The organism is Arthrobacter sp. Hb9-2, assembly GCF_059091165.1.
In genome coordinates, this window is sequence record NZ_JBNHGJ010000003.1 from 172,223 (window position 1) to 227,298 (window position 55,076).

Sequence of the window (55,076 nt, forward strand, 5' to 3'; positions counted from 1 at the left end):
AGGCGATGCTCGACCTCGCCGCCCAGGCGGAGAAACTGCGCACCATGGCATTCCAGGATCCGTTGACCGGACTCGCCAACAGGGCCGTCTTTAATGACGGACTGGTGGACGCACTGACAGAGCCGCGGTTGAAGGCAGTGGATGTCCTCCTTCTGGACCTGGACGATTTCAAGGAAGTCAACGACATTCTGGGGCACCAGGCCGGCGACGACATGCTGATCGAGGTGGCCCGCCGGCTGCGTGGTTGCGTGCCCACCGCCGATGTGGTGGCCCGGCTCGGGGGCGATGAGTTTGTGGTGCTGCTGACTGCCTGCCCGGACGCGGATGCGATTGCTGCCTGCATTGTCCGGTGCCTGCACGTGCCCGTGACCATCAACGGCACTGTGCTTCGGCCCAGCCTTAGCCTGGGGCTGGCGTCACTGGGCCGGGAAAGCGTAGGAGCGTCCGAGCTGCTGCGGCACGCGGATATCGCCATGTACGCTGCCAAGGCTGCCGGCAAAAACCGCTTCCTGAGGTTCCACCCGGACATGATGGCGGCCCTGGTGCAAAGGACGGACATGGAAAGCGGGTTGCAGTTGGCCGTGGCACGGGGGGAAATCTCGGTGGACTTCCAGCCGATTGTCTCGCACCGCATGGGCCAGGTTGTTAAGTTCGAGGCGCTGGCCAGGTGGAACCGGGGCGGCGAGCGCGTCCCGCCGTCGGTATTCATCCCCTTGGCTGAACGCACCGGGCTGATCAGCGAGATCGGCGCGGAGGTGATGGCCCTCGGCATGGTGCAGTTGGCGTCCTGGCTCAGCGAGGACCCGTCCCGCTCCCTGTCCGTGAACGTTTCAGGCGTCCAACTGCAGGAACCGGATTTCGCCGAGCAGGTGCTCCGCCTCGCCGACGCCAGCGGAGTGGCCCCATACCAGCTGGTGCTGGAGGTAACTGAGAGTGTGTTTTTCGACGCCGACTGCAGCCTGATTAGACAGCTCAGCACACTGCGGGATGCCGGAGCCCGGGTTGCTTTGGACGACTTCGGGACCGGTTATTCCTCGCTGGGCAGGCTGCAGGACCTGCCGGTGGACACGGTGAAAATCGACAAGACGTTTATCTCGATGGTCCGCACGGGCGCCGAACGGCTGCCCATCCTCAGTTCGATGATCAATATGGCGCACAGCCTGGGGCTGACAGTGACGGCCGAAGGCGTGGAGACGCCTGCCCAGGCTGACTACCTGGCCGCGCTGGAGTGCGATTCGATGCAGGGGTACCTGTTCTCATTGCCGGAACCCGGCGAGCGGCTGGAGTATGCCCTGCACCACGCGGAAGAGGCACTCAACGCTCTCAAGGCCCGGTAGGGCGCATCAACCGAAGTACGGCGTTACGCGGCCTGCTTGCGTCCGGCCTGCTTGACGCTCTTCTTCGGTCCAGCGGGTGCCGTATTCTGGCCGGGCCGCGGCGCGGCGGCGGGTGCCGCTTGCTGGGATGCGGCCTGCTGGGATGCTGCCCGCTGGTCCGGCATCGGCTCACTGTGCGCTGCTTCCGCGGTGTGGGCTTCTTCAACTGCATAAGTTTCTTCAACGGCGTACGCTTCTTCAGCCGCGTAGGCTGCTTCGGCGGCCCGGTTGCGCTTCCACCGCCGGACCAAATCGGTCGCGGCCAGGACGCCGGCCAGCGGGGTGAGCACTGCCGCACCGTAGACGAACAAGATCCAGGTCAGGGTGGTCAGCGGGGGCTGGTTGTTGTGCAGGAGCGACAGGCCGCCCAAGAGCCCAACGGCCCAGAAAAGGACCACTGCGGCGAGTACCGCGGCGGCCGGGAAATACTGGTTGGACACGATTTTTTTCAGGGTTTCCATGCACTTCCTCCTGCCTGGCCGGGGCACGGCAACAGCCGCTCAACACCAGTATGAGGCTGCCGGGCCGTGAATTCCGGCAACACGCAGGCGGTGGTGATGAACCTAACGCCAGGGCCGCCTTAGAGTTCCGCCGGCGGTTCAGCGGGCAGCCCCCTTCCCTGCCGCGGATGCAGCTAATACGGTGGACCTGTCCGGCCACCTGGAGCCGGCTTGCCCATACCAATGGTGCCAACCTGGAGGTTCCCATGCGTAAAGTCACAGCCGGTCTGTTCCATTCCGTGGACGGCGTGGTGTCGGATCCTTACAAGTTCCAGTTCGACAGCTTTGATGATGAACTCGGCGTGGGCCTGACCCGGATGATGGAAACTGTGGACTCCGTGGTGCTGGGCCGTGTGAGCTACCAGGAATGGGCGGGCTACTGGCCCAACGCCTCCGTGGACGAGGACTTTGCAGGCTTCATCAATCCCGTGGAGAAGTTTGTGGCTTCCCGGACGCTGAAGGAACCGCTGGAGTGGCAGAATTCGCAGCTGATGGACGCCCCGCTGGAAGAGTTCGTGGCCAAGTTAAAGGCGCGCGACGGCGGTGAGATCGCCGTGTGCGGCAGCATCTCGGTCACGCGGCAGCTGTTATTCGCCGGGCTGCTGGATTCCCTCACACTGATGACGCACCCCGTGGTGGCCGGCAGCGGCCGCCGCCTCTTCGAGGACGGCGACCCGATGACCCGGTTGGTGCTGCAGGACCAGTACCGGACCAGCAAGGGCAACGTGATCAGCGTTTACGGGCGGCTTGAGGGCTAAGCGCCCCGGATGGCAGCTGCGACGGCGGCAATATCGCCGGGCGTCGTCCGGCAGCAACCACCGATGATGCGGGCACCGGCTCCACGCCATGCTGCGGTCCCCGCGGCGATGCTGCGTGGCTGGGCAACGTTGCCTGCGGCGGGACCGGACCCGGTGCTTCCCGTTGTTGCGGCAGGTGCCCAGGTTTTCGTGACGGCATCGTAGGTCTCGCCGGAGTTGGGATACGCCAGCAACGGCTTGTCAGTGGCCTGGCGCAGCGCTGCGAGCGCAGGCGTCACAAGCTGCAGCGGCACGCAGTTCACGCCGATCGCGGCAACCAAGGGCTGCGCGCCCAGGAGTCCGGCCACGGCTGTCAGCGAGGTGCCGTCACTGATGTGCCTGCCATCCCGTAGCGAGAAGGAGAACCAGGACTCGACGTCGTACTCCCGGGTGAGTGCAAGCAGCGCCTCAGCCTCGGGAAATGACGGCTGGGTTTCGCATGCGAGGAAGTCCACGCCGGCTTCCACCAATGCGGCAATGCGGGGACGATGGAAGTCCCGGAATTCACCCGGCGTCAGGGCGTAGTCCCCGCGGTATTCGGAGCCGTCGGCAAGGTACGCACCGTACGGGCCGACGGAGCCGGCAATGAGCAATGGTCCGGCGTCGGGGTTAGCGGCAAGGTGCTCCTGGCGGGCTTCGTCCGCCAGCCGCACCGACAACGCCACGAGCTCCAGCGCCTCCTGCTCCCCCATCCCCCGCGCGGCAAACCCCTGGGGCGTGGCCTGGTAGCTGGCGGTCGTTGCAATCCTGGCACCGGCAGCAAAATAGTCGCGGTGGACATCCTTGATCAGGTGCGGCTGCTCGAGCAGGACCTTGGCCGACCACAAGGGATCATCCAGGTTGCAGCCGCGGGCCTCGAGCTCGGTGGCCAGGGCGCCGTCCGCGGGCAGGTACCCGTCGGTTTCCAGCAGGGATGACAGGACCGCATTTGAAGGCATTCAATCATAATACGCATTTTCTTATGCTTGTAATGATTATTTCTTTCTGTCACGATGGCAGGCAACCGTCAGCCCGGCGGGAGGAAAGAGGACAGGCCTTGAACGTTCAACTGCACCCGGTACGCAAGCTGCGCGTGCACTGGCCCATCAGCGGCACCACCTTTGCACAGCTCGCCAAAGGCAAGGCGAGTGCCTTCCGGGACGATCCGGGCATCGCCCATCTGCTCCAGGCCCTGACGCAGTTCCGGGAGCTGGGCGACTTTGGCAACTACAAGCACGTGTTCGAATCCGGCCTGGGTTTCGAAGGGTTCACGACGGCCGAGGGCGCCAACCCCACGCTGGGACGCGTAGGCGAGCAGACCCTGTCGCCAACCTTCGTATTCACCACCTACTTTGATGCCTCGCTGGAGGACGCCGCCGTCGAACGCTTTATGCGCCAGATCGTGGAGATCCACCCTTGGGAAGTGCCTGTCATCGAACTCACCGGACCCATCAGCGTTTCCAGCAGTGCACTGGTGCCCCAAGGAGCTGCTGCATCATGACAGACGCCGCCACCGTTTCCCTCTGGGAGAGCCTGCACTCAGTCCTCGCGGGCAGGCAATTTGTCGACCTGACGCACGCCTTCCACCCCGGCCAGCCACACTTCGGGGCCTTCCCGGATGAGGAACGCGAAGCACTCTTCGACCTCGAGAAGGGTGACGGGTTCACCGCCCACCGGTACACGATCGTTGGCCAGTGGGGAACACACGTGGACCCGCCCTCCCATTTCATCCGCGGCGGCAGGACCCTGGACCAGATCCCGGTGGAAGAGATGATCCTTCCGCTGGTGGTCCTGGACATCACCTCGCGGGTGGCCGGCAACCCTGATGCCACCCCCACCCTGCAGGACGTGCAGGACTGGGAAAGCCGGAACGGTACCATCCCGGCGGGCGCTTTCGTGGCCCTGCGCACCGGCTGGAGCAACCGCTGGCCGGACCCGGACGCCATGGCCAACCGGGACAAGGACGGGTTGAGCCACACGCCAGGCTGGTCCTTCGAGGTGCTGTCCTTCCTGGTCAACGAGCGGTCAGTTGCAGCCGTAGGCCACGAGCAGACGGATACAGACCCCGGCCTCGCCACCTCCCGCCAGGACTTCAGCCTGGAAACCTACGTCCTGGAGCAGGACCGCTGGCAGATTGAACTGTTGGCCAACCTGGACGGGCTTCCGGAATCCGGGGCCGCCGTCATCGCAACCTGGGCCAAGCCGCTGGGCGGCAGCGGTTTCCCGGCGCGGGTGTTTGCCATCTGCTGAACCGGCACGGCACGAGTGCCGGCGCAGTGCCAGGAAAGCCGTCCACTAGACTCGACTCCATGCCTAAAACCTCCAGCATGGGCCGCGGCATCATGGCCGTCCTTGCTGTTGGCGCACGCCACGCAGCGGGACACCCCGGCGGAACAGTGGCTGACGTCGCCTTGGAGCTGGGCAAGGACCGCAGCCAAGTGTCACGCAACCTGCGCAGCGGCGAGCAGGAGGGATTCCTCAGCCGGACCAGCCAGCGCACCTACACCCTGGACTGGTCCATCTTCACCGACGCGCAACTGCTGACGGAACGCCGCTTACACTCCGACGGCGGGACCGCCCTGGACACGCTGGCCCGTGAAAGCGACGAGGCGTGCTTCCTCGGGGTCCTCCATGGCGACAGCACAGTGACCATCGGCGAAAGCGTTCCCCCCAGCAGCAACCTCGTTGGCTCCTGGCTGGGCCGGCCCTACCCCGCCTACTGCAGCGACGCCGGCCAGGCAGTCCTGTGGGAGGCGTCGGAGGCAGAAGTGCGCACCGTGTTCGCGGATGTGGATTTCGTCCGCCACGGCCCGAACACGCCAACCGGCGTGAACGACTTCCTGGCACGCCGCGAAGCCGCCCGCGCACGGGGTTACACAATCGTGGACGAGGAGGCCGAACCGGGCCTCTACTCGCTGGCCGTCCCCATCAGGGACTTCAAGGGCGACGTGGTGGCGGCGCTGCAGATTGTCGGCATCAAGGAGCGGCTGGAGCCTCGCCGGGACGCGTGCGCGGCCGCGCTGGTGGCCCAGGGCAAGTGGCTCGAACAAAGGCTCGGCTACCAGCTGCAGGACTAGGCCCGGAAGGCTCCGAGCCGTTCCGCAGCCTGGCCAAGCACGGCCGCGAAAGAGCGTGCATTGGACCCGATCTGGGCACGGCTTCCCAGCACGCTGAGTGAAGCAATGATTGCGCCGCCCGCGTCCCGCACAGGCACCGCGAGTTCCGCCACCTCGTGCTCAAATTCCTCGACGGCGGCGATGAACCCTGCGGCGTGGTCCCGCGTCATCAGGTCCCACACCTTGTCCGTGGAGTGGGCAGCACCCGGGCCCCCGATGCCGACGTAGTTCACACCGGCCAACAGGGCATCGAGGGCTGAGCGGTCGTGGTCCCACAGCAGGGCCCGGCCGGCACCGGTGCACCAGACGGGAGTCACCATGCCCGGTTTCACAAAGCTTCCGGGAACGGCGTCGTTGCTCGAGCTCCGGAGCATGACCACGCGGTAGCCGTCGCGGACCGAGAGCCGCGCCCGCAGTCCGAGTGAGGCCACCAGCGCCTCGAGTTCGGTTCCAGCGTCCCGGACCCAGCCGGTGTTCAAGGACGCGGCCAGGCTGAAGAAGCGGTTACCGCTCCGGAACGGGCCGCGGTCCACCCGCTCCAGCAGCCCGAGGTCGCACAGTTCCTGGGTCAGCCGGGAGACGCGGCTTTGGTCCATTTCCAGCTCGGCAGCCAGCTGCGAAACACCCAGCAGCTGCCGGCCCCGTTTTTCCCGGTCGGCCACCAGCCGCACAATCCGCAGGCCCTGCGCCATTGATGACGCCTCACCGGACGAATCCACGCTCATTGCCCCTCCCCGCCGAAAACCTCGCCCTATTCTTCCACGGCACCCACCCCGCAAAGGCGCGGCAGGAAGGGCGCCGGAAAGAACGACGGCGGCCGTTCTGGAAGGTGCGTGACGCCGCCAACCCCGGCTGGCGCCGTCGTCCGCTCCCGTTACTTGGCGGACAGTTACGTGGCGGACAGCTACTTGGCAGGCACAGCCTTGCGGCCGTGCCGGAAGTGGAACCAGATGTAGCAGGCGGCCACAAACGGGATGCCGAAGTAGAGCGCGGCGGCCTGGGCGGGGTCCAGGGCGATGCCGATCAGGGAGACCACGCAGAGCGAGAACGCCAGGATGGGCACCAGCGGGAACAGCGGTGCTCTGTAGGCGAGGGCGGACACATCGCCGCCGTTGCGGACGAAGGCGCGGCGGTGGAAGAAGTGCGAGGCGGTGATGGACATCCACACACCCACCACGGCGAAGCCGGCCACCGAGACCAGCACCAGGTAGACCGTTTCCGGGGCAACCACGCTGCTGATCAGCGACGCGACGCCGCCCACCATGCTCACCGAGAGCGCGATCAACGGGATGCCGCCGCGGGTCAGTTTTTTGAAGGCGCGGGGTGCGTGGCCTTCGTCGGCCAAGGAGTAGAGCATCCGGGCGCAGGAGAAGAGGCCGCTGTTGCCGGCGGACAGGAGCGCGGTGATGATCACGAAGTTCATGATGTCGGCGGCGAACGGGAGGCCGATGGCGGAGAAGACTGTCACGAACGGGCTCTCGTCCAGGCCCACCTCGCTGTACGGGATGGTGGCGGCGATGACGGCAATAGCGCCGACGAAGAAGATGAGCAGGCGGATCACGGTGGTGCGCATGGCCTTGGGGATGCTGGTGGCGGGGTCCTTGGTTTCGCCTGCCGCGACGCCGATCAGTTCGGAGCCGGAGAAGGCGTAGAAGACCGCGAGCACCGTGACCAGGACGCCGGTGAAGCCGTTGGGGAACAGGCCGGCCTCGGTGGCGAAGTTCTCGAACAGGAACGGGTGCTCTCCCCCGCCGCTGAGCGGGCGGAAACCGAACAGGGCAGCGCCGCCCAGGACGATAAGGCCGATAATGGCTGCCACCTTCACGATGGCGAACCAAAACTCGGACTCGCCGAAGAACTTGGAGGAGACGGCGTTGAAGCCAAAGAGCACCGCGGCGAAGACCAGGCACCAGATCCAGACGTCGACGTCCGGGAACCACCGCTGCATCAACAATCCGGAGGCGGTGAATTCCGAGCCGATGGCCACCGCCCAGCAGAGCCAGTACAGCCAGGCGGTGGCGAAACCGGTGGCGGGGCCGATGGAACGGGCGGCGTAGATGTGGAACGCGCCGGACACCGGGTAGGCGATGGCCAATTCACCCAGGCAGGCCATCACCAGGTACACCACGAAGGCGCCCACCAGGTAGGCGATCACGGCGCCGAGCGGTCCGGCCTGCGAGATGGTGTAGCCGGAGCTCAGGAACAGGCCGGAGCCGATGACGCCGCCCATGGCGATCATCACCAAGTGGCGAGGGCCCATGGAACGGCGAAGTCCGGACTCTACTTGTTGCGTTGCCGGGCTGGCCGACTGCTCATCCAGCGTGAGCGGTGCTGAGGGTTCCACGGGCGTCTCCAATGTGGGGGTCGATCGGTGTGATGGGGCGCGTGCAGTCCCCCTGGTCCCGCTCCCGGGAAACGAAGAAATGCACGTCGGCAGTGCCGAAAGTAGCACGCCCGCCGAATTTCCAGTCATCAAAGACATAAAGCCATGCTTATATTGCACGCTGTTACGGGGTGGAGCGAGGATCGCACGCGTGGTCTTCTCGATATTTACGCCCAGGGGGCAGAATTTTCGTCGCTTGCTGCGGTGGGAGGAGCTGATGGGGGTGTATTCCCGGAGGTGCTGGAGACGTTGTGCGGGCGCGCGCTTTGGAGCACCTCGTTGGCTGCCTGCGTCACGTTGAGTGCACTTCCACCAGCCCAGGCAAGGCCGAACCGGATGGGGCCGGCTTCCGCCCGGGCCCTATTGATGATGGCATCCACTCGTCGTCGTTCTTCCTGGTCCAGCGACAGACCGTGGCTTATGCGGTATGAGTCCGCCGCGGCGAGGAGCCGGATGGCAGGCTCGTAGCGATTCTGCGAAGTGTAAACGCCGGCCAATGAGTCGAGGACACCGACCATGGTGCCCTGCACCCCAAGCTGGTTGGCAGTACCAACCGCTTCGAGCAGCAGGCGCTCGGCGCTGTCATAGTCCCCGGCCTGCTCCATGCTCTCCGCAAGGTTGGTGAGCACCATGCCGAGGAGCCAACGATCCCCAAGCGGCCGGGTTAGCTCGACACACAGTTGCGAAAGTTCAAGTGCCCGCGGGTAATTGCCCGCAAAGTAGGCCGAGCGCGAAAGCACCACTAGCGCGCCAACCCTGACCCGGCGGCTGACGCCCGAATAGGACAGGGCTTCCTCCGCGAGCCGCTCGGCACTAGTGAAATCACCACTTTGTGCGTCCTGCACGGCCAGGCACGCCGTGCTCCAAGCCATGCCTTGGCCGTTACCGGATTCTTCGAACGCTTCGAGGGCCCGGCGGTGAAGGTGGGCCGCCTGGTCAAACCGGCCCAGCGTCCAGGTCAGGGTAGCCGCGCCGCTCAGCGCCGGCGCCCGAAGCTCAGGTGCTGCATTCGGCGTGGCCTCCACGAGCGTTGCTGCTGTTTGCTGCTGTTCGCTGACGTCTCCCGTGAGCTCCCAGTAGTGCCAGAGTTCTCCGATCAGGCGAAGAGCAAGTTCCGTTGAACCATCGGGTCCCGCCGCCCAACGCAGTGCCGCCCGGAGGTCGAGGGCGTCGGTGTGAAGTGTCCGGAAAGCGTCGACCTGATCCTCTCCCCACAACTGCGGGCCGACTGCCTCCGCGAGGGCAAGGTAGTGCTCGGCATGCCGGCGCCTGATTTTGGATTCCTCCGGGAGCAGTGCGAGCCGGTCCCGCGCAAATTCGCGGATCGACTGGAGCAGGGACACACGTTCCCGCCCTGCGTCGTCGGTGTAGCGCCGCAGCAGGCTGTGACCCGCGAGCGCAGACAAAAGGACTTCTGTGGATGTTTTGTCAGGTGCGGTTAGGCCACAAACTGCGTGAATCGCCGTCACCGTGGGATCCCCGGCGAAAACGCCGAGTCGGTCGAAGACCAGGCGTTCAGGGTCCGGGAGCAGTCCGTAACTCCATTCCATCGTGGCGGTGAGCGTCCGCTGCCGATCCGGAAGGTCCCGGAAGGTGTCGGGCAACGCGGCCAGGCTGACCTCCAAATCGTCCAGGAGGTCGCGCTCAGTGAGGCGGCGCAGTTGGGCTGCGGCCAGTTCGAGAGCCAGGGGAAGGCCGTCTAAACGCTGGCACAGCCGAGTTATTACGGCGGCATTGTCATCGTTGACGTCGAACTGGGGGCGAACTGCCCGTCCACGGTTTAGGAATAGCTTCACCGCCGGCACGGCGCGTAGTAGGCGCGGTGGCAGCGGCGGGTCGACTGGCGGCACTTCAAGCGGTGCCAGCTCAAATTCGTACTCGGGACGGAGCCCGAGGCGCCGCCGGCTGGTGGTCAGGATCCGCAAATCAGGAGCGGCGGTCAGCATGTCCAGCACCACCGGCCACGCGTCCTCCAGATGCTCGAAATTGTCCAGAACCAGAAGCAGCCGGCGTGTCTGCAGGAAGCGGGAAGCTATTTTCAGCGGATCCTCGCCGGCACTCGCCTCCAGTCCGAGTGTCGCCACGATAGCGCCGGGCACTTGCTGAACCCGGGTGAGTGGGGCCAGATTAACCCAGCCCACGCCGTCGGCCATGCGCTCGCCCAGCCGGGCAGCAGCCGCCAAAGCCAAGCGGGTCTTCCCCGTTCCTCCCGCACCCGTCACCGTCACCAGCCGGCAACCCTCAGATCGGTACAGCGAACACACCTCCCCCAGTTCGGCCTCCCGCCCTACCAGCGGAGTAAGGGCAGCAGGCAGGTTGTCGATGCGCTGCCGGGTCCGGTGATGTCCGTTAGCGGCCGGAGCACCGAGTGACGGGTCCTGTTGGAGCACCAGTCTTTCAAGCTCCTGCAGATGATCGCCGGGATCAATACCAAGTTCCGTTGCGAGGGTTTTCCGCGCCTCCCGGCACGCTGCCAGGGCATCTGCTTGCCGGTCTGCACGGTACAGCGCGAGCGCGAGCGATGCCCATAGCCGTTCCCGGAAGGGATGCTCCGCGACCAGCCGCTGCACCTCCCCCACCACAGCGGTATGCCTGCCCAACGCGAGTTCGATGTCGAAGAGATCCTGGTACGCGTCCAGCCGTGCTTCTTCCAGCGCGTCCAGGTCCGGTGCCAGCAGCTCGATGTCGGCAAGGTCAGGGAAGGCCGGCCCTTTGAACAGGTCCAGTGCCTGACGCAGCCGGCCCGCACCTTCAGCCAGCTTGCCGTCCTGCACCGCCTGTTCACCGATCGCAACGTACTGGCGGAACTGGAGCAGGTCGAGTTCATCGTCCGCAACTGCCAGCAGATAGCCGCCCGGCCTGCTTGCAAGTCGATGGGAGGCGGAGCCTTTAGGCCGGCCCGGTTCCAGCAAGCCCCGCAAATTGGCCGCATAAACCTGCAGCTGCGGTAGCGGATGCGCGGGCGGCTGCCCGGCCCAAACAGCCTCGGCCAGGAAGTCGGTGCTGACATTGGCGTTCGGACGCAGCGCCAGGCATTCGAGGACGATCCGCAGTTTCCTGCTGGTCACCGGAACCGTTGCGCCGTCGGCTATGACCTCCAACGGACCCAGAGCCCTGATCCACAGTGCGCCCATCCCCGAGCACCCCTCACCGACCGGCTGCCGAAGCAGGCCAAGCCCGCCCCGCAGAACCCTCGACCAGCGACCCCTAGCGCCCGCCCTTCACCCGCAATGTGCCCCTGTGGGCAACATCAACCCCATCATGCTCCTGGCTCCAAGGATGGTCCAGAGTTCCAACGCAAATTGAGGGCGGCTTAAGCCCCTGGAGTCAATCTTGAGCCACTCATCCGAGTACATCTGAAAGGAAGATCCCATGAAAACCAGCAGCATCACCCGAGCACTCGCCCCGGCTGCATTGGCTGCAGCCGCCCTCGTCGCCCCCGCGCCAGCGGCCGTTGCGGCGGCTACCCCAGGGCCGATTGAGGGCTCATTTAGCGTGCCCTGCCGGGCTTCAAGGTAGTCCTCAGCGCGGACGGTAAGGTCGGGGTCGTTGCGCTGCCCGGCGATCGGGAGAAAATCATCTGGCCCGGGTTGAGTATTACTGTCACAGACAATTCAGGTGAATCGATAACGTATACCGGCGCTTCCGGCGTGACCCATATCCAATACCTGGCCGATGGCAGCCAGTTCGTCACCGCGACCGGGCCCAACGTCATCACTGTTCCAAGGGCCAACGGACATCCCGCGGGGGTCTACTTCACTACCGGAAACGTCAGCTGGACCCTCGACCGCAGGGGAAGGGAAGTCGGTGGAATGTTCACGGGGAACGGAACGGTCACTGACGTCTGCGCAGAACTTGCCAACTGACACCTAAGCCAGGTTCCGCTCCAGCATCTGGCCGATAATCCGGGCGCCCTCGGGGAAGGCGCCCGGATTCGTCCCTGAATAGTTGAGCCGGATAAATGGACCCGCCGGTTCGGCTGGGAACCACTCGTTTCCCGCAGCGATGATTACGCCCGCGGTTTCACAATCCCGGGTGAGCCGCTCAAGGTTGGTTCCGTCGGGCAGACGTACCCACAGGTTCAGGCCGCCCTTCGGCACCTGCACGATGTGCGCTGCCGGGGCGTGCTCGCGCAGGCTGGTGACCAGCAGGTCGCGGCGGGACTCCAGCTGGTGCCGCAGGCTGCGCAGGTGCGTCTGCCAGCCGGGCTGCGTGACGACGTCGAGCGCTGCCGCCTGCAGCAGACCGCTGACGTACATCGATTCGGCTGCGCGGTCGGCAAGAATGCGCTCACGGGCCGGACCCCGGGCGATCAGTGCGGCCACCCTGATGGACGTGGACACACTCTTGGTCAGCGAGCGCAGGTACACCACGTGCCCGGAGTCGTCGCGGGAAGCGACAGGAACGGGGTTGGAGCTGATGCCGAAATCGTGCGCCCAGTCGTCCTCCACCAGGAAAGCTCCCTGCGCACGCACCACGTCGAGGACTTGGTCGCGCTTCTCAGCCGGCCACTGCGCGCCAGTTGGATTGGCGTAGTTGGGCTGGGCATAGAACACCCTTGCTCCGGTCTCCTCAAACGCACGTGTCAATTCCGCCGGGTCCGGCCCGTCCGGGCCCGTGGGCACCGGGACAACGTGCACTCCTGCCTGCGCCGCGGCAAGGATCGCTCCCCAGTAGGTGGGCGATTCCAGCAGGAGCGGCTGGCCCCTGCCCACCAGGGCACTGAAGATCGAACTCAGTCCGCTTTGGCTTCCGGGGAGTACGACGACGTCGCTTGGGTTGGGCGGTGTGGTGCCGGCGGGCGTCGACGCGCCAAGTTCGTGGGCGAACCACGACTGCAGTTCCGGCATGCCCGCGGCCGGCGGCCGCGACAGCGCTGCGTCCCCCCGGGCGGCCCGGGTAAGGGCGGCCCGCACGAGCCGCCCTGGCAGCAGTTCACGCGCCGGGTAGCCGGAATGGAACGAGATGGCATTGAGCGGCACGTCCCGCATGGTTGATGAAGCGGGCGGGAGCGCCGCCAGCGGTGAGCGCAGGGCCGCCGTTTGCCAGCCGTAATCCGACGGCTTCGCAGTCCTGGCGGCACGCACGAACGTCCCCACACCGGGCCTGCTCTCGATGAGGCCCTGCGCAGTGAGTGTCTGCAGCGCCTTCTGCACCGTCACGGGGCTGGCCTGGTATTCGGCCACCAGGGAACGGGTGGACGGCAGTTTCGCGCCGGGCGCGGCTGCAGCCATCCACAATTTCAGGTGCGCCACGATCCGGGAACTGCTATCGTTGTTCATGAAGGACAATAGTAGCGCTACTCGTTCGAAGCGCACAGTGATACCGCTTTCGCAGCCCTCCGGATGGTGGCTGGGCCTTCTTGGCGTCGCGGCATTCTCCTTCACGGTTCCGTTCACCAAGGTGGCTGTTGCCAGCCTGTCGCCGCTGTTCATCGGCTCGGGCCGGGCGGTAGTAGCGGCAGTGCTGGCGGGCGCCGCCCTGGCACTTACCCGGCAGCGGCTCCCCCGCGGGATGCATTGGGCACGTCTCGCCGTGGTGGCGGGCGGCGTCGTCGTCGGCTTTCCGCTACTGACGTCCTTTGCCCTGACCAGCACGCCGGCAAGCCACGGCGCCGTGGTCATAGCGCTGCTCCCCGCCGCAACGGCTACCGCGGCTGTTCTCCGCGGGCGCGAGCGTCCCCCGTTCGCGTTCTGGCTTATCACCGCCGTGGGCGCCGTTGCGGCGATCGTCTTCGGTTCCCTGCAGTCCGGCGGCCTCGGCCAGCTGCACTGGGCGGACCTGTTGCTGCTGGGTTCCGTACTGGCCGCGGCGATCGGCTACGCGGAGGGCGGCCTGCTGGCCCGTGAGCTCGGCGCCTGGCAGACCATTGCCTGGGCCCTGGTCCTGGCTTCGCCGTTGATGCTGGTCCTGGCCGCGCTCTCCGTCGCCGCGCAGCCACCGTCCGCCTCCCCGGCGCAGTGGGCGGCCTTCGCCTATCTCGGCGTGGTGAGCATGTTCCTTGGCTTCTTCGCCTGGTACCGCGGCCTGGCGATTGGCCCTATCGCCCAGGTCAGCCAGATCCAGCTCGTCCAGCCAGTGCTCAGCCTCTGCTGGGCAGCCCTCCTGCTGGGAGAAACGCTGACCTGGGCCACCATCGTCGGCGGCCTCGCTGTCATCCTCTGCGCAGGCGCCGCAGTTCGGGTGCGTCTCAAGCCTGCCCCGGCGCCGCCAATCCAGCTTCTTCATTGCACCACATCCCTTCAGCCCGCAAAGGACTAGCACCATGTACACCCCAGCCCATTTCGCAGCCGACCCTGAAACTGTCGGCGGCCTGCTTACCCGGCCCGGCGCCCTTAACCTGGTCACCATGACGGAGCAGGGCCTGCTGGCAACGCTCCTGCCGTTTGTCTTCGACCCCGACGCCGGCGAGCACGGCGCGCTGCAGGGGCACCTCGCCCGGAACAACATCCAGTGGTCCGAACCGGCCGTCGGGGAAGCACTGGCCATCATTCAGGGCGCAGACGCGTACGTGTCACCCTCCTGGTACGCCTCGAAAGCTGAGCACGGCCGCGTTGTGCCAACGTGGAACTACACCACCGCCCACGTCTACGGGCGGCTGGTGATCCATGACGATCCTGCATGGCTGGAGCGTCAGGTACGGCGGCTCACCGGCGTGCACGAAAGCGAATTTGAGCATCCGTGGAGCGTGGACGATGCACCTGAGCGCTTTGTCGCCGGCCAACTGCGGGCAATCGTGGGCGTTGAACTGGTGATCACCAGGATCGAAGCGAAGGCCAAGTTGAGCCAGAACCGGCCCGAAGCGGACGTTGACGGGGTGGTTGCCGGGTTATCAGCCCGGGGCCACGCGGAGGTTGCCGCCGACGTCGAGCGCGTCCGCTGACGGAGCTGCGTAACTCTTAGGCGCCGGCTCACACGCGAACGCCCGGTATGGAGCGGGTTGTGCGGGCAAGGAAGTCTAGGAGTTACGCATTCCGGTCAGCCCAGCAGCGTCAGGAAGAAGCCCGGACCAGCTCTTCGCTCTTCTCCCACAACCCGCGCGCCAGTTCGGCATCGTAGGCCTGGGGGTTGGCTTTGGACATGGCGCGCTTGGCGTAGAAGGCCCCGGAGAACCAGTCCCTGCCCGGGGTGCCGTTGATAAGCCACAGCATTGTGTCGGCGCCCTGGTCCGGGGTGAGCATGAACCTGTTGAGCAGGGTCTTGTACGCGTGGCGGAAGGGGCTGGTGGACTCCGCGGCAAAGTTGGTGCGGACCACGCCCGGGTGGAACGCCGCCGTCGTAATGCCCTGGTCCCTGTAACGGCGGTCCAGCTCGGCGGTGAACAGGATGTTGGCCAGCTTGCCGGTGCCATAGGCGCGGTTGGTGGAGTAGCTGCGTTCGGCGGCGAGGTCCGAGAGGTCCAGCCGGCCAAAGCCGTTGGCGGCGCTGGACGTGTTGATCACCTTCGCGTGGCTGGCAACGAGCGTGTCCATCAGCAGGCTGGTGAGCAGGAACGGCGCCAGGTGGTTGATCTGGAACGTGGATTCGTTGCCGTCCACAGTGAGGGCGCGCTTGCCCATGATGCCGCCGGCGTTGTTGGCCAGGACGTCGATGCGCGGGTAGTCGGACTTCAGCTGGGCGGCAAGGGTGCGAACTTGCGCGAGCTCCGAGAAGTCGCTGACGAAGTAGTCGGCGTTGAGCTCCTTGGCGACGGCGCGGGTCTTCTCTTCGGAACGGCCGACGACGACCACCTGCTCCCCTGCCTTAACCAGTGTCCGCGCGGCTGCTGCGCCGATGCCGTCGCTGGCGCCGGTGATCACGATGGTGCGAGAGGTCAAGGAGTGTCCTTTGGTCGATGGAACGTCAGGCGTGAAGCTGGAGCACGCCGCCTCTGGCACAACGACGCCGGCAGGCCAAGTGTTCCCTGCCGCCCCTGCCACGGCATATCCTGCAGACACCAGCCGAGCCGAGGGAGGACCGTCATGGAGATGCCAAAAGCGACGGACGGGGACAAAGAACGCTTCAGGTCCCTGGTTCCGGACCGCCCGGACGTTGTGGTCAAGCCAATGTTCGGGAACCTCGGCGCCTTTGTGAACGGCAACATGTTCGCCGGACTTTTCGGGCCTACCATCGGCGTCAAACTGTCTCCCGGGGACCGGCAGGAACTCGAAAGCGCGGAGCGGACGGTCCCTTTCGGCCCAGCGGAGCGCCCGATGGGCGGCTACACCGGGCTCCCGGAGATGTGGAACGAGGAGGGCGACGGCGACGACGCCCGGGCGAAAGCCTGGATCCACAAAGCCTTGGAGTACGTGGCGGGGCTGCCGCCAAAGGAACCTAAGGCTCCGAAAGCCCGGGCAGCGAAGTAGTAGCGCAAGACAACTGCTGTCACGCAGTTTACCGCTCATTCATATCTTGGTCAGAGCCTGTCCAACCGGCCTCCCTACGGTCGAGGGCATGGACAACATCTCACGCAGATCCCTGATTTCCGCCGGCCTCGGGGCCGGCTTGGTCGCCGCCCTGCCGGGTGCCGCCGTCGCCACCTCCATCGCGGACGACGCCGGCCTCCGCACTGATCCGTTCCTGCTCGGCATCGCGTCCGGCGAGCCGTGGCCGGACGGCTTCGTGATCTGGACCCGCCTTGCCTTGGATCCTTTGGCCGAGGACGGCCTGGGCGGCATGCCCTCGCGGCAGGTACCCGTCGCCTGGGAAGTCGCAGAAGACGCCACCATGCGCACCGTAGTAGCCCGCGGCGTCGAACACGCCCGGATCGAAACCGCCCACTCCGTGCACGTTGAGCTGAAGGGCCTGAAGCCCGGCCGCGAATATTTCTACCGGTTCCGCAGCGGCCGCCACATCAGCCAGGTGGGCCGCACGCTGACCGCCCCGGCACCGCACGAGACGCCGGCCGCGCTGGCCATGGCGTTCGCAAGCTGCTCCCAGTACGAGCACGGCTACTTCACGGCCTACAGCCGCCTGGCCCAGGACCACCCGGACCTGGTCCTGCACCTGGGCGACTACCTCTATGAATACAAAAAGGACAGCTATGTGATCGGCGGCGGCAACCCGCGCGACCACCAGGGCCCGGAGACCAGCACGCTGCAGGGTTACCGGCAGCGGCACGCCCAGTACAAGTCCGACGCCGACCTGCAGGCGGCGCACGCGATCGCGCCGTGGCTGGTGGTCTGGGATGACCACGAGGTGGACAACAACTGGGCTGACGAGGTCCCGGAGAACCGGGACGCCGGCCAGCTCAATGACACCACGGAGCGCTTCCGGCAGCGCCGGGCGGCAGCCTTCCAGGCGTACTACGAGAACATGCCGCTGCGTGCCTCGTCAGTTCCCGCCGGGTTCGACATGAAGATCTACCGCACCATCCAGTGGGGCCAGCTGGCCAACTTCCACATGATGGACACCCGGCAGTACCGCGACGACCAGCTCGCCGGCGACGGCTGGAAGAAGAACGTGGCGGACCGCCTCGCTGAGAACCGCACCATCACCGGCGCCGAGCAGGAGAAGTGGCTGCTGGACGGGTTCAAGAACTCCACCCAGCACTGGGACATCCTGGGCCAGCAGGTGTTCTTCGCTGAGCGGGACCGCGCCCAGGCCCTGGACGTGGACGACGTCTCGATGGACGGCTGGGACGGGTACGCCGCCTCCCGCCGCCGCATCACCCAGGGCTGGCTGGACGCGAAGGTGCGCAACGCCGTCGTACTGACCGGCGACGTGCACCGCAACTGGGCAAACGACCTCAAGGTGGACTACAAGGACCCCGCGTCGCCGGTGGTGGGTTCGGAACTGGTGTGCACGTCCATCACGTCCACCGGCAACGGCACGGGCGCCACCACGGACCCGACCATGGCCTGGAACCCGCACCTGAAGTTCTACAACGATTCGCGCGGGTACGTGAACACCAGGATCACCAAGGATGCGATGACCGCGGACTTCCGGGTGCTTGACTACGTCACGACGCCGGGCTCCCCGGTCAGCACAAAGGCCTCGTTCCGGATCCAGGACGGAGTGCCCGGGCTGCAGGCGTAACTGGCCCCCCTCTTAAAATAGGTAGCGCCAGGTGTCGTTTTGGAGGTTCAAAACGACACCTGGCGCTACTAGTTGGGGGAAGCTAACCCGCCAGGCCGGCGAGCAGGAAGATCACGGCGGCGATGGCGAAGCCCATCACGCCGATGAGGGTTTCCATCACGGTCCAGGTCTTCAGTGTGGTCTTGACGTCCATACCGAAGAAACGGCCCACCAGCCAGAAGCCGGAGTCGTTGACGTGGGAAACCACCACGGAGCCGGCGGCCACGGCGATGACCAGGGCGGCCACCTGCATGCCGTTCAGGCCGGCCAGCGATACGGCCGGAGCGATCAGTCCCGCGGTGGTGGTGAGGGCCACGGTGGCGGAGCCCTGGGCGATGCGCAGGATGGCCGAGATCAGGAAGCCGGCCAGGATGAGCGGGATGCCCAGGTTGCCCAGGACGTCGGCCAGTGCGGCGCCGATTCCGGAAGCGCGCAGGACGCCGCCGAACATGCCGCCGGCACCGGTGATCAGGATGACAGAACAGACCGGGCCCAGGGAGGATTCGAGCAGTTTCTCCAGCGCGCCGGCGTCCTTGCCGCGCTTGGCGCCCAGGACGAACATGGCCACGATCACCGCGATCAGCAGCGCCACCGGCGTTTCACCGATAGTGCGCAGGACCTGGAACCACTGCTCATCCTTGACGGCCTCGCTCAGCACGCCGGAGGAGGCCAGCGTGTTCAGTCCGGTGTTCATGAAGATCAGGACCAGCGGCAGGAGCAGCAGCCCCACGATGGTGCGGAAGCGCGGCGGGTGGGACTCGGCGTCGGCCGTTGCATGGCCCAGCAGTTCCGGCACGGGCAGGACGAGCTTCCTGCCGGTGTAGAGGCCGAAGAGGTAGGCGGTGACGTACCAGGTGGGGATGGCAACGATGAGGCCGGCGATGGTTACGAGGCCGACGTTGGCCTCAAAAAAGGCGGACGCGGATACCGGGCCCGGGTGCGGCGGCAGGAAGATGTGCATCACGGAGAAGGCGCCGGCGGCGGGCAGGCCGTAGCGGAGCACACCCCCGCCCAGGCGGTGGGCGACGGCGAAGACGACGGGCAGCATGACCACCAGGCCGGCGTCGAAGAAGATGGGGAAGCCGAAGATCAGCGAGGCAAGGCCAAGGGCGAAGGGGGCGCGCTTCTCGCCGAAGATGCCGATGAGGTAGTCGGCCAGGACTTTGGCGCCGCCGCTGGTTTCGACGATGCGGCCAAGCATGGCGCCCAGGCCCACGAGGAGTGCCACGGTGCCCAGGGTTGTGCCGAAGCCGTTAATCAGTACGGGCACCACCTGGTTGGCGGGGATGCCGGTGGCGAAGGCGGTTGCCAGGCTGATGACGATCAGGGCGAGCAACGCGTGCATGCGCAGCTTGATGATCAGGAACAGCAGCGCGACGATTGCGGCCGCAGCGATGAGCAGCAGTGGGCCTGCACCCATCGTTTGAGTCCATCCTTCGATGGTCATGGTTCTCCTTTGAAACAGAGTTTTGTTGGGGCTTGGTGAGTCGTAAGTGTTTAGGACGCCTGGCCGGCGGAAAGCTTCAGCGAGGCGATGATGGTTCTAACCAGTTCTTCCGGGGACTTGGAGATGTCCAGGCGGAGGCTTCCGGCCGCCAGTTCGTCGTCGCTGAGCGGTTCCAGGGTTGCCAGCTGGCTGGGCAGGAGCGTGGGCGGCATAAAGTGGCCCTCGCGGCCCTGCATGCGCTGGCCAATCAGGTCCGCTTCGCCGTGGAGGTGCAGGAACAGGACGCGGCCCTCCGCCTGGGCAAGCAGCTGCCGGTAGCTCTGCTTGAGGGCGGAGCAGGTCAGCACGGTGCTCTTGCCGGCCTTGGCCTGGGCGGTCATCCAGTTCTGGATCTCCTGCAGCCAGGGCCAGCGGTCCTCATCCTGCAGGGGAATGCCCTGGCTCATTTTCTGGATGTTGGACTGCGGGTGGAACTCGTCGGCTTCGGCACAGGCCCAGCCCAGCTGCTGGGAAAGAGCTGCCGCAATGGTGGACTTGCCGGACCCGGCAACCCCCATCACCACCAGGTGAGTGGCTGGATACTGCATGTTTTACCTCCGAAGAAGACGCCGTTGGCTTAGTGAAGAAAGCTCATCGCGCATCCCACAAGGAGGTGCGCTTGGAATAAGGTAGCACCTTTTAGCACCATAGATACTATCTTTAGGTGTCACAAGTCATACCAATTGCTTTCTTTTCGATAAGCTGGGGGCGCGCGCAGGCGCAGAGGAAGGCAGGAAAAGATGTCGACGGCGACACCACAGGACGCGGACAACGCGCACGACGGCGGGGCCTCCCCTGCCATGCATGAACGCGTTTTGGAGGCGGTCGGCGTTGCCATTGCTTCCGGCGAATTACCTCCCGGGAGCCGGCTCACCCTGGAGGGGATCCAGCAGGAGTACGGCATTTCCCGGACCGTGGCCCGTGACACCATGAAGGTCCTCGAGTCCATGAACCTGGTGTACTCGCGCAGGCGGGTGGGCATCGTGGTGCAGGAGCGCCGGCTCTGGAATGTCTTTGACCCCAAGCTCGTGCGCTGGCGGCTCGCCTCGGACCGGCGCGAGATCCAGTACAGCAGCCTCACGGAGCTGCGCATCGCCGTCGAACCTATTGCTGCTGCCGGCGCCGCGCGCCGGGCGAGCGCCGCAGAGCGGGCGAAGCTGACGTCGCTCGCTGCCGACCTGCGCCGGCTCGGCGAGGCCGGGGAGCTTGAGGCATTCCTGGCGGCGGACATCGAATTCCATTGCCTGCTGCTGGAAAGCTGCGGCAATGAAATGTTCCTTGCGCTGGAAGGCATGGTGGCCGAGGTGCTCACCAGCCGCACCAAGCAGGGGCTGATGCCCTTCAAGCCGCGGAACGAGGCACTGCAGGCGCACGAGGATGTTGCCGCTGCGGTCGCTGGCGGGGACGCTGTTGCTGCCGAGAACGCGATGCACCACATCCTCGATGAGGTGCGGAACGCGATGGGGCTGCACTAGCCAACGCAAGAAACAGGGCCGGTCGGTGACCGGCCCTGCTTCTTGCCAGGTGCTTGGCTGCAGCCGGCAGATGAGCCGACTACCCGCCGTCGTACGCGCGATGCCTAGACCTGCCGAACACAACATTCACAGCAGCGATGCGTAGGGCTCACTGGGAAGGTTGCCTGCCGACCACGGCTTGGTGGAGCGGAGGTCGTGCGTGTGTGCCCGGTGTTTCCGGCCGTCAGTCAGGACGGTGCAAACGGTAAAGATGAGAACCCAGAGAACAAATAGCAGCAAGCCGATCAGTTCCATTGTTGTGCCTCTTGTGAGTGTGGCGGATTTGGTGATTTGAGTGTGTGCGGCCGGCGTGTGAACAAGCGTGTGAACGCCGCAGACGCCGGGAGCGGCCGGCGGTACCATGAGCCGTATGGCCGAGAATTGGATTCGGCTCCTCGGTCCCCCTGCCATCGAGTCACCCGGCACAACCCACCTGCAGCCCAGAGGCCGCAAGGCCTGGGCAGTGCTTGCGTACCTCGCGTTGCAGGCCGATGGCACCGGCAGGTCCCGCACGGCGTCGCTGCTGTTTCCGGATGCCGCCGATCCCCTCGGCGCCTTGCGCTGGAATTTGTCCGAGCTGCGGCGCTCCCTCGACGGTGTAAGGGTGGCCGGCGATCCTTTGCGGCTGGAGCTGCCGCCGCCATGGCGCTGCGATGCCCTGGAAATGGTGGACTCAGCCGCGAATCCCGCCCTGGAGCCCCGCAGCTTCACCGGCCAGTTGCTTGAGGGCTTGTCCTTCGCAGACTGCCCCGTCTTCGATTCGTGGCTGGCTGACCAGCGTTACCGCCTCGATAACGTGGTCCAGTCACTGCTCTACGAGGCAGCGCTGGCAGCTCTTGCTTCCGGCGCTCCCGGGGAGGCCGCGGAACTGGCAACCCTGGCGTTGGAGAGAAATCCCTTCCACGCAGACAGCAACGCCGTCCTGGTCAAGGCGCTCGTGGCTTTGGGAGAGCACCGCCGGGCCCGTGAGCACGTCATCAGGTCCGGCGACCTCTACCGGCAGGAGCTCGGCCTGCCGCTGCCCTCGGAAATCCGGCGGGCACTCTCCGCAGCGGCCCCGGAAGCAGATCCGGGAGTGCCGGCCACCGAAGCCACCGTGCGCTCCTATCTCGATGCCGGCGGTTCGTCGCTGTGGGCGGGGGCCGTGGATCGGGGGCTTGAACAGCTGCGGCTCGCAGTAGTGCTGGCCCAGCGCACCGGCAACAGCCACCTGCTGGCCGAGGCCCTGGTGACGTTGTCCGCGGCGCTGATCCACCAGGCGGGCGGCCGCGGCGCCGAGGTGGCGGATTTCCTGCACCGCGCGCTGCAGGCGGAAGGGCCCGACGGCGCCTCCCGGACTGCCGCTGCCGCATACCGCGAACTGGGCTACCTGTCCGTGCAGCGGGGTGTGCCGGACCGCGCTGCCGGCTGGCTGGACCGGGCGATGCTGGCGGCGGAGGGATTCCCCGATGAACAGGCAAGAGTCCTGGCAATCCAGGGCATGTTGGCCTCAGACACCGCACGGTACGGGAACGCCGTGACCGCGCTGACGGAGTCCGGAAACCTGGCCAGGGCTCTGGGAAACCGCCGGCAGCAGGCGTTCAGCGAGGCGCTGCTGGGCCGCGTTCGGTTGCTCCGCGGGGAGCTGGAGCAGGCGGCCGACTCCCTGGACCGGGCACTGGTCTGGATCGCGGAGGAACACTGGACGGCCTTCGAGCCGTTTGTGGCGGGGGTGCGGGGAGAGACCTACCTCGCCGCCGGGCAGCTGGAGCAGGCAGCGGCCATGATTGACCGGTCCTGGGTGATGGCTGATTTGGCCGGGGACCACTGCTACATGGCCTTGGCAGCCGGCGCCGAGGCGCGGCTGTTCATGGAGCACGGCGATCTCACCGCTGCCGAGCACTGGATAGACCGGGGCCTCGAACCCAAGCCGTGGTACCTCTGGTATTCGGCCCGGCTGTTGGATACGGCGGCGGAAGTATCCATTGCCAGCCGGTCACCGCGAGCCGCTGCTTTCGTGGAGCGGCTGGCAGAGTTGGCGAGCCGCAGCGGGATGCGGGAGTTCGTGGTGCGGGGGCAGTCCCATCGGGCCATGCTCGGTGACGAAGCGGCAGCACAGGCAGTTCCCTGGCTGGCGAAGGAGATTGATAACCCTGCGCTGGCGGCGTTCCTGGCGCAACGGCACCACGGCTGAGCCGGAAGCAGCACACTCGGGTTAACAAAAAGCAGGGCCGGTCAGTGACCGGCCCTGCTTTCAAAAATTGAAACCCTTAGGCCCCAGTTTCTCTAGAAATTAGAGGGACTGGATGTTTACGGCCTGGGGACCCTTGGGGCCCTGCTCGGTTTCGAAGGAGACCTTCTGGTTCTCTTCGAGTGAGCGGAAGCCGGAGGAAGCGATCGCAGAGTAGTGTGCGAAAACGTCCTGTGAGGAGTCATCGGGGGAAATGAAGCCGAAGCCCTTTTCAGCGTTAAACCATTTGACGGTACCAGTAGCCATTATTTTTGTCCTTCGTGAAGGTGGAGGAAAAGTCCCGACTTTCGGGTCCTCCGGTGTGGGGTGTTCAAAACCGCTACTTCAGAAGAACGGGGACTTTCGACCCCGCGTACTGCCTGAACTACCAACTGCATAAACACAACAACAGGATCAACTCTACAGGAGATTTGGAGCACCAATTACCACCGGCTTCAGCCGGCACATCCTGCCACAAGATTCAGCCTGTCATTCCCCGGGCGAAGTGCGGAGCAGACCGTTCCTTTCGGGGGCTCACGCGGCCTCACCACGGGGGCTGTCAGGAACAACCGGACCGGGCGTAGGGTTCGTCTATGGATCGGATTCGAACCATTCTGCTTCCGGGCTCTATTCTCCCGGCCCAGCCAGCGTATGAGGCTCTGATTGAAGCCCTGGGACCCGAGGTTCAGGCCGTCGCCAAGGACCTGGAGCTCTATGGGGGCGACGAGCCTCCGCCGGGCTGGAGCCTGGACACAGAGATTGACGGCGTACTGCGCCAAGCCGACGCCCTCGGTTGGGAGACATTCCACCTGGTGGGATACTCCGGTGGCGGCTCAGCCGCCCTGGCATTCGCCGCCAAGCACCCTGACAGGCTGCTCAGCCTGGCGCTGCTTGAGCCCGCCTGGGCCGGGAACTGGGACTGGAGCCCCGGGCACACGGAGCTCTGGAAGAAGTACGAGCAGCTCGAAGCACTCCCTCCGGACCAGTTCCTGCCCGCCTTCATAAGGCTGGGAGTCAAGCCCGACGCCGTCCTTCCGCCACCGCCGCCCGGCCCCCCGCCGCCGTGGATGGCGAAACGGCCCGCGGGCATCAAAGCCTTCCTGCGGTCCTTCAAGGACTACGACTTGGAGAGGGAGCGGCTGGCAGCGTTTCCGCGGCCCGTGTTCTACGCTCTGGGCGGCCTGAGCAACCCGGATGCCTACGGCGAGATTGCCAGCCGGCTGGCAAGGGTGTTCTTCCCGGACTTCCATCTGGAGGTGTTCCCCAAGCGCCACCACTTCGATCCCCCGCACAGGATCGAGCCTGGGCGGCTGGCGGAGTTGCTCCGGCGGCACTGGGAGCAAGTGGAAGCCGGCAAGGCGGCCGGCCCTGCCGCGGTCCCCCTGCAAGGGTCGCAGTGAGCCGTCGCAGTCCAAGTCCGGGCTGGGGCGGCTGACGGCGGATGAGGCAAGACTTACGGCGGCACGTTCCGTATGCCGCCGGCCCGCTCTTCAAATTGCTCCAGAAATTACCCATCCGAAGTGCGATATCGCCCGAATAGCTGGCATAACCCCTTGGGGTTGGCAGGCATACCCACCTGATCCAGACACACATATCGCATTCAGGAGATCACCATGGCAACACACACAAACACCGGCATGGCCACCCGCACCAACGTGCAAAAGGCATCGATGGCAGTGGGCGCAGTGTTCCTGCTGGTCGGCGTCCTGGGATTCGTTCCAGGCATCACAGCCAACTTTGACCAACTGCACTTCGCCGGCCACCACTCGGAGGCCCTGCTGCTGGGCCTCTTCCAGGTCTCGGCCCTGCACAACATTGTCCACCTGCTCTTCGGCGTGGCCGGCATCGTCCTGGCCAAGACCGCTGGCGGCGCCCGATCCTTCCTGCTCTACGGCGGCATCATTTACCTGGTCCTCTTCGTCTATGGCCTGGTGATCCCGCAGGATTCTGCCGGAAACTTTGTCCCGCTGAACGGCTTCGACAACATCCTGCACCTGCTGCTCGGCGTCGGCATGGTGGCACTGGCACTCGTCCTCACCAAGGGGCACACCAGGGCACGCGCCTAAGGCCGCCCGTCGGCGCTAACAGCCACCAAACCAACGCAATGGCCCCGAACCACAGCTTCGGCTGTGGTCGGGGCCATTGTCACGTCCCGGGAAACCTAGGGGCGTGGCCGGTTACAGCGGTTTCGACGGGCCCTTCCGGCTCACCGCTCGCTGACCGCATCGTCTGCGTCCACGCGGCCGTGCTCCCAGTAAGTGCCGGTGCCTTCGATCGGCTCGGCGGTTGATTCGATATCTTCCCGGACTGACTCGTTGGTGGTGCCGGGATGGGAGCTCCAGACAAGTGCAGCAACACCGGCAACTATCGGTGAAGCCATGGACGTTCCACTGGCAAGGTCATAACCGGTCTGGCTGCCGCTCTGGATGCCCAGCACAAACGGATGGTTGGGGAACGTTGAATAGACGTCGACGCCCGGCGCCGCCACGTCCACCCACTCTCCGTGGGTTGAGAAGGGTGCTTTCAGATCATTATTGTCGGTTGCCGCCACGGCCATGACTTTGGGATATGCGGCCGGATAGATCTGGGCCTGGGTACCGGCATTTCCCGCTGCGGCCACGAGGACCACGCCCTTGTCCCATGCGTTCTCGATCGCGGTTTCGAGGGTGCGTGACGGAACGGACTGCCCCAGGCTCATGTTGATTACCTTCGCCCCGTTTGCCACCGCCCAGTCGATGCCCTCGGCAACGGCTGAGCTGGAACCGGCCCCGTTGTCGTCGAGCACTTTGACATCCAGGATGGTGCAGTCAGGGCATACGCCGGCGACGCCCGCGGAGTTGTGTTCGGCGGCAACGATTCCGGCAACATGGGTGCCGTGACCGTACCTGTCGTGGTCCGCCGGTTCATCGATGATCGTGCTGCTGAAGTTGGCCCGCGCAACCACCTTGTGCGAGATGTCCTCGTGGTCTATTGCCACCCCTGAATCGATGATGGCCACCTTGGTACCGCTTCCCCTGGTGATGTTCCACGCTGCGACAGCGTCCACGTCGGCGTCCCTGGTGCCTGCCGGCACAGTCAGCGTGTTGGCGGTATCCGTGAACGACTGCCCAACGTTGTGAAGAGCGTACTGGCGTTCGAAGTAGGGATCGGCGGTGGTGGCAGTAACCACCTCATCCGGCTCGGCGTACTCAACGTCCGGATTGCTGCTCAACTCCTGGATGAGTTGTGCTTTTTTCCCACGGGGCGCTTTCACGAGGACGGCGCCGGTGCTTCCGATGGTCGCGCTCGAGTTAAGGCCTTTCTGGCGAAGCAGGCCTGGTGCAGCAGCATCGTCACGGAATTTGACCATGATTTGCCCCGCGTCTGGGGATGAATCAGGCGCTGCATTGCCGGGGGATGCCAGTGCGATTCCGCCAAGCGACATCATTGCCGCTGCAAAGCTAGCCACTATACGTCGTTTCATTTCGCAATTTTGCCCCTACCCGGACCGGCCGGGGTAGGGGAGTTCGGCTACTCCCCTACCTAATCCCGCCCTAAGCAGGTGCCATTGTGCGGCCTAAGGGCAAACGCTACGATGCTGCCGGGGAGAGGGTCTTGGTCTCGCATGACGACCATGAGGTGCCCATGACCGACTTCTTCGCCATGCAGCCCGGCGAGACCGCGGCCCCTGTCCCACCGGGGCCCGTCCTGTGCACCGGGACGGCGGGCATGCGGCGCATTCACCGCGTCTTCCTTTGGGCCTATGACGAGGCGCCCGGCCTGGTGCGTTCCGCCGCTCCTGGCGACACCGCCCGCGCCGCCTACGTGGGCGAAGTGCTGGGCAACTTCGACAAGCTGCTCCACCTCCACCATGAGAGCGAGGACGAGCTCATGTACCCGCAGCTGGCCGAACGGGCACCAGCGTGCGCCCTTCACGTGGGCCAGATGCTCGAGCAACACCGCCAGGTCACCCAACGGCTGGAGACCATCGAACCCGTCCGCCTGCGCTGGATGGAAACGGCAGACGCAGCCACCGGCCAGGAACTGGCTGAGCGCTACGAGGACCTGAAGGCTGTCCTCAACGTGCATCTGCGCCGGGAGGTCACCGAAGTGATGCCCGCCGTGGACAAGGTGATGACCCAGAAGGAGATGAAGGCAGCCGCGGAGCACGGGAGCAGCCAGGTCAGCAACAAGTTCCTGGTCGGTTACCTCGGGATGGTGCTCGCCACGAATCCGCCCGCAGACCGGAAGGAACTGTTCAAAGAAATCCCCGCGCCGGTCCGCGTGGCCTACCGTCTCATCGGGCGCAGGATGTACCGGAAGCAGTATTCGACGCTCTTCCCGGGACGCCCGGTTCCCGAGACGCTTTAGTCCGCGCTGCCTCTTCGACAAGGCCCATGAATAGGCGGGCGCCGCCGCGCCCTTGGACCTAAAGGACGACGGCGGCGCCGCCTTGCTGCCTACGTCACCGATGCCTCGTCCGGGGCTGGGCGGTGGGTCTTGATTACGGTGCGGAACGCGTACCCGAGTCCGTGCCCTCCCCCGACGTTGGAACGAAGTTCCAGTCAAAGGACCCGTCCTCCCGCAGTGTCATCCGAAGGAACCCGTGGGTATCGCTCAACCGCTCCTCGATGTACGACGGATCACTGAGAAAGGAGCGGAGACCGATACCTCCCGTGGAAACCTGGAACGCTGTCATCCCGTCTTCCACACACTCGTCCTCGTTGTTCACCGGACATGACCGTTCGTAGTTGTGTTGTGACCCTGAGAGGGTCAGACGGACCCGGTGCTTCCACATCACATCGATCCAGGGCTTATGGTTTTTGGCCCGCTCATGTTCGTTCGTGTCCGACGTGAAGTACGGTTCGTGGTGCACCACTGCCAGGTGCTTTCCGGCCGCCTTGGCAGCAGCAAGGTCATCGTCCAGCCACTTCGTGGTCTCCATAGCCTTCGCGGTGTCGTACCGCCACTGCGCGGAGGACAGGAACGCGAAGTGCCAGTTCCCGAAGTCTTTGGAGTACGGTTGCCCGTTCTCGATGAATCCACGCTCCTGGTTGATCGCAGCTTTCGCCTCAGACCCCGGGCATTCGCCATTCATGAAGTTGTCGAGGTCTTCGTTCCGGCCAGGCCTCCAGTCATGGCTAGGGCCGGACACCCAGTACAGCTTGGGCATCGTGCCGCCCCACAGCTTCGTCCAGTACTCCACGTAGTCCTCGCATTGCGCGATGTCGTACTGGAAGTCCCCTAGCCCGAGGAAAGCGTCAATTTCGTTGTTTTGCACGAGCCGCGTGATTGCCGCACCGTTCTTTCCGGACGGGCTGTCAGTCTTAGTGGTCTTGGGACCGTTCATGTCACCGACAGCAGCGATCCGAACATCACCAGGGGCCGGTGGCGGACTGGTCGTAGTGGCCGTTGGGGACGGCGGCTCAGGCGGCTCCGGAGGGCTGGTGCAGCCGGCGACAGAGAGCGCCAGGAGGGCAGCGGCGGCTGCGGCCACACTGCGGAAGGATCTGTGACGAGGGAGTGCTGCATGCATCCGATACCCCTTCGAGAAGCCGGGCCGCGGGCCGGCTTCCAAGACAGCCAAGCTCAGCGGCACCTTGATAGTCCTTCAGGCCGAGACTGGCTGTCAAGGGCGTGGGGCGCGCTGACCTGCGCAAGCAAGACGTAGGGGCGCTTTGCAGCAGAATCCAACCCTGACCCCAAGGTTTTTACAGGGTGCAGTCCTACCCTTTAAGAAGCGTGTACTTCGTCTCCGGTGAAGAAGGCGGGCCCTATGCGGGTGCTGATGGTCGAGGATGAACAGATGCTGGGCGAAACGGTGCGCCGAGGCCTGTCCAACGAGGGATTCGTCGTGGAGGTCGCCCATGACGGCGTCAGCGGGCTGTGGGCTGCGACGGAGAACATCTACGACGTCATCCTGCTGGACGTCATGCTGCCGTTGAAAAACGGTTACGAAGTCTTGAAGGAGATCCGGGAACGGAGAATCTGGACTCCGGTGCTGATGCTGACGGCGAAGGACGGGGAATACGACCAGGCCGATGCCTTCGACCTCGGGGCCGATGACTACCTTACGAAGCCGTTCAGTTTCCTGATCCTGGTGGCCCGCATCCGCGCCCTGATTCGCCGCGGCGCCCCCGAACGGCCGGCTGTGCTGTCGTTGGGGTCGCTGGTCCTGGACCCGGCCCGGCGCACGGTCTGCCGGGGTGACCGCGCCATCGTATTGACCGCCCGTGAATACGGACTGCTGCAATACCTGATGCGGCGCCACGACCAGGTGGTGTCCAAGGCGGAGATCCTGGACAACGTGTGGGATCCGGCTTTCGAAGGCGGCGATAACGTTGTGGAGGTGTACATCGGCTACCTCCGGCGGAAGATCGACATTCCGTTCAATCTGCATACCCTGACCACGGTTCGGGGTATGGGCTACGTCCTCACCGCGGACGCAGCTTCACGGCGGACTTAGCTTTGGAAGCGGAGACCGCAGCCGGTCATCGCGATCATTGTCTTGGTGCTCGACGGGGTTGGCCCACGGGAAGACGAGCTCGAACCGGCACTCGCCGTCCGGGCTTTCGGTCGCACTGATGGTGCCGTGATGCGCGGCCATAATGCTTTCCGCGATGGCCAGTCCCAGGCCGCTGCCCCCGCTTCCGCGCGTCCGGCTTTCATCCAGCCGGACGAAGCGGCCGAAGATCCGGAGACGGTCGCCTTCCGGCACGGGGTCGCCGTCGTTGTCGACGGCGAGGACGGCCTCGCCGGGGCGGGTGTCGAGGGTGATCTTAATGCGCGAGCGGGCATGCTTGTCCGCGTTGTCCAGCACGTTCCGCAGCACCTGCCCAAGCCGCATCGGGTCACCCTGGATCCGCACCGGCCGGAGGTCCGCCTCAATGCGGTGCGCGCTCGTGGCCCGCAGGCGGCGAATCTCATCCTGCACCACATGGTCCAAGTCGACGTCCGTCACGTCGATGCGCAGCCCGCCGTCGTCGGATTTGGCCAGGGTCAGCAGGTTTTCGACGAGGTAGCGCATCCGGGCTGTTTCATCGGCGAGGACATCCTTCAACTCGTTCCATGTTGCCCCGGTGGGGTCCGCGGAAGCCACCTCAACCGCAGCACTGAGGGTTGCCAGCGGACTCCGGAGCTCGTGGCTTGCGTCGGAGACAAACCGCCGCTGTTCCTGTTCGGAGGCCTGGAGCCTGTCCAGCATGCTGTTCATCGTCAAGGCCAGTGCCGTAATTTCATCACCCGTCGGCGGCACGTCCACCCGTCCGCTGAGCCTGTGAACGTTGATACGCGATACCTGGTGCCGGATCCGCTGCACCTGTTGCAGGGAACGCCCCACCAGCTCCCACACCAGCAGTCCAACAGCCACGAGCAGCACCGGCGTCAAACCCAGCATGAACCACGCGACGGTTGAGACGGTATCCGCCTGGACCTGGACGGTGGATGCAACCGCCACCGTGTAAGTCTTCCCGCGTACAGGGACGCCCTTGGCGACGACAAGGAAATCCTCGCGGTCGCCCAGTTCGGGCAGTCCGGGCACTTTCTGTGTCAGGATCTCGCCCGCTGATGGCCGCAAGGAAGTCACGGGCTGTGCAGCTCCGGCGGAATCAGAGGATGCGAAAACAGTTCCGGCAGGCGCCAGGATCTGCACGTATTGTCCGGCATGAGCGGTGGTCATGATGTATTCGGCGGCTTCCTCCACGTCATGATCCGCCATCTGGGCGATCACGTCGTCAGCCTTGCGTAGGGCGGCCGTCTCAGTGGATGCGCTGAGATACGTCTGCAACAGGATCAGCAGGATGGACCCGGCGACGAGGAGCGCGACTGCCACCACCACCACCGCGCTGGCCGTGGCACGCTTGCGGACGCCCCAGCGTGTCCTGCCGGAACGGAAGCGCGCCGCAAGGGAGCGGGGACCCGTGCTTTCGGGATCCATGCCTTAAGAATGGTCCGTTCCGGGGCAAGGGACAAACCCCCTTCTGCAGGGTGCGGGAAAGCCCGGTTTCGGGGGGTGAATTCTCAGCTTCCTCTTATCCAGCGCGGCGTACCGTCCTCTTCATGACGGACATGGCGATTCGAACCACCGGGCTGGTCAAGCAGTACGGCGGGAAAACAGCGCTCGACCAGCTAACGCTCTCCGTCCGCCGGGGTGAGATCTTCGGGCTGCTCGGACACAACGGGGCAGGCAAAACGACTGCGGTGAACATCCTGACGACGCTGCTGCCGCCCAGCTCGGGAACGGCATCGGTAGCCGGGCGGGACATTCGGACGCAGCCGGCAGAGGTCCGCCGGGTGATCGGATACCTTCCGGAGAACGTCCAGTTCTATGACAACCTCACGCTGGCTGAGAATTTGATGTTCTTCGCCCAGCTTTCCGGAGTGCGGCATCCAGCCGCCAGGATCCGTGTGGTGCTGGACATTGTCGATTTCCCCGGCCACGAACGTGAGCGCATGGGCACCTTCAGCAAGGGTATGCGCCAGCGTGCCGGCATAGCCCAGGCCATCCTGCATGAGCCGGAGGTCCTGTTCCTTGATGAACCGACGTCCGGCCTGGACCCGCAGGGCGTGGCCACCCTGAGGAGCATCATCATCCGGCTCAACCGGGAGCTGGGGATGACAGTCTTTATGAACACCCATCTCCTGGGGGAAGTGACGCGCACCTGCACGAGCATCGGCATCCTCAGTGCGGGCCGGCTCATCTACCAGGAATCCATCGCCGCGACTTTGAATTCCTTCCCTGGGCAGGACTCCCTTGAGGAGATCTACCTGTCGATTGCAGCCGGAACGCCATAATGAGCGTCTGGGTTGCCACCATCCGGCAGGAGACCGTCGCAGCCAGGCGGGAACGGCTTCCCCAGTTCCTGCTGGTGGTTTTTATGGCCATGGTCGCAGCGTCGGCATTTATCGGTTCCGCCGCAAAGGGCACCGTCACGGCGGTGTATGAGGAGGCCGTGAGGGAGGGGCTGACGTCGGCTCCAAACCCGTTTTCAACAATTTCGCCGTTGTACTATGCCAGGAACACGGTCATCTACATCATCCTGATCGCCGCCCTACTGGCCATCGTCATTGGCGCTCAGTCCACCCTTCGTGACCGCCGGGCCCGGACCATTGACCTGGTGCTTTCCCGGGACGTACCCCCCGCCAAATACCTTGCGGCCAAGCTGGCCGGAACCGGTTTGCTGCTGCTGTTCATCCTTGCCGTTGCCGCTCTTGTGAACGTTGCCTGCATTGCGGTCGCCACCGGTTCCTTTCCCACGCCAGCCCAAGCCGCCCGCATCCTGGCCCTGTTCGGGGTCGCGTGGCTGTTCCTGATCCCCTTCGTCACGCTCGGAATGCTCAACGGCATCCGCTGCGCCACCGCAACCTCCGGGCTCCTGGTGCCGATCGTGGTCTGGAGCATCGTCATCTTTATCCTGCCCCTGCTGGGCACCGCCGCCCATCCCGTCTCCCTGCTGAACCCGGTATCCAAAGCTGCACCCGCGGAGTCAGGTTTTTTCGAACTGACCAGCGCACTGACGGGGCCGTTGTCCCTGGGCGAACAGTTCAAAAGCACCACGGCGCTGATCCTCGAAGATCCCCAGTCAGCTGGCACTGCGGATGGCGGCCTGCTGGTGCTTCTCGGCTTCTTCTTCGCAGCTTGGCTTGCCCTGCTGGTGGCGGGCCCGAGCCATATGAGGAGGGAACTCCATGGCTGAGGTCGGAGTCCTGTGCCGGAAGGAGCTTAAGGACCTTTCCCGCAGCAGGGCAATTGCGATGCTCCTTGTTTTCCTGAGCGCGGTCATCCTCCTCTCCGTGCTGGTCGCGGCCGCGGACTACCGCGTGAAACTCGCGGAGTACACCGCCTATGCTGACGCCCTGAAGGCCGCAGGTGGCTCTCCCACCCCTCCGCCGAACCTCTTCCCCCTGCAGATGCTTCGGGCAGGCATCGAATACCTGGAAATTGTTGGCAGCCTTTTCGCGGTAATCCTCGGCTATGGGCTCGTGGCTAAGGAGAAAGGCAGCAACACACTCCAACTCCTCTTTACCCGGCCGCTTGGCAGGCACGCCTTTGCGGGTGGGAAAATCCTCGCAACGGTCGTCGTCTGGCTCGTGGTGGTGGTGGCCCTGTTTGCCGTGGTCGCCCTGGCCGTCCTGCTGGCCGGCAGTGCACAGCTGGGGGGCCAGGACTTCCTCCGCCTGGCCATCGCCGCAGCGCACACCTGGGTCTACTTCATCATGTGGTCACTCCTGGCCCTTACTCTGGCCTCGCTCACCCGGCAGCCAGCCAGCGGGCTGGTCCTGGCCCTCGTGCTCTGGCTCGTTATCGTCCTGGTCATCCCGCAGATTGGAGACACCATGGACCCGGACAACCAGATCCCCGGCGGCCTCTTCGCCAGCCTGCAAATCGACAGGACGAACGAGAAGGCGCTCCTCACACACTTTGCCAGCTATGAAACCGGGCGCGATTTCGTGGAGCAGACGTCCACCACCAAGCAGTACGAGCGTGCTGTCTTTGCCTACCTGGGAGTCAAAACCCAGTACAACCAGGTGCCCCTCGGCGCCGTCTGGGACGCCACCTCCCACAACAGCCTCTGGCTGTTGGCCACCTCCGTCTTTACAGTGGCCGCAGCTTTCCTTTCCACCACCCGCGAGACCCTACTGAGAAAGCTCCCCTGATATGAAAAAGCTCCTTTCCCTGGTATTCATCGTTGCTGCGGCCCTCATCGGCCTCGTAGCCTGCGAGGCGTCGCAGGGCACCGGCAGCGCGCCGCGCACGGAATCTCCCGCCGCCTCCGGTCCCGCGTCCGGCCCGGCTGTCCTGCCCGTTACGAAGAACCCGATCACCAATACCGGCACAAAAACGGGCCTGGCCATCAGCGAGACCCTGGTGGAGAACAACGTGGACAAGGCGTCAGGCAAGGAGGTCAGCGACAGGCTGCAGTTCACCCTTAAGAACTCCTCTGCCGAAGAGATCACCGGGGTGGAGGTCTACTACACGATGACCGAGACGCCGAGCGGAAAGACCGAGTCCTACTACCAGAAGCTTGATGGGCTGACCATCGCACCCAACAAGGAAGCAACGGTCTACTTCGACAACGAGTCGGGAGAAGGCCACTACCCGGAAAACAAGTTCAGCATCTACCGGACTTCGCCCGAAGAAGTGAAGTTCGATATCGAGGCCAGCGCCCCGGGATTCGCGGCGGCACGGGGAACAGCCGTCAAGGAGGCAGGCCTCGAGGAAGCCGACTAGAACTGAGCCGCCGCCGTCAGGCCCCTGGTTGCTGTTGAAGCTCGCCACCTGCCTGTCTGCCCGACGGCGGGCGGCAGCTTCACGCCGCCCCCACCGGTGCCTGTCACCGGAAGTCGGCGCTGCTGTGCTTCGCTACCTCAAGGAGCTCCTGCTGGCGCTGATCAACATCAAGGAGCACCAGACCTTTATTGGCGGCATCTCCTGGTCAACGTCCTGCTGGTAGCCGGCATGATCACCTACATGTCGCTGCTCCAGCATGTGGGCACCATCGACACGCTCGCCGAGAAGGCCCTCGCCCTCGGGGCTCCGCTGCTCATCGCCCGCGTTCTCTGCTACGTGATTGGCATCGGTTCTGCCTTCGCCTCCTCGACGGCGCTGCTCACCGCTTCTATCCCGCTGGCCGGACCCCTTCTTGCCACCAGCAGCCTCAGTGCCCCCGGAACCGTCGCCGCCCTGGCCATCGCCGCGACCGTCCCGGCTTTGGTGCCCGCCGCCCGCCGTCGGGCTTTAAGACAGGGCCTTTCCCGCTGCTAGAGGCAGACGGGCTGGTAGGCGGGGTCTGCCGGGCCGGAGGAATTGCCGAGGGCATGGGCTACGATCTGGTGCACTACGGGATCGTTCGGCGTCTGGTCGTGTTCAAAGACATCTGCCGGGCACTTGTCCTGGATGGTGATGTTGGTGACCTGCCGGGCCGGACCTGCCAGGAACTGGCTGTTGTAGGGAATGACCACTTCGTCATAGACCGTGGAGATGACCGTGTAGGACGGTCCCCTCACTGTGTCGCCGATGGAGTTGAGCTTCTGCATGAAAACAGAACCTGCCTGCTGGTCGGCACAGGCAGCACAGCCCAGTCCGGTGAAATCGGGATCCTCGACAAAACTCGGGGGCGGGACGATCAGGCCTTCCGTACCGTGATTGGAAGGGGCGATGCCGACGAGCTGATTGACGTACTTCGCGCCGCCGAGGAAGCCCATGTAGTAGCGGGGCATCATGCCGCCTTGGCTGTGGCCAACCAGGTTTACCTTCTTGGCGCCGGTCGCGGTACGGACCACATCCACGAATGGGGCCAGCTCCTTGGCTGATTCTGCCACTGGCGCGGTGGCGTACACACCGTTCGTCTCCCCGTAATTGAGGGCGAAAACGCAGTAACCGGCGCTCTTGAGGTACGGAGACAAAGTTGACCAGTTCTTTTCCATACTCTCGAAGGTTCCCGGCACAAGGATGACCGGATGAGGATGCTCGGCGCTGGGTTTGCAGGACCAGTCGTTGGCTCCCGGCGGGGAAATCTCGATGGCCTGGGCGGGAGCCGCAACCACGGACGTGGCAAGGACGGCGGCGGCGGCAGCGGACAGGACCCGGGTAAGCAGTGACATGGAAACCTCTTTGTTTATGTGCCAACAGGGGTGGCCGGTGCTGGTGGACTTGTAACGCCGTAGCAGCACCGGCCGGGTTTTCCATGCTGGCAGCGCCGCCGCTGCAGCGGACGTGGACTGCACGAACGTGCGGCGAAATTTGTCCTCGGGGCGGGGAGCCTTCCTTCTGGTACTCATAGCGATCGCGCGCATTGTTACTGGTGGGTAGCCACTCGCCAGGCTAAGGACCGTGAACGGGCACTCAGGAGCGTCTGCACGAATGTGCACCGCATTTACCCGGCCTTCAGGCTGGGTTCTCATGCACGCTGGGCTTCGGGGAAACCGGCATCAGGTGATGGGGCGTCCCGGCAAAGCCCGCATCAGGTGATGGGGCGTTTGGGGAAAGCGCGCGGGAGGTGATGGGGCGTTCCGCGAAAGGCCGCATCAGGTGATGGGGCGTCCCGGGAAATGGCGCATTAAGTGAGAGAGGGTCCTATCGTGGGGCTAGAGGGAGGCGCCGCCGCAGATGACGTAGTTCTGGCCCGTGATCGACTTGCCGTGCGGGCCCAGGAGGAACGCAGCCAGGGCGGCGACATCCTCCGGGTCCACCAGGGCACCCAACGCCGGCATCCGCACCGGGGTTGCTGCCCGGCCGGGGTCGTTCAGCATCGGAGTATCGGTCGGCCCCGGGGACAGCACGTTGACCGTGATCCCCCGCGGCGCCAGCTCCTGCGCCCAGGTCCGGCCCAGCCCCATCAGAGCAGCCTTGGTCGCCGCGTACTGGCTCTTGCCCGGCGATCCCGTGGAGGTGCGGCTGCCCAGCAGGACCACCCGGCCGCCGTCGGGCATGGACGGCACCAAGGCATTGGCGAGCACTGAAGCCGCCGCCACGTGCACAGCGAACATCCCCGCGAACGCCGCGGGATCCAGCTCCCCCAGCGGCGCGGTCCGCTGGAACCCGGCGGCGTGGACCAGCGCATCGGCAGGCCGCAGCCCGGCGACGGCGTCCGCCAGGGACTCGGGCTCGGACAGGTCCGCCCGCAGCCACTCGAACTTTCCGTCCAGCGACGTCGGGGTCCGGCTCAACCCGGTCACGGCCCACCCTTCCGCCAGCAGGCGTCGGGTGATGGCCAGACCGATTCCCGAACTGCAGCCCGTGACCACCGCATGCTGCTCAGCCGGCATCGATTCAGCCAACTCAGTCATTGATGGAGCCATCGTCCAGGCCGCCCGGGGTTTCCGTGCCCTCGTACGCCCACTGCGGATCCACGCGGACAAACTTGATGGCCTGCCGGAAGTAGGTGTACGCGATGTTCAGCGCACCGTCCGGACCCTGGTGGATGGACGGGTAGGAGTATTCGCGGTTGAGCCCGTCGCGGGAGTTGTTGGACAGGCAGTATCCGTCCCCTACGTCCAGGTTGCGGCGGATGGGCCAGGAACGGCCCGAGTCCTCGGAGATGGCAAGGGTCATCGGTGAGCGCGGCGTGCCCCAGAACGCCTTCCGCTCGCCGTCGGACGCAACAGCGGCATCGGGCACCGGCTCGGCCAACTGGCCCTGCTCCTCGGCCAGGCCGTCGTCGTCAATTTCGTCGTAGAGGGACAGCCTGCGCTCGGTGTTCTCTTCCGCACGGCTGTGGTTGTACACCAGGGCCAGCCGGCCGTCGGCGAGCGCGGTGAACTGGATGGAGGAGTTGTTGTTGGGCAGTTCGGTGGGCACCGGCTCGCTCCAGGTGGAGCCGTCGTCGGTGGAGCGGGATTCGTAGATCGAGTCCGCCCAGCGGCTGCGGAACAGGGCCAGCAGCGAGCCGTCGGCCACGGGCTGGATGTTCATGTGGACGCAGCCCAGGCTGCCCGGCAGGACGGTTTCGGTCCAGGTGGCGCCGGCGTCGTCGGAAATCATCACGGCGCTGTCGTCGCTGTTCCCCACCCACTTCTCCCCCGGGACAGTAATGCAGCGGAAGATCGGGACGATCAGGCGGCCGGACGGCAGCACCACCGGCAACTGGCGGACGAACACGCCGCCGGTTTCGTTGGCGGGGAACAGCGTTTCCACCTCGCCCCAGGTGCGGCCGCTGTCCGTGGAGATACGACGGCGGACCTCGGCGGTGTCCTGGTTGCCCGCCTTCTGCGCCGTGTACAGCAGCCAGAGCGTCTGGTCTGGTGCGGTGAACAAGATGGGGTTCTGCTCTGAGCGGGTCGAGTCGTCAGACAGCTGCTGCGGTTCGGACCACTGGCTGCTGCCCGGTTCCAGGGCGGAGAACCAGATGGAGATGTCCGGCACGCCTTCCTGGGTGCCGCCGAACCAGACGCAGCCCAGCCGGCCGTCCGGCAGGGTGAGCAGGTTGGCGGCGTGGCTCTGCACCGTGGGTGCGGGCAGGTATGCGAAGTCGGCGCCGTCGGCCCGCTTCACCTGCCCGTCCGGGGTGATGGTGCTGTAGGCGTCGGTGGAGGTGTTCGTCATGGTTACTGGTCTTCCTTGGTTCCGGCAGCTGAGCGAGCGGCGTCGAGGTGGGACTTGGCGATCTGTTCCAGGTGCGTCAGGTCCGAGGCGATGGTGGTGAAGGTGTAGCCCTGCTTCAGGCGCTGGTTTGCAACAGTGCCGGCGGGAGTGTGGATGCCGGCGGCGATGCCTGCGGAGGCGGCTGCCTCGGCGATGGTCTCCAGCGCGGCGTTGAATTCGGCGTCGACGGCGGGGTCCCCGGGAAAGGCCCCGCCCACAGCGATGGCGAGGTCGGACGGGCCAACGTAGATCCCGTCCAGGCCCGGGGTGGCGCAGATTTCCTTGACGTTGGCCAGCCCCTCCGGCGTCTCGATCATGGCGAACACCAGCGTGGTGGCATTGGCGTCCGCAGGCTTGGGCCCGATCCGCAGCGCCGAGCGCATCGGCCCGTAGGAGCGTCCGCCCAGCGGCGGGTACTTCGCTGCGGCCACGGCAGCGGCGGCGTCTGCGGCGTTGTTGATGAGCGGGACGATGACCCCCACGGCGCCGGCGTCGAGTGCCTTGCCGATCGCGGTGAAGTCGTTGGCCTCCACCCGGACCATGCCGACGGCGGTGTGCCCGGCGTCGATGGCCATCAGCCCGTTGAGCACGCCCGAGTAGCCAAGCAGTCCGTGCTGCGCGTCAAGGGCCACGTAGTCGTAGCCGACCCGGCCGATGCGTTCAGTGGCCACGGGCGCGTCCAGCACCGCCCAGTAGCCCACCGCCTGCTCACGGGCGCGGATCTTGCGGGCGAATTCGAGGGCCAGTTCGGAGGTCATCAGAGTCCTTCAGTCAGTGTCGGTCAGGAAAGAAGTCGGTTCAGTCGGTCAGGAGAGTGTCAGCGGTTGTAGGCGGGCATCGGTCCGCGCAGTGAGGTGCCCACGGCGTCGCAGGCTTCCACGACGTCGGCCGGCAGCGGCCCGTTGGCCACGGCGGCGATGTTGGCGCGGAGCTGTTCCACCTTGGACCCGCCCAGCAGCAGGGAGCCCACGCCCTCGCGGTAGGCCAGCCAGCGGAGGGACAGCTCGGCCAGCGAAACCCCGGCGCCGTCGGCGAGGCGGGACAGCTCCCCGATCGCGTCGAACAGCTGCTTGTCCCAGTAGCGCTGCGTGTACATGGCGGCGAGCTTTGAGTCACCGTAGCGGCCCTCGGTGGGCTTGGCGTCGAAACTGTGCTTGCCGGTGAGCAGCCCGCCGCCCAGCGGGTTGTAGACCATGGTGTGCACGTTGTGGGTGGAAGCGAACTCCAGGTACTCCTCCTCCAGCCGGCGGGCCACCAGGTTGTACAGCTGCTGTGCGACGACGGGCCGCGGCGCCCCCACTTCGCGCGCCGTGTGGATGACGTCGGCGATCTGCCAAGCGGCGAAGTTGGACACGCCCAGCGCGCCGATCTTCCCCTCGGCAACCAGGTCACGAACCGTGGACAGGGTGTCAGAAAGCGGCGTGGAACGGTCCGGCTGGTGCAGGTAGAACAGGTCGATGCTGTCCGTTCCCAGCCTGCGAAGACTCCCCTCCACGCTGGCGCGCAGCCCGGACGGCGAGAGCGGCGTATTGGAGCCGTGGTCCGCGTGCGGCATGCCGGCCTTGGAAGCCAGGATGACGCCGTCGCGCTTTCCCTTCAAAAGCCGCGCAAGCATCTCCTCGGTCACACCTCCCACGTAGGCGTTGGCGGTGTCGATGGTGGTGATGCCGGCGTCGAGCGCTTCCTCCAGCATCCGGCCGGCGGTGGCCTCGTCGACGGTGTCGCCGAACGTCATGGTTCCCAGGACCAGCCGGGAGATGGGAAGTTTCAGGCCGTCCACCTGGGCGCCTTCGGGCTGCGTGCTCATGCGTTGATTCCTCGTGGTTGCGTAATTCAATACGGACTAAGCCTGGTTGGCGAGCGCCAGGGACCGGACCAGATGGCGCGGCTTCAGGCCCGTCATGGTGGAGGGGTCCAGTGCCGCGCGACGGAGTTTGCGGGTGTAGTCCTCCTTGGGGGCGGTCAGGACGGACGCGGTGGTGCCGTGTTCCACCAGCTTGCCTTTCTGCATCACCATGACGCTATCGCTGATCTCCTGCACCACGCCGAGGTTGTGCGAGATGAACACGTAGGTGATGCCGGTTTCGTCCTGGATGGACTTCAGCAGTCGCAGCACCTGTGCCTGCACGGATACGTCCAACGCGCTGGTGGCCTCATCGCAGACCAGCAGTTCGGGCTTGGAGGCGAGCGCCCGGGCGATCCCGATGCGCTGGCGCTGCCCGCCGGAGAACTCCCCCGGGTGCTTCTCCAGGGACCGGACGGGCAGGCCCACCTGGTCAATCAGCTTGGCGGCGGCCTTGTGGCGTTCGGCCTTGGACCGGACGCCCTGCAGCTTCAGCGGCTCGGCCACGATCTCCTGCGCGGTCATGTGCGGGTCCAGCGAGCCGTACGGGTCCTGGAACACCATCTGGAACTTGGAGCGCATCGGCCGCAACTTGGCCTCGCTCATGGACGCGATGTCCGTGCCGTCCAGGTCAATCCGCCCGCTGGTGGGGGTCACCAGCCGCATGAGTGCCTTGGCAATTGTGGACTTGCCACAGCCGGATTCACCCACGACGGCGATCGTCTTGCCTTTGTCCACGGAGAAGGACACGTCCTCAACGGCCCGGAAGGTCCCGCCCGTCACGTGGTAATCCACCACCAGGTTTTCGACGGCGAGGAACGGCTTACTCATGGGTTGCTCCGGTCTGGGTCAGGGCTGGGTCAGTGGTGGTGGAGGAGCCGCCCGTGGCGGAGGATCCGGCGGCGTGCGCAGCGTGGCGGCCGGAAGCAGGGGCGGGCGTTTCGTCCCACGGCCCCAGCACCGGCACGGCGGCCAGCAGGTCCCGCGTGTACTGGGTGGCGGGGTGGTCCACGATCTGCTGGACCTCGCCGGACTCCACAAACGAGCCGTCCTTCATCACGTGGATGCGGTCCGAGATCAGCCGCGCCACGCCGAGATCGTGCGTGATCATCAGGATGCCGATGCCGCGCTGTTCCTGGAGTTCCAGCAGCAGGTCCAGGATGCCGCCCTGCACGGTGACGTCCAGGGCCGACGTCGGCTCATCCGCCACCAGCAGCTGCGGTTCGGAAGCCAGCGCGATGGCGATGAGCACACGCTGCAGCATGCCGCCGGAGAGCTGGTGCGGGTACTTCTTCAGCTGCTTCTCCGGGGTGGGGATGTGCACCTGCTCCAGGAGCCGGATGGCACGGGCCTGCAGGGCGCCCTTGTCCTTGGCGGAGGCGGCGCCGGCAATCCGGATGGCCTCGAAGAGCTGGTTTCCGATCGAGTGGACCGGGCTCAGCGCCGTCATGGGGTCCTGCGGGATCAGGGCGAGGGTCTTGCCGCGCACCTTGTTGATGGCCTTGGGATCAGCGCTGATGTCGACGCCGTCAATCTTCACGGTGCCGGACAGTACCGCCAGGTCCTCGGGCAGCAGGCGGAGGATGCCCATCGCCGTCGTGGACTTGCCGGAGCCGGACTCACCGATGATGGTGACCGTCTCGCCCCGGTGGATGCTGAAGCTGACGGAATCCACGGCGCGGATGATGCCGGCGTCGGTGATCAGTTCCACCTGGAAGTCGCGGACCTCGAGGAGCGGCTGCTCCGTGAAAGAGGTAGCAGTAGTCATGTCAGGCACCCTTCTTCTTGCGGCGGGGACGGTCGCGGAGGCCGTCGCCCAGCAGGTTGACGCCCACCACCATGAGCACGATCACCAGGCCGGGCAGGGTGACCATCCACCAGGAGGTGGTGATGTAGTCCTGGCCGTCTGAGATGATGCGGCCCCAGGTGGCGAAGGGGCGCTGCGGGCCGGCACCCAGGAAGGACAAAGCGGACTCGAGCAGCACGGCCTGGGCCAGCAGCAGCAGGACCACCAGGGTTGCCTGCTTGATCACGTTGGGGATGATGTGCTGGATCAGGATCTGGATCCGGTGCAGGCCCAGGATCCGGGCGGCGGAGACGTACGGCTTTTCGCGTTCCACCAGCACCATGGAGCGGGTGAGGCGGGCAACTTCGGGCCATTGGGCGATGGCGATCACGAAGGTGATCACCGGGATGGAGGGGCCGAACAGGGCCACCACCAGCAGCAGCATCATCAGCAGCGGCAGGGACATCTGCGCTTCGAGGACACGGGAGACGATGGTGTCCACCCAGCCGCCAAAGTAGCCGGCGGCCGCGCCGAGGATGATGCCGATGGCGCCGGAGACCAGCACGGCCAGCAGGCCGATGGTCAGTGACACCTGGCCGCCGTGCAGTACGCGGGAGAGGAGGTCGCGGCCCAGTTGGTCGGTGCCGAACAGGTGCCCGTCAGTGAGCGGCGGCAGGCGCCGGGCGCCGAGGTCCTGGAAGTTGGCGTCCGGCAGCGGAAGCACCTGGGCCAGGATGATCGGGATGATCACCAGCAGGGTGCAGATGGTGCCCACGATGAGCTTCCACTTGGCGGCATTACGACGGCGGGTGGCGCCTGCCCTGGCGATGTCCGCCTTGGTGACGGCGCTGGGGCTGGGTTGCCGGGCCGGTTGCGCTGCGGTAGGTGTTGCCGTGTCGAGGCTCATGCTGTGGCCGCCTTTCCAAGACGAACGCGGGGATCAAGAAGCGGGTAGGCGAGGTCGATGAGCAGCTGGACGCCTACCGCGAGCAGCGCGGTGAGGAGGACCGTGGCCTGGATGAGGGGGTAGTCGCGGGTCTCGAGCGCCCGGACAATCAGGGAGCCGACGCCGGGCCAGGCGAACACCACCTCGACGACGACCACACCGTTGAGCATCGCGGCGAACCGGGTGCCGAGGGCGGTGAAGACGGGGATGGCGGAGTTGCCCATGGCGTAGCGCCAGGTGAGCACGGAGTTCTTAACGCCGCGGGAGCGTGCCACCGTGAGGAACGGAGCGGCGAAGTTGGCCGTCATTTCCCGCCGGACCATGCGGGAGATCAGGGCGATCTGCAGGATGGCGATGGTGATGGTGGGAAGGACCAGTCCGCCCCAGGTGGCGAAGCCGGAGGCCGGGAAAATGGGGATCAGCACGGCGAAGCCGGTGAGGAGCATGATGCCGGTCCAGAAGTCGGGCATGGACTGCCCGGCGATGGTCAGCACGTTCACGCCGAGTTCCTTGCCGGTGTCCGGGCGGCGGGACATCCACACACCCAGCGGGATGGCGACGACGGCGGTCAACAGGATCGCGGCGGTGGCGAGGGTCAGCGTGTAGGGCATCCGCTCGGCCACCACCTGCATGGCCGGGGCCTGGAAGGAGTAGGACTGGCCCAGGTTGCCGGTGAACAGCTGCTGCAGGAAGATCCAGTACTGCTCCAGCACCGGCCGGTCCAGGCCGAACTGCTCCCGCACCGCGGCGAGCTGTTCGTTGCTGGCCAGCGGGCCGGCGTAGGAAACGGCGGGATCACCCGGGGCCATGCGGATGAGGATGAAGACGGTGGACACAGTGAGGAACACGGTCAGCAGGCCCTGTCCCAGGCGCTTCAGGATGTAGTTCGTCATGGCTTAGGCCTCCAGCCGGACATCAACGAGGGGATAGGAGTTGGTGGGTGCCAGGCTGATCCCGGACACCCGCTCCCGGTGGGCGAGGACGGACTTGGGGACGAACGCCCAGGCGCAAGGCCAGGTGTCCCACACGGCCTGCTGCGCGTCGTTCAGCAGTTCTGTCCTGCGGGCCGGGTCCGCTTCGGCGGAGGCGGCCTGAATCTTGGCGGTGACCTCGGGGATCACGTAGCCCTGGTAGGTATCGCGGGTGGCTTCCTTTTCCGGGGTGCCGGAGTACATGCCCTGCAGCATGGTGATGGCCAGGCCGGTGGGGCTGGGGTAGCCGTTGCCCAGGAGGTCCCAGTCGCCCTGCTTGCCCTGGCGCCAGGCCAGGATGTTGCCGCCGGGTTCGAACTGCTGCAGCTCGGCCTTGACGCCGATCTTGCCGAACATCTCCACCAGGGCCTCCATCACGGAGGTGTCGGAGGCGAACTCGCCGGTTTCCCAGATGATCTTCAGGGTGAGGTCCTTGACGCCGAGCTCGGCGAGGGTGGCCTTGGCCTTCTCGGGATCGTAAACGTACTCGCCGGTCTTGTAGTAGCCGGTCAGGCTGGAGGGTGTGACGCCCTCGGCCTGGGTGACGGAGTCCACCAGCACGTCCCGCACCAGCGCCTCGCCGTCGATCGCCATGCTCAATGCCTGGCGGACGCGGGGATCGGCCAGAGGATGACCGGCGGGCTTGCGGAAGTTGAAGAAGATCTGGTTCAGGCGGAGGCTGGACGCTTCCTGGAGTTCGACGCCGGGAAGTCCGGCGAGCTGTTCCCGGGAGTCGGGCGTGATGGAGTCGATGACATCCACCTCGCCGCTGCGCAGGGCGATGACGCGGCTGGATTCCTCGGGGAGGAACCGGACTTCCACGTTGTCCACCTGCGGCGCCGGGCCCCAGTAGTTCTTGTTGCGTTCCAAGCTGTAGGTGCCGGCACCGCGGTTGAACTTAGTGACCACGTACGGGCCGGTGCCCAGGCCTTCCTGCAGTTCCTCCGGCTTGTTCTGCGCGGCCGGGGTTATCAGGATCATGCTCATGAGCGAGTCCAGGATGGGGACGGGCTTCTTGGAGACCATCTTGAAGGTGCGGTCATCCACCGGCACCACCTCGGGGAATTCCGGGAAGAAGCCGGCCACAAAGGAGCCCTGCACCTGCTGGTACATCGTCAGGGCGGTGGAAACGTCCTCCACCTGCACGGGGCTGTTGTCCGAGTAGCGGATGCCTTCGCGGAGGGTGACTGTCCATTCGGTGGGCCCGGTCATCTCGAAGCGTTCGGCCAGGACCAGGATGGGCTTGGTTTCGGGGCCGATGGCGGTGAGGCCCTGGCGGACTGCGCGCTGGACGGTGACGGCGGCGTCGAACTGGTTGAGCTTGTTGTCCAGGCTGACCAGGGAGCGGTTGAGGGCCAGGGTCAGGGTGCTGGGACCCGGCAGGCCGGTGGGGCCAGCACAGCCGGCAAGGCCGCCGGTGCCCAGCAGAAAACCGGCCGCGGCGCCGAACTGCAGCAGGCGGCGGCGGGAAATCTCACTTCCTTGAGGAAGAACGGTCATCGTTGACCTCTCGGTAGATCGGGGACGGCTGCCGGCCGGATGGCTGCGCCGAATGTTGTGTCCATCACTTTGCCACTCCTGCGCAAATTGCGCAACCCCTCTAGCGTGATTCGCGCAACCATGTCATGATGAATGCATCCCGCCACAGCGCGGGCCCCAGCCGACGACGAGAGGAGCAACGTGGCTTCCGTATTTGTGCAGGCCGACGATTTCTCCGGCGCCGCCGAGGTTGGCTCCTGCTTTGTCCAGCACGGACTGAGTGCGCAGGTCCTGCTGGGCACCCACAGTGTTCCGGAAACGCACGACGGCGACGCCTCCTTCCCGGAGCCTGTCGCCGACGTTGTGGTCACCGATACGCACTCCCGTGGGCTTGCCGAATCTGCTGCCGAGGCTCTGGTCAAGGAAACGTTTGCCGCCCCCGACGCCGCCAGTGCGCGGGTGCTGTTCAAGAAGATGGACTCCTTATGGCGCGGCAATGTGCGCGCGGAAGTTTCCGCACTGACAGGACTTGGTTTCCATGCCGTTGTTGCCGGGGCACTCCCCCAGCTGCAGCGGTCCGTAGTTGACGGCCGGCCCCTTGTTGCCGGTACTCCCCTCATGGAGACGGACCTTTGGCAGGCCGAGCTTTCGGCCCCGCCAGCGGACATTCCGTCCCTCCTCCGCCCGGAGGATCCGGCCTCGGTCCATACCCTTGACCTGACCCAGGTCCGGTCGGGCTCGCTGACCGCCACACTGTCAGCGCTACTAGACTCCGAGCAGCCCGCCTTGGTAGTGGCTGACGGTGAAACAGCCGAGGACCTGGAGTCACTGGTGGACGCCCTGCTGGAACTCGACTTTACGGCCGGCAACCGCCGCATCGCTCTCGTGGGTACCGGGGGAACAGCGGACGTCCTCGCGCAGCACTGGGCTGCACAAGTTGCGCGAAACGCGCACATTGCGGATAAAGCTGAAGCAGGCACCGCGAAACCGCAAGAAACCACAAGGCCGGTGCTCGCCGTCGTCGGCTCCGCGTCTGGAACTGCCCAGGCGCAGCTGGCCGAGCTGGAGGCCCGTGGCTTCGAAGTCATCAGGCTGCACCCGCAGTACGCCGGCGCCACTGGTGCCTACGGACCCCAGCTGCAGGAAGCAAGGGTGGCTCTGGCCGCGGGCACCGACGTGGCCGTCACCCTGGCGGCAGGAAAAGTGGACCCGGCACGCGCCGCCAGCATCGTGCAGGCCCTCTCCTCCTTCGCCGCCAAGGCAGCAGATGGACTGGAGGCAGACCTGATCCTCACTGGAGGCGAGACGGCCCGGGAAGTCCTGGACGCCGTCGGCCACCAAAGCCTGGTGCCGCTTGCAGCGGTGCAGCACGGCGCGGTGCTGAGCCGTGCCGATGACGGAACGCTGGTGGGCACCAAGCCCGGCAGCTTCGGTGATGACCTCGCCCTCCTACAGCTTTACGACGAAATCCGGGAGCGCCGCGGCCGGTCCGCGCAGGCTCCCGCCAGCACCCTTCCCAGCAAGACTTCCGAACGATCTGGAGCAGACATGACAACCGAAGCAAGCAAGACCGAGCAGAACGAACTCCCCTACGTGGCAGTGACCATGGGCGACGGCGCCGGGGTGGGGCCGGAGGTGGTGGTGGCCGCCGTGTTGGATCCGCAAAGCAACGCCGAGTGCCGGCCCGTGGTGATCGGCGACGCGCTGCGCCTGCGCCAGGCCGCGGACGTCCTGGGTATCGAGGCGGACATCCAGAGCATTGAAAACGTTGAGGACGCGGTGTTCACGCCGGGCCGGGTGAACGTGATCGACCTGGCGCTGCTGCCGGAGGACCTGCCGTGGGGCCAGCTCTCCCCCGTGGCCGGGCACGCCGCGTACGAATACATCCGGGTAGCCAGCGAGCTGGCGATGGCCGGAAAAGTGCAGGCCATCTGCACCGCGCCGCTGAACAAGGAGGCGCTGCACTCGGCCGGGCACATCTTCCCCGGACACACCGAGCTGCTGGCGCACCTGACGGGCACGGAGGAAGTGTCCATGATGCTCTCCACCCCCAAGATCCGGGTGATCCACGTGACCACGCACATCGGACTGATGGATGCCATCCGCAAGATCAATCCGGACCTGGTGGAGCGCACCATCCGCCGCGGCCACGAGGCCCTGGTCCGGGCGGGCATCCCGAACCCGAAGATCGGCGTCTGCGCCATCAACCCCCACGCCGGCGAGAACGGCCTGTTCGGCCAGGGCGAGGAAGCGGAGAAGATCGAACCGGGCGTGAAAGCTGCGCAGGCTGCCGGGATCAACGCGGTTGGCCCGCTGCCCGCGGACACGCTGTTCTTCCTGGCCGGCCGGGGCGATTACGACCTTGTGGTGGCCATGTACCACGACCAGGGGCACGGCCCGGTGAAGGTGCTGGGCATCGAGGCCGGCGTGAACATCACGGTGGGCCTGCCGGTGATCCGCACCTCCGTGGACCACGGCACCGCCTTCGACATCGCCGGCAAAGCCATCGCCGATTCCCGCTCCATGGTGGAGGCGCTGCACCAGGCCGCGGAGATGGCCACCCGGCCTGCCGTCGCCGCGTAGGCGTTGCTGCGGGGACTGGGCGGGGGCCGGAACTAGCATGGTTACCACTGCCACGGGAAGGAGACCAGGAATGCTGAGCGCAAACGCGCGGCGCGAGGAGATCTACCACCTCGCCGTGACCACCGGTCTGGCCTCCGTGGAGGAACTGTCCGCCCGGTTCGAGGTGACCGCGTCAACCATCCGGCGCGACCTGGCTTTGCTGAACGGGCAGGGCCGGCTGGCCCGCACCTACGGCGGCGCCATGGCGCTGGGCGCGCACCCGGAAGCGTCCCTGCGGCAACGCACCGGCGAGGCGTTCGAGCAGAAGCACGCCATCGCCCGCTGGGCAGCTTCCGTGATCCGGCCCGGGGAAAACGTCCTGCTCGACGCCGGCTCCACCGTGGGTGCCCTGGCCCACGAACTGCGCGGGTTTGAAAAGCTGTCCGTGACCACCCCGGGCATCAACACCATGCAGGAACTGGCCGAGTCCGAGGGCATCGAGGTGGACTGCCTCGGCGGCCGGCTGCGCAGCCTTTCGCAGAGTTTTGTGGGACCGCTGGCCGAGGCGGCGCTGGAACGGATGAGCTTCGACCGGGTGTTCCTCGGCGCCGACGCCGTCACCGCCGAAGACGGCATCTGCGAGGCGGACCACGCCCAGACCCGCCTCAAGGAGCTCATGGCCCGGCGGGGCCAGGACGTCTACGTCCTGGCGGACTCGTCCAAGCTCGGCCAGCGGCCGTTCCACGCATGGGCACGGCTGGCGCTGCCCTGGACGTTGGTAACGGACGACGGCGCCGACCCCGGGCAGGTGCACAAGTTCCGGGACACGGGGGTTGAGGTTGAGGTGGCGTCCGTAAGCGGCTGAGCCTGTGCCATGCCCAGTAGGTCCTGATAGTACGATCTCCCTAGCTTCTGACGAAGCGGCAGCTTCACAAGTGAGGACGAGTTGGGGGACAAACAATGCAGGAACTGAAGCGCATCTACTGGACACGCCTGGGCCTTCGCCTTACTTTCGCTGCCATGGTGGCGTGGCTGTTCGCCTCAGCCATCCTCGCCCTCATTCCCAAACCGAACGTGAGCACCGGTGCGCGGCCATCATCTGCGGCAGAAGTCCTGCGCGGGCTCGTCGATAGTGTCGTCGCTGCAGCTACCCTGCCGGCTGTTTTCACAGTACTCGTCGTCATCATTGCCGCAATTATTGTTGGCCGGGATGTTCGCCGCCGGGATCCGGTCCGCCGCTTCACCCGCCAGCAGCGTCGCGAGGGTATGGCCCGGGCCGGCGGACAGTGTGAGATGGAGGCAGGTTTCCGGCGGCGTTGTTCCCGCCCCGCTGAGCACGGCGACCACTTCTATCCCTGGTCCAAGGGCGGGTCCACCAGCCTGCAGAACTTTGTGGCCGCCTGCGCCAGGTGCAACCGCGCCAAGGGCGCCCGGATCCCCACACCAGGCCAGCAGGAGAGGCTCGCACGACGACGGCGGGACTACCTGCCGCCAATGTCTTCCGTCAGCGTCGGTGAACGGCAGCCCCTCCCCTGACTTCAGTCTGGCTCGGGAACTTGGCGGGGTGCGTCCGGTTGGCGGCGCCCGGTCAGGAATCAAGCCGCCTGCGCAGGAGGCAGAACTCGTTGCCCTCTGGGTCGGCGAGGACGTGCCATTGCTCGTCGCCCGTCTGCCCGACGTCGGCCGGGCGGGCCCCCAGGGCAAGCAGGCGTTCCAGCTCGGCGTCCTGGTCCCGGTCCACAGGGTTGACGTCGATGTGCAGCGGGAGGCGCCCCGGCCGCGGGTTGCTGCTCGGGCTCAGAATGATGGTTGGCTGCAGGCCGCCGAACCCGGCGTTCGGCGGGCCGATCTCGATGGCTCCGTCCTCCCTGTCCAGCTCGACATATCCGAGGACCTCGCTCCAGAACCCTGCCAGGAGTTCCGGATCGGCACAGTTGAGAACCAGTTCGCTGATACGGGAGACCATGGACCCCAGTGTACGGAGGCCTTGCCCGAACAGTCAGCAAACGCAGGCTTGTCTAACAAACCCGTCACACCGGTAGGCTGGAACTCCCAAGACCCACAAAGGGAGGCATAACGTGCACCAGGACGCCGCCCGGTTCCTGTCCCAGCCGGTGGCCGCCCAGCCCGGCTCGCCCCTCCGCGTCGCGGTGTACTCAAGGATCGCCGAAGCCATCCGCAACGGCCTCCTCACGCCCGGCTCCATGATCCCCACCGAAACCGAACTCGGCGCCGACATGAAAGTCAGCCGCACCGTGGTCCGGGAAGCCCTCATGCTGCTCGAGGAGGACGGGCTCATCAGGGCGCGGCGCGGCGTCGGGCGCTTCGTCTCGGACACGCTCCCCCGCATCGGCATCGAACGCATCCGCCCCTTCGAGGAAGTCCTCGGCAGCCCCGGGCAGCAGCTCGAGGTCAAGCGCATCCAGGTGGTGCGCCAGCCCGCGTCCGAGTTCGCCGCCCCCGGCGTCGGCGTCGAACCGGGCACCGACTGCTGGCTCTGGGAATCCGTGCTGATCCGCGACGGCGAGGCAATCGCCCACCTGCAGGAAAACATCTCCGCCCAGCCCGTCAGCCTCGGCAAAAGCGCGGCCGCGCCCCTTGACGTAAAGGACGACGGCGGCGCCACCTTGCTTGCCGCGCTCAACAACCAGGTGGGCCGGCTGCCCGGGCCGGGCGAGTGCCAGATCAGCCTCAGCCAGGTGGGCCCCAGCCGCGCGAAACTGCTGGACCTGCGCCCGTCCGATCCCGTCCTGGTCCTCACCCAGTACGTTCGATACGGCAACCAGCCCTTCTACCTGGCCAAGTGCCTGATCGCCGCCAGGGCCGGGCACCTCTCCGTGATGCAGTCGTTGCAGTCTTAGGGCGTGTTCGGCTTGGTCCCTGCTGTGGTGTTTCTCCGGCTGACCTCAGTGGCGCCCGTATAGGTCAGCTCCGCGGCATTCCTATAATCAGGGAATGAGGCCTCATCCGCAGGTATTGATTGAGCGCGCGGTGCAAGAGTACGGGGAGGCCGAAGTCATTGACTGGGCGGCGTCGCTGCTTTCCGGACAGGTCGTTCAGGAGCACCTTGATATCGGCCTGCTTGGCGGATCGACGGGTTGGGCGCCGTACTGGAGCAGGGTGTGGGGTGCGAGAGCCTTCCTTTATGTGTGGAACGAATCAGCAGCCCCATCTGTCATTGGCGGTCTCAGTGATGAGCACTGGCGAGTCCGGGAGATGTGCGCCAAAGTCTGCCGCCACCGGGAGCTGACACAGGGATCGGCCGCACTGGTCGAACTGGCCACAGATGAGAACGAGCGCGTGCGATTGTCAGCGCTGCGGGCTATCGGCGACATTTGTGAGGCGGATTCGGCGGGCCCCCTGCTAGCCAAGCAATTTCCGCATCACCGCGAAGCGGCTGTTGCGGAAGCTGCACTGCGCCGCATGGAGCAGAGGCTGGATCGGCGGCTGCATTGACTCTGCCCTCGGCGAGCGTGCAAGACTGCTCCTGGCAGCTGCGGGCAGCACTGTCATCTTTGTGAATACTCCTAAATCCAGAGGAGGCACCGTTGAACGACGAAACGGGCCAAAGCGACCAGATCAACCCTGAGCCGCCTGCGGCTGGTGACGAAACGGCTACGCTACTGGGGTTTTTGGAGCGACAGAGGTCCACCTTTGCGTGGAAAACCGGTGGGCTTGATCAGGTCGGTTTGCGGGCGACCCTGGCCCCCTCGTTGATGACTCTGGGCGGCCTGCTTAAGCACTTGGCCCGTTTCGAGGACGACATGTCTACGGAATGGTTGCATGGCCGGAGGCAACTGCCGCCGTGGAACGCCGTGGACTGGGATGCCGATCCTGACTGGGATTGGAACTCGGCCGGCGAGGATTCTCCCGAAGAGCTTTATGCAAGGTGGCGCGACGCAGTGGTCCGCTCCCGTGCCCTATTCGCGGAGGCGCTTGCAGACGGTGGTCCGGGCCGTCAGGGCACAGTTGCTTCCAACCCCGACGTCGAGCTTCCGAGTCTGCGCTACATCCTGCTCAACATGATTGAGGAATACGCACGGCACAACGGCCATGCCGACCTCCTCCGGGAGTCGGTAGACGGCCTCGTGGGACAAGACCCGCCAACGTGAAGCCATGCTCCCCCAGCAGCCATGCAACGGCCTTTCGTACGCCTTCTGGCACAGACCGTCCCCGGAGTTTTTGTCCAGCTATGCCGACTTGAACCGTCCGGAACCCTGCATAGCTGGACAAAAACTCTTAGTGGGTGGGCCGGGCGTTAGGCGGCCGACCCGGCTGAGGCGAGCGCCGCCGTCGTACGCTGCTCGAAGCCAAGCAGCGTCTCCACCAGGTGCGGCACGAAGTCCTCCTCGAGCGAGAGCACCACACGGCACCGCGCCCCCGCCACCGGAGGGTAGCCCGCGTACAGCCCCCGGAGGTCGCAGATGGTCTGCCCGCGGCCCGGCCCGTCAGAGGTGTCGACGGCGGCGCGCACCACGGGCGCAACAGCGGCCTTCACAGCGCCGACAGCGAGCGCCGCCGCCAAGGGATCGTGCATGGCGGAGCACGGCCGGCCGTAGATGTCCTCGTAGAACCGGAAGTAGTAGCCGAGCATCTCCCCCAGCACCTGCGCCACCGGCGACGAGGACGCCAGCAGCGACTGCCGGTGCGGCTCCTCCAAAACGGACGTCATGGTCACGTCCAGCGGCACCAGGGTCACGTCCCAGTCGGCGGCCAGCACCAAGGCGGCGGCCTCGGGGTCGTTGAAGATGTTGGCCTCGGCCACCGGGGTGATGTTCCCGGGAGCCAGCGCCGCCCCGCCCATCACCGTCACCGACTCCACCAAAGATGGCAGGGAAGGCTCCAGCCGGAGCGCCTCGGCGATGTTGGTCAGCGGCCCGATCGCCAGCACGCGCAACGAACCCGGGTACATACGCGCCAACCGGACCAGCATCTCAGCCGCGGACTCCTCAGCAACGGAAGCAGCCGCCGTCGTCAGCGTTACCTCCCCGATCCCGTTCTCCCCGTGCACCCACGGCGCCCCGCCGCCGAAGGAACCGGCAATAGGGTCGTGCGCACCAAGGGCCACCGGCACATCTTCGAATCCGGCAAGCGCCAGCAGGTCAAGGGTGTTTCGGGCGCCGGCGGCGGCACGGACGTTGCCGCTGACGGTCCCAATGCCCTTCACGTCGGCGGATGGGGCGGCCAGCAGGTAGGCCAGAGCGAGGGCGTCGTCGATGCCGGTGTCGCAGTCCAGGTAGAACGGGGCGGGCGTGGTCATGGTGGTTCTCCTACGGTAAAAGGGGTTAGACGGTCTCGCCCTTGGGGGCGGCGACGAAGAGGCTGACGGTGAACGCGGCGGCGGTGATGGCCACCGAGATCCAGAGGGCGGTGGCGTACCCGGCTGACGTGGCCTGGGCGGCGAACGGCGCCACGAGGACGACGCCGAGGCTCGCCCCGATGCCGAACGAGGCACCGTTGATGCCGGGCAGGGCGGCCGGGGCTTCCTTGGGTGAGAGGAGCACCGAGAGCCCGTTGATGGCGGTGAGGAAGAAGCCGTTGTAGAAGATGCCCAGGGCCGCGACGGCGATCAGCACCGCCGCCTGGTTGTCCGAGAACGTGGCGGTGGCGATGGCGCAGGCCAGACTGAGCCCCGTGCCAAACCGGAGGGTCTTGATCCAGCCGCGGCGGTCGGCTAGCCATCCCGCTAAAGGCGCGGCAAACACGCCGATCAAAGCGGCGGGGGTGAGGAACAGCAGCGCCGAGATGGAGGCGGTGAGCCCGAAGCCGCCGTCGGGGTCCTGGCTGAGCAGCACAACGGTGAAGTTGATGATGGCGAAGATGCCGGCCAGGGTGAGGACGGTGGTGGCGATGACCGGCCACACCTGGCGGGAGCGCAGGTGGTGGACGGCGATCAGCGGGTGGCTGCGGCGTTTCTCGATCAGCCAGAAGGCGGCGAAGGACGCGACGGTGCCGGCCAGCAGCGCGAGCGTGCTCGGTGCAAGCCAGCCAGCGGCCGAGCCGCCGGAGACAAAGTAGGTGGTGAACACCAGGAACAGCGAGAGGGACCCGGCGCCCCACCAGTCCATGGCGCCGCGCACGCCCTGCGGCCGTCCGGCCGGGACGATTTTGAAGATGCAGCCGGCGGCGATGGCGGTGAGGACAAGCACGACGACGAAGATGGACCGGAAGCCGAGCGTCTCGGCCATGAGCCCGCCCACGTAGCCGTCCACGCCGCCCACTCCCCCGTTGATGGCGGCGATGATGCCCACGGACGTGCCGAAGACTTTGGCGTGCAGGTTTTCGCTGAGCACGATGTAGGCGAGAGCGAAGACGGCGCTGGAGACGCCCTGCAGGAAGCGGCCGGTGACCAGCAGCGGCAGGGTGGGGGCGGTGATGCAGAGGATGGTGCCGGCGCCCATGATCCCGAGGACCAGGAGCAGCGCGGCGCGGCGGCCGATGAAGTCGCTCCACCGGCCGATCACGGGCCCGGCGATGGCGCCGGCGAGGAAGAACATGGACTGGACGGGGGCGGCGCTGTCCGCACCCTGGGCGAACTCGGCGGCGATCTGCGGCAGTGCAGGGGTGACCATGCTGGCGTTGAGCTGGAAGGACAGCACGCCCAGCAGCAGGGTGGAGATCAGCAGGGCGGCCCGGCGGCCGGCGAATTTGGCTTGGTCTTCGGGAAGGACGACGGCGGAGGCGGCTTCTGCGGGAGGCGCGGCGGCCGCCGGGGTTGGGGTGTTCACATCAAACTCCTTTGTTCTGCAGGCGGGTCCTGCGTTTGAGATGTGAGTTGTTATACAACCATGTATGACTGACAAGTACAACTATGGTCTACACTAATTCTCAATCCGGCCGCTTCCGGCCCCTCCCCCGTTAGGACTTCCCATGAGCACTCAACCTCCTGCCGTCACCGTTGTCGGCAGCATCAACCTGGACCTGATCGCCACCGCCGCGCGGCTGCCCACCGCGGGCGAAACCATCGGCGGCGCGGTTCTCTCCGAGCAGCCCGGAGGCAAGGGCGCCAATC

The 55,076-nt window shown here is 65.8% G+C and carries 53 protein-coding genes and 2 pseudogenes (1 of these 55 cut by a window edge); 28 read left to right on the forward strand and 27 right to left on the reverse strand.

The window, feature by feature from the left end; translation table 11 throughout:
- Window positions 1-1,337, forward strand: partial view of a putative bifunctional diguanylate cyclase/phosphodiesterase gene (locus AC5RV1_RS03655; protein ID WP_493993566.1) — the 3' portion only. Its footprint begins 817 nt before the window's first position; the window shows 1,337 of its 2,154 coding nt (coding positions 818-2,154); the start codon falls outside the window, past its left edge; it ends in the stop codon at window positions 1,335-1,337.
- Window positions 1,338-1,360: 23 nt separating this feature from the next.
- Here AC5RV1_RS03655 and AC5RV1_RS03660 read toward each other — a convergent pair whose 3' ends face one another.
- Window positions 1,361-1,837, reverse strand: a complete 477-nt coding sequence (locus AC5RV1_RS03660; RefSeq protein WP_493993567.1) for a hypothetical protein — start codon at window positions 1,835-1,837, stop codon at window positions 1,361-1,363.
- A 245-nt stretch (window positions 1,838-2,082) separates the two neighbouring features.
- On the opposite strand from AC5RV1_RS03660, the gene AC5RV1_RS03665 reads away from it, so the two are divergent.
- On the forward strand, window positions 2,083-2,634 hold the full coding sequence (locus AC5RV1_RS03665) for a dihydrofolate reductase family protein (protein WP_493993568.1): 552 nt from the start codon (window positions 2,083-2,085) through the stop codon (window positions 2,632-2,634).
- On the opposite strand, the gene mmuM is transcribed toward AC5RV1_RS03665, so the two are convergent.
- On the reverse strand, window positions 2,631-3,611 hold the full coding sequence (mmuM, locus tag AC5RV1_RS03670; protein ID WP_493993569.1) for a homocysteine S-methyltransferase: 981 nt from the start codon (window positions 3,609-3,611) through the stop codon (window positions 2,631-2,633). The two genes, AC5RV1_RS03665 and mmuM, sit on opposite strands and share 4 nt — an antisense overlap.
- Before the next feature lie 98 nt (window positions 3,612-3,709).
- Here mmuM and AC5RV1_RS03675 point away from each other — a divergent pair, with 98 nt between their 5' ends.
- The 3 genes from AC5RV1_RS03675 to AC5RV1_RS03685 are packed head-to-tail and all read left to right on the forward strand — an operon-like array spanning window position 3,710 to window position 5,729.
- Window positions 3,710-4,153 (forward strand): hypothetical protein, encoded by a 444-nt coding sequence (locus AC5RV1_RS03675; RefSeq protein ID WP_493947529.1) that lies wholly within the window; start codon window positions 3,710-3,712, stop codon window positions 4,151-4,153.
- A complete protein-coding gene (locus AC5RV1_RS03680) occupies window positions 4,150-4,902 on the forward strand; it encodes a cyclase family protein (RefSeq protein ID WP_493993570.1) in 753 nt (250 codons plus the stop codon). Before AC5RV1_RS03675 ends, AC5RV1_RS03680 begins: the two co-directional genes overlap by 4 nt.
- 59 nt (window positions 4,903-4,961) lie before the next feature.
- Window positions 4,962-5,729 (forward strand): IclR family transcriptional regulator, encoded by a 768-nt coding sequence (locus AC5RV1_RS03685; RefSeq protein ID WP_493993571.1) that lies wholly within the window; start codon window positions 4,962-4,964, stop codon window positions 5,727-5,729.
- On the opposite strand, the gene AC5RV1_RS03690 is transcribed toward AC5RV1_RS03685, so the two are convergent.
- The 3 genes from AC5RV1_RS03690 to AC5RV1_RS03700 form a co-directional block, all read right to left on the reverse strand.
- Window positions 5,726-6,487 carry an IclR family transcriptional regulator gene (locus tag AC5RV1_RS03690; protein ID WP_493993614.1) on the reverse strand — a complete coding sequence of 254 codons (762 nt, stop codon included), beginning with the start codon at window positions 6,485-6,487 and terminating at the stop codon, window positions 5,726-5,728. The two genes, AC5RV1_RS03685 and AC5RV1_RS03690, sit on opposite strands and share 4 nt — an antisense overlap.
- Window positions 6,488-6,672: 185 nt before the next feature.
- Window positions 6,673-8,112 (reverse strand): amino acid permease, encoded by a 1,440-nt coding sequence (locus AC5RV1_RS03695; RefSeq protein WP_493993572.1) that lies wholly within the window; start codon window positions 8,110-8,112, stop codon window positions 6,673-6,675.
- A 206-nt stretch (window positions 8,113-8,318) separates the two neighbouring features.
- Entirely contained in the window at window positions 8,319-11,285 is a 2,967-nt protein-coding gene (locus AC5RV1_RS03700) for an AfsR/SARP family transcriptional regulator (protein ID WP_493993573.1), read from the reverse strand.
- Between the two features lie 516 nt (window positions 11,286-11,801).
- Between AC5RV1_RS03700 and AC5RV1_RS03705 the strand changes: the two genes are divergently transcribed.
- Window positions 11,802-12,017 (forward strand): hypothetical protein, encoded by a 216-nt coding sequence (locus tag AC5RV1_RS03705; protein WP_493993574.1) that lies wholly within the window; start codon window positions 11,802-11,804, stop codon window positions 12,015-12,017.
- Window positions 12,018-12,020: 3 nt separating this feature from the next.
- Here the strand turns inward: AC5RV1_RS03705 and AC5RV1_RS03710 are convergent, their stop codons facing one another.
- Window positions 12,021-13,433: an aminotransferase-like domain-containing protein gene (locus AC5RV1_RS03710; RefSeq protein WP_493993575.1), complete on the reverse strand. Its 1,413-nt coding sequence runs from the start codon at window positions 13,431-13,433 to the stop codon at window positions 12,021-12,023.
- On the opposite strand from AC5RV1_RS03710, the gene AC5RV1_RS03715 reads away from it, so the two are divergent.
- Both AC5RV1_RS03715 and AC5RV1_RS03720 read left to right on the forward strand, forming a co-directional pair.
- Window positions 13,432-14,412 carry a DMT family transporter gene (locus AC5RV1_RS03715; protein ID WP_493993576.1) on the forward strand — a complete coding sequence of 327 codons (981 nt, stop codon included), beginning with the start codon at window positions 13,432-13,434 and terminating at the stop codon, window positions 14,410-14,412. The two genes, AC5RV1_RS03710 and AC5RV1_RS03715, sit on opposite strands and share 2 nt — an antisense overlap.
- 4 nt (window positions 14,413-14,416) lie before the next feature.
- On the forward strand, window positions 14,417-15,034 hold the full coding sequence (locus tag AC5RV1_RS03720) for an FMN-binding negative transcriptional regulator (protein ID WP_493993577.1): 618 nt from the start codon (window positions 14,417-14,419) through the stop codon (window positions 15,032-15,034).
- Window positions 15,035-15,143: 109 nt separating this feature from the next.
- Here the strand turns inward: AC5RV1_RS03720 and AC5RV1_RS03725 are convergent, their stop codons facing one another.
- Window positions 15,144-15,968 carry an SDR family NAD(P)-dependent oxidoreductase gene (locus AC5RV1_RS03725; protein ID WP_493993578.1) on the reverse strand — a complete coding sequence of 275 codons (825 nt, stop codon included), beginning with the start codon at window positions 15,966-15,968 and terminating at the stop codon, window positions 15,144-15,146.
- 144 nt (window positions 15,969-16,112) lie between these two features.
- Here AC5RV1_RS03725 and AC5RV1_RS03730 point away from each other — a divergent pair, with 144 nt between their 5' ends.
- Together AC5RV1_RS03730 and AC5RV1_RS03735 are read left to right on the forward strand one after the other, a co-directional pair.
- Window positions 16,113-16,496: a TfoX/Sxy family protein gene (locus AC5RV1_RS03730; protein ID WP_493947539.1), complete on the forward strand. Its 384-nt coding sequence runs from the start codon at window positions 16,113-16,115 to the stop codon at window positions 16,494-16,496.
- 88 nt (window positions 16,497-16,584) lie between these two features.
- Window positions 16,585-18,168 (forward strand): alkaline phosphatase D family protein, encoded by a 1,584-nt coding sequence (locus AC5RV1_RS03735; RefSeq protein ID WP_493993579.1) that lies wholly within the window; start codon window positions 16,585-16,587, stop codon window positions 18,166-18,168.
- 82 nt (window positions 18,169-18,250) lie between these two features.
- On the opposite strand, the gene AC5RV1_RS03740 is transcribed toward AC5RV1_RS03735, so the two are convergent.
- Both AC5RV1_RS03740 and AC5RV1_RS03745 read right to left on the reverse strand, forming a co-directional pair.
- Window positions 18,251-19,654, reverse strand: coding sequence for a GntP family permease (locus AC5RV1_RS03740; RefSeq protein ID WP_493993580.1), 1,404 nt, complete (start codon window positions 19,652-19,654; stop codon window positions 18,251-18,253).
- A 50-nt stretch (window positions 19,655-19,704) separates the two neighbouring features.
- On the reverse strand, window positions 19,705-20,241 hold the full coding sequence (locus tag AC5RV1_RS03745; protein WP_493993581.1) for a gluconokinase: 537 nt from the start codon (window positions 20,239-20,241) through the stop codon (window positions 19,705-19,707).
- A gap of 192 nt (window positions 20,242-20,433) precedes the next feature.
- Here AC5RV1_RS03745 and AC5RV1_RS03750 point away from each other — a divergent pair, with 192 nt between their 5' ends.
- Window positions 20,434-21,168, forward strand: coding sequence for a FadR/GntR family transcriptional regulator (locus AC5RV1_RS03750; protein WP_256246281.1), 735 nt, complete (start codon window positions 20,434-20,436; stop codon window positions 21,166-21,168).
- A gap of 126 nt (window positions 21,169-21,294) precedes the next feature.
- Here AC5RV1_RS03750 and AC5RV1_RS03755 read toward each other — a convergent pair whose 3' ends face one another.
- Window positions 21,295-21,462, reverse strand: a complete 168-nt coding sequence (locus AC5RV1_RS03755) for a hypothetical protein (protein WP_493947543.1) — start codon at window positions 21,460-21,462, stop codon at window positions 21,295-21,297.
- A gap of 115 nt (window positions 21,463-21,577) precedes the next feature.
- Between AC5RV1_RS03755 and AC5RV1_RS03760 the strand changes: the two genes are divergently transcribed.
- Window positions 21,578-23,380, forward strand: coding sequence for an AfsR/SARP family transcriptional regulator (locus AC5RV1_RS03760; RefSeq protein ID WP_493993582.1), 1,803 nt, complete (start codon window positions 21,578-21,580; stop codon window positions 23,378-23,380).
- Window positions 23,381-23,479: 99 nt separating this feature from the next.
- On the opposite strand, the gene AC5RV1_RS03765 is transcribed toward AC5RV1_RS03760, so the two are convergent.
- Entirely contained in the window at window positions 23,480-23,683 is a 204-nt protein-coding gene (locus AC5RV1_RS03765) for a cold-shock protein (RefSeq protein ID WP_066274236.1), read from the reverse strand.
- Between the two features lie 326 nt (window positions 23,684-24,009).
- Here AC5RV1_RS03765 and AC5RV1_RS03770 point away from each other — a divergent pair, with 326 nt between their 5' ends.
- Window positions 24,010-24,816, forward strand: coding sequence for an alpha/beta fold hydrolase (locus AC5RV1_RS03770; protein WP_493993583.1), 807 nt, complete (start codon window positions 24,010-24,012; stop codon window positions 24,814-24,816).
- Window positions 24,817-25,029: 213 nt separating this feature from the next.
- Window positions 25,030-25,482, forward strand: coding sequence for a DUF4383 domain-containing protein (locus tag AC5RV1_RS03775; protein WP_493993584.1), 453 nt, complete (start codon window positions 25,030-25,032; stop codon window positions 25,480-25,482).
- A 140-nt stretch (window positions 25,483-25,622) separates the two neighbouring features.
- On the opposite strand, the gene AC5RV1_RS03780 is transcribed toward AC5RV1_RS03775, so the two are convergent.
- A complete protein-coding gene (locus AC5RV1_RS03780; RefSeq protein ID WP_493993585.1) occupies window positions 25,623-26,864 on the reverse strand; it encodes a S8 family serine peptidase in 1,242 nt (413 codons plus the stop codon).
- A gap of 146 nt (window positions 26,865-27,010) precedes the next feature.
- Here AC5RV1_RS03780 and AC5RV1_RS03785 point away from each other — a divergent pair, with 146 nt between their 5' ends.
- A complete protein-coding gene (locus AC5RV1_RS03785) occupies window positions 27,011-27,766 on the forward strand; it encodes a hemerythrin domain-containing protein (RefSeq protein ID WP_493993586.1) in 756 nt (251 codons plus the stop codon).
- Between the two features lie 133 nt (window positions 27,767-27,899).
- On the opposite strand, the gene AC5RV1_RS03790 is transcribed toward AC5RV1_RS03785, so the two are convergent.
- On the reverse strand, window positions 27,900-28,931 hold the full coding sequence (locus tag AC5RV1_RS03790) for a metallophosphoesterase family protein (RefSeq protein WP_493993587.1): 1,032 nt from the start codon (window positions 28,929-28,931) through the stop codon (window positions 27,900-27,902).
- A gap of 240 nt (window positions 28,932-29,171) precedes the next feature.
- On the opposite strand from AC5RV1_RS03790, the gene AC5RV1_RS03795 reads away from it, so the two are divergent.
- Entirely contained in the window at window positions 29,172-29,861 is a 690-nt protein-coding gene (locus tag AC5RV1_RS03795) for a response regulator transcription factor (protein WP_493947550.1), read from the forward strand.
- Here AC5RV1_RS03795 and AC5RV1_RS03800 read toward each other — a convergent pair.
- The gene (locus AC5RV1_RS03800; RefSeq protein WP_493993588.1) at window positions 29,847-31,331 is read right to left on the reverse strand and encodes a sensor histidine kinase; all 1,485 of its coding nucleotides are present in this window, start codon (window positions 31,329-31,331) and stop codon (window positions 29,847-29,849) included. The two genes, AC5RV1_RS03795 and AC5RV1_RS03800, sit on opposite strands and share 15 nt — an antisense overlap.
- A 122-nt stretch (window positions 31,332-31,453) precedes the next feature.
- Here AC5RV1_RS03800 and AC5RV1_RS03805 point away from each other — a divergent pair, with 122 nt between their 5' ends.
- From AC5RV1_RS03805 to AC5RV1_RS03825, 5 genes and pseudogenes are all read left to right on the forward strand, one after another.
- Complete coding sequence (locus tag AC5RV1_RS03805) at window positions 31,454-32,188, forward strand: ABC transporter ATP-binding protein (protein WP_493993589.1); 735 nt, start codon at window positions 31,454-31,456, stop codon at window positions 32,186-32,188.
- On the forward strand, window positions 32,188-33,090 hold the full coding sequence (locus tag AC5RV1_RS03810; RefSeq protein ID WP_493993590.1) for an ABC transporter permease subunit: 903 nt from the start codon (window positions 32,188-32,190) through the stop codon (window positions 33,088-33,090). Before AC5RV1_RS03805 ends, AC5RV1_RS03810 begins: the two co-directional genes overlap by 1 nt.
- Window positions 33,083-34,051 (forward strand): ABC transporter permease, encoded by a 969-nt coding sequence (locus AC5RV1_RS03815; protein ID WP_493993591.1) that lies wholly within the window; start codon window positions 33,083-33,085, stop codon window positions 34,049-34,051. The genes AC5RV1_RS03810 and AC5RV1_RS03815 overlap by 8 nt, the downstream gene beginning before the upstream one ends.
- 1 nt (window position 34,052) lies before the next feature.
- Window positions 34,053-34,625 (forward strand): hypothetical protein, encoded by a 573-nt coding sequence (locus AC5RV1_RS03820; protein ID WP_493993592.1) that lies wholly within the window; start codon window positions 34,053-34,055, stop codon window positions 34,623-34,625.
- Between the two features lie 145 nt (window positions 34,626-34,770).
- Window positions 34,771-35,135 (forward strand): annotated as a pseudogene (locus tag AC5RV1_RS03825) (SLC13 family permease); the annotation flags it as partial.
- A 20-nt stretch (window positions 35,136-35,155) separates the two neighbouring features.
- On the opposite strand, the gene AC5RV1_RS03830 reads toward AC5RV1_RS03825, so the two are convergent.
- From AC5RV1_RS03830 to AC5RV1_RS03875, 10 genes are all read right to left on the reverse strand, one after another.
- Window positions 35,156-35,998: an esterase/lipase family protein gene (locus AC5RV1_RS03830; RefSeq protein WP_493993593.1), complete on the reverse strand. Its 843-nt coding sequence runs from the start codon at window positions 35,996-35,998 to the stop codon at window positions 35,156-35,158.
- A gap of 483 nt (window positions 35,999-36,481) precedes the next feature.
- On the reverse strand, window positions 36,482-37,162 hold the full coding sequence (locus AC5RV1_RS03835; protein WP_493993615.1) for an SDR family NAD(P)-dependent oxidoreductase: 681 nt from the start codon (window positions 37,160-37,162) through the stop codon (window positions 36,482-36,484).
- 13 nt (window positions 37,163-37,175) lie between these two features.
- Entirely contained in the window at window positions 37,176-38,438 is a 1,263-nt protein-coding gene (locus tag AC5RV1_RS03840; protein ID WP_493993594.1) for a sialidase family protein, read from the reverse strand.
- A 2-nt stretch (window positions 38,439-38,440) separates the two neighbouring features.
- Window positions 38,441-39,235, reverse strand: coding sequence for an HpcH/HpaI aldolase family protein (locus AC5RV1_RS03845; RefSeq protein WP_493993595.1), 795 nt, complete (start codon window positions 39,233-39,235; stop codon window positions 38,441-38,443).
- A gap of 59 nt (window positions 39,236-39,294) precedes the next feature.
- Window positions 39,295-40,284 (reverse strand): aldo/keto reductase, encoded by a 990-nt coding sequence (locus AC5RV1_RS03850; protein ID WP_493993596.1) that lies wholly within the window; start codon window positions 40,282-40,284, stop codon window positions 39,295-39,297.
- A gap of 36 nt (window positions 40,285-40,320) precedes the next feature.
- Window positions 40,321-41,151 (reverse strand): ATP-binding cassette domain-containing protein, encoded by an 831-nt coding sequence (locus AC5RV1_RS03855; RefSeq protein WP_493993597.1) that lies wholly within the window; start codon window positions 41,149-41,151, stop codon window positions 40,321-40,323.
- Window positions 41,144-42,088, reverse strand: a complete 945-nt coding sequence (locus AC5RV1_RS03860) for an ABC transporter ATP-binding protein (protein ID WP_493993598.1) — start codon at window positions 42,086-42,088, stop codon at window positions 41,144-41,146. The genes AC5RV1_RS03855 and AC5RV1_RS03860 overlap by 8 nt, the downstream gene beginning before the upstream one ends.
- Before the next feature lies 1 nt (window position 42,089).
- On the reverse strand, window positions 42,090-43,013 hold the full coding sequence (locus tag AC5RV1_RS03865; protein WP_493993599.1) for an ABC transporter permease: 924 nt from the start codon (window positions 43,011-43,013) through the stop codon (window positions 42,090-42,092).
- Window positions 43,010-43,945, reverse strand: a complete 936-nt coding sequence (locus AC5RV1_RS03870) for an ABC transporter permease (protein ID WP_493993600.1) — start codon at window positions 43,943-43,945, stop codon at window positions 43,010-43,012. The genes AC5RV1_RS03865 and AC5RV1_RS03870 overlap by 4 nt, the downstream gene beginning before the upstream one ends.
- Window positions 43,946-43,948: 3 nt before the next feature.
- Window positions 43,949-45,523, reverse strand: coding sequence for an ABC transporter substrate-binding protein (locus tag AC5RV1_RS03875; RefSeq protein WP_493993601.1), 1,575 nt, complete (start codon window positions 45,521-45,523; stop codon window positions 43,949-43,951).
- A gap of 180 nt (window positions 45,524-45,703) precedes the next feature.
- On the opposite strand from AC5RV1_RS03875, the gene pdxA reads away from it, so the two are divergent.
- The 3 genes from pdxA (at window position 45,704) to AC5RV1_RS03890 (ending at window position 49,600) form a co-directional block, all read left to right on the forward strand.
- Window positions 45,704-48,085: a 4-hydroxythreonine-4-phosphate dehydrogenase PdxA gene (pdxA, locus tag AC5RV1_RS03880; RefSeq protein WP_493993602.1), complete on the forward strand. Its 2,382-nt coding sequence runs from the start codon at window positions 45,704-45,706 to the stop codon at window positions 48,083-48,085.
- 70 nt (window positions 48,086-48,155) lie between these two features.
- The gene (locus AC5RV1_RS03885; protein WP_493993603.1) at window positions 48,156-48,929 is read left to right on the forward strand and encodes a DeoR/GlpR family DNA-binding transcription regulator; all 774 of its coding nucleotides are present in this window, start codon (window positions 48,156-48,158) and stop codon (window positions 48,927-48,929) included.
- A gap of 95 nt (window positions 48,930-49,024) precedes the next feature.
- A complete protein-coding gene (locus tag AC5RV1_RS03890) occupies window positions 49,025-49,600 on the forward strand; it encodes an HNH endonuclease (protein WP_493993604.1) in 576 nt (191 codons plus the stop codon).
- 52 nt (window positions 49,601-49,652) lie between these two features.
- Here the strand turns inward: AC5RV1_RS03890 and AC5RV1_RS03895 are convergent, their stop codons facing one another.
- On the reverse strand, window positions 49,653-50,030 hold the full coding sequence (locus AC5RV1_RS03895; protein WP_493993605.1) for a VOC family protein: 378 nt from the start codon (window positions 50,028-50,030) through the stop codon (window positions 49,653-49,655).
- Between the two features lie 112 nt (window positions 50,031-50,142).
- Here AC5RV1_RS03895 and AC5RV1_RS03900 point away from each other — a divergent pair, with 112 nt between their 5' ends.
- From AC5RV1_RS03900 to AC5RV1_RS03910, 3 genes are all read left to right on the forward strand, one after another.
- Complete coding sequence (locus AC5RV1_RS03900) at window positions 50,143-50,925, forward strand: GntR family transcriptional regulator (RefSeq protein ID WP_493993606.1); 783 nt, start codon at window positions 50,143-50,145, stop codon at window positions 50,923-50,925.
- 94 nt (window positions 50,926-51,019) lie between these two features.
- On the forward strand, window positions 51,020-51,520 hold the full coding sequence (locus AC5RV1_RS03905) for a HEAT repeat domain-containing protein (RefSeq protein ID WP_493993607.1): 501 nt from the start codon (window positions 51,020-51,022) through the stop codon (window positions 51,518-51,520).
- Window positions 51,521-51,612: 92 nt separating this feature from the next.
- Window positions 51,613-52,176 carry a mycothiol transferase gene (locus AC5RV1_RS03910; protein WP_493993608.1) on the forward strand — a complete coding sequence of 188 codons (564 nt, stop codon included), beginning with the start codon at window positions 51,613-51,615 and terminating at the stop codon, window positions 52,174-52,176.
- 146 nt (window positions 52,177-52,322) lie between these two features.
- Here the strand turns inward: AC5RV1_RS03910 and AC5RV1_RS03915 are convergent, their stop codons facing one another.
- Window positions 52,323-53,324 carry a nucleoside hydrolase gene (locus tag AC5RV1_RS03915; protein WP_493993609.1) on the reverse strand — a complete coding sequence of 334 codons (1,002 nt, stop codon included), beginning with the start codon at window positions 53,322-53,324 and terminating at the stop codon, window positions 52,323-52,325.
- Window positions 53,325-53,349: 25 nt separating this feature from the next.
- Window positions 53,350-54,792, reverse strand: coding sequence for an MFS transporter (locus AC5RV1_RS03920; RefSeq protein ID WP_493993610.1), 1,443 nt, complete (start codon window positions 54,790-54,792; stop codon window positions 53,350-53,352).
- A gap of 142 nt (window positions 54,793-54,934) precedes the next feature.
- Here AC5RV1_RS03920 and AC5RV1_RS03925 point away from each other — a divergent pair.
- Window positions 54,935-55,076: pseudogene (locus AC5RV1_RS03925) on the forward strand (ribokinase); the annotation flags it as partial.

Coding starts and splice junctions, on each gene's coding strand:
- AC5RV1_RS03660 (WP_493993567.1), bottom strand. CDS start 1,837: ATGGAAACCCTGAAAAAAATCGTGTCCAACCAGTATTTCCCGGCCGCC.
- AC5RV1_RS03665 (WP_493993568.1), top strand. CDS start 2,083: ATGCGTAAAGTCACAGCCGGTCTGTTCCATTCCGTGGACGGCGTGGTG.
- mmuM (WP_493993569.1), bottom strand. CDS start 3,611: ATGCCTTCAAATGCGGTCCTGTCATCCCTGCTGGAAACCGACGGGTAC.
- AC5RV1_RS03680 (WP_493993570.1), top strand. CDS start 4,150: ATGACAGACGCCGCCACCGTTTCCCTCTGGGAGAGCCTGCACTCAGTC.
- AC5RV1_RS03685 (WP_493993571.1), top strand. CDS start 4,962: ATGCCTAAAACCTCCAGCATGGGCCGCGGCATCATGGCCGTCCTTGCT.
- AC5RV1_RS03700 (WP_493993573.1), bottom strand. CDS start 11,285: ATGGGCGCACTGTGGATCAGGGCTCTGGGTCCGTTGGAGGTCATAGCC.
- AC5RV1_RS03715 (WP_493993576.1), top strand. CDS start 13,432: ATGAAGGACAATAGTAGCGCTACTCGTTCGAAGCGCACAGTGATACCG.
- AC5RV1_RS03710 (WP_493993575.1), bottom strand. CDS start 13,433: ATGAACAACGATAGCAGTTCCCGGATCGTGGCGCACCTGAAATTGTGG.
- AC5RV1_RS03720 (WP_493993577.1), top strand. CDS start 14,417: ATGTACACCCCAGCCCATTTCGCAGCCGACCCTGAAACTGTCGGCGGC.
- AC5RV1_RS03730 (WP_493947539.1), top strand. CDS start 16,113: ATGGAGATGCCAAAAGCGACGGACGGGGACAAAGAACGCTTCAGGTCC.
- AC5RV1_RS03735 (WP_493993579.1), top strand. CDS start 16,585: ATGGACAACATCTCACGCAGATCCCTGATTTCCGCCGGCCTCGGGGCC.
- AC5RV1_RS03740 (WP_493993580.1), bottom strand. CDS start 19,654: ATGACCATCGAAGGATGGACTCAAACGATGGGTGCAGGCCCACTGCTG.
- AC5RV1_RS03745 (WP_493993581.1), bottom strand. CDS start 20,241: ATGCAGTATCCAGCCACTCACCTGGTGGTGATGGGGGTTGCCGGGTCC.
- AC5RV1_RS03750 (WP_256246281.1), top strand. CDS start 20,434: ATGTCGACGGCGACACCACAGGACGCGGACAACGCGCACGACGGCGGG.
- AC5RV1_RS03755 (WP_493947543.1), bottom strand. CDS start 21,462: ATGGAACTGATCGGCTTGCTGCTATTTGTTCTCTGGGTTCTCATCTTT.
- AC5RV1_RS03760 (WP_493993582.1), top strand. CDS start 21,578: ATGGCCGAGAATTGGATTCGGCTCCTCGGTCCCCCTGCCATCGAGTCA.
- AC5RV1_RS03765 (WP_066274236.1), bottom strand. CDS start 23,683: ATGGCTACTGGTACCGTCAAATGGTTTAACGCTGAAAAGGGCTTCGGC.
- AC5RV1_RS03770 (WP_493993583.1), top strand. CDS start 24,010: ATGGATCGGATTCGAACCATTCTGCTTCCGGGCTCTATTCTCCCGGCC.
- AC5RV1_RS03775 (WP_493993584.1), top strand. CDS start 25,030: ATGGCAACACACACAAACACCGGCATGGCCACCCGCACCAACGTGCAA.
- AC5RV1_RS03790 (WP_493993587.1), bottom strand. CDS start 28,931: ATGCATGCAGCACTCCCTCGTCACAGATCCTTCCGCAGTGTGGCCGCA.
- AC5RV1_RS03795 (WP_493947550.1), top strand. CDS start 29,172: ATGCGGGTGCTGATGGTCGAGGATGAACAGATGCTGGGCGAAACGGTG.
- AC5RV1_RS03800 (WP_493993588.1), bottom strand. CDS start 31,331: ATGGATCCCGAAAGCACGGGTCCCCGCTCCCTTGCGGCGCGCTTCCGT.
- AC5RV1_RS03805 (WP_493993589.1), top strand. CDS start 31,454: ATGACGGACATGGCGATTCGAACCACCGGGCTGGTCAAGCAGTACGGC.
- AC5RV1_RS03810 (WP_493993590.1), top strand. CDS start 32,188: ATGAGCGTCTGGGTTGCCACCATCCGGCAGGAGACCGTCGCAGCCAGG.
- AC5RV1_RS03815 (WP_493993591.1), top strand. CDS start 33,083: ATGGCTGAGGTCGGAGTCCTGTGCCGGAAGGAGCTTAAGGACCTTTCC.
- AC5RV1_RS03820 (WP_493993592.1), top strand. CDS start 34,053: ATGAAAAAGCTCCTTTCCCTGGTATTCATCGTTGCTGCGGCCCTCATC.
- AC5RV1_RS03830 (WP_493993593.1), bottom strand. CDS start 35,998: ATGTCACTGCTTACCCGGGTCCTGTCCGCTGCCGCCGCCGCCGTCCTT.
- AC5RV1_RS03835 (WP_493993615.1), bottom strand. CDS start 37,162: ATGCCGGCTGAGCAGCATGCGGTGGTCACGGGCTGCAGTTCGGGAATC.
- AC5RV1_RS03840 (WP_493993594.1), bottom strand. CDS start 38,438: ATGACGAACACCTCCACCGACGCCTACAGCACCATCACCCCGGACGGG.
- AC5RV1_RS03845 (WP_493993595.1), bottom strand. CDS start 39,235: ATGACCTCCGAACTGGCCCTCGAATTCGCCCGCAAGATCCGCGCCCGT.
- AC5RV1_RS03850 (WP_493993596.1), bottom strand. CDS start 40,284: ATGAGCACGCAGCCCGAAGGCGCCCAGGTGGACGGCCTGAAACTTCCC.
- AC5RV1_RS03855 (WP_493993597.1), bottom strand. CDS start 41,151: ATGAGTAAGCCGTTCCTCGCCGTCGAAAACCTGGTGGTGGATTACCAC.
- AC5RV1_RS03860 (WP_493993598.1), bottom strand. CDS start 42,088: ATGACTACTGCTACCTCTTTCACGGAGCAGCCGCTCCTCGAGGTCCGC.
- AC5RV1_RS03865 (WP_493993599.1), bottom strand. CDS start 43,013: ATGAGCCTCGACACGGCAACACCTACCGCAGCGCAACCGGCCCGGCAA.
- AC5RV1_RS03870 (WP_493993600.1), bottom strand. CDS start 43,945: ATGACGAACTACATCCTGAAGCGCCTGGGACAGGGCCTGCTGACCGTG.
- AC5RV1_RS03875 (WP_493993601.1), bottom strand. CDS start 45,523: ATGACCGTTCTTCCTCAAGGAAGTGAGATTTCCCGCCGCCGCCTGCTG.
- AC5RV1_RS03885 (WP_493993603.1), top strand. CDS start 48,156: ATGCTGAGCGCAAACGCGCGGCGCGAGGAGATCTACCACCTCGCCGTG.
- AC5RV1_RS03890 (WP_493993604.1), top strand. CDS start 49,025: ATGCAGGAACTGAAGCGCATCTACTGGACACGCCTGGGCCTTCGCCTT.
- AC5RV1_RS03895 (WP_493993605.1), bottom strand. CDS start 50,030: ATGGTCTCCCGTATCAGCGAACTGGTTCTCAACTGTGCCGATCCGGAA.
- AC5RV1_RS03905 (WP_493993607.1), top strand. CDS start 51,020: ATGAGGCCTCATCCGCAGGTATTGATTGAGCGCGCGGTGCAAGAGTAC.
- AC5RV1_RS03915 (WP_493993609.1), bottom strand. CDS start 53,324: ATGACCACGCCCGCCCCGTTCTACCTGGACTGCGACACCGGCATCGAC.